Annotated in this window: 55 protein-coding genes (1 of these 55 only partly in view); 19 read left to right on the top strand and 36 right to left on the bottom strand. The window is 51.5% G+C overall.

Features of this window, described 5'->3' with window-relative positions:
- Nucleotides 1-204 precede the first annotated feature (204 nt).
- The 21 genes from nuoN to EL216_RS07330 all read right to left on the bottom strand — a co-directional run bounded on the left by nuoN (nt 205) and on the right by EL216_RS07330 (nt 21764).
- On the bottom strand, nt 205-1647 hold the full coding sequence (gene nuoN, locus EL216_RS07430) for an NADH-quinone oxidoreductase subunit NuoN (protein ID WP_085390635.1): 1443 nt from the start codon (nt 1645-1647) through the stop codon (nt 205-207).
- A gap of 9 nt (nt 1648-1656) precedes the next feature.
- Nucleotides 1657-3153 (bottom strand): NADH-quinone oxidoreductase subunit M, encoded by a 1497-nt coding sequence (locus tag EL216_RS07425; RefSeq protein ID WP_085390633.1) that lies wholly within the window; start codon nt 3151-3153, stop codon nt 1657-1659.
- A gap of 36 nt (nt 3154-3189) precedes the next feature.
- Nucleotides 3190-5220 carry an NADH-quinone oxidoreductase subunit L gene (nuoL, locus tag EL216_RS07420; protein ID WP_085390632.1) on the bottom strand — a complete coding sequence of 677 codons (2031 nt, stop codon included), beginning with the start codon at nt 5218-5220 and terminating at the stop codon, nt 3190-3192.
- Nucleotides 5221-5238: 18 nt separating this feature from the next.
- Entirely contained in the window at nt 5239-5544 is a 306-nt protein-coding gene (nuoK, locus tag EL216_RS07415; RefSeq protein WP_085390630.1) for an NADH-quinone oxidoreductase subunit NuoK, read from the bottom strand.
- A complete protein-coding gene (locus EL216_RS07410) occupies nt 5541-6197 on the bottom strand; it encodes an NADH-quinone oxidoreductase subunit J (protein ID WP_085390628.1) in 657 nt (218 codons plus the stop codon). Before EL216_RS07410 ends, nuoK begins: the two co-directional genes overlap by 4 nt.
- Nucleotides 6198-6209: 12 nt before the next feature.
- On the bottom strand, nt 6210-6689 hold the full coding sequence (nuoI, locus tag EL216_RS07405) for an NADH-quinone oxidoreductase subunit NuoI (protein ID WP_085390626.1): 480 nt from the start codon (nt 6687-6689) through the stop codon (nt 6210-6212).
- Between the two features lie 160 nt (nt 6690-6849).
- Complete coding sequence (locus EL216_RS07400) at nt 6850-7647, bottom strand: cation transporter (protein WP_085356624.1); 798 nt, start codon at nt 7645-7647, stop codon at nt 6850-6852.
- A 166-nt stretch (nt 7648-7813) separates the two neighbouring features.
- Nucleotides 7814-8863, bottom strand: a complete 1050-nt coding sequence (gene nuoH, locus EL216_RS07395) for an NADH-quinone oxidoreductase subunit NuoH (RefSeq protein ID WP_085358673.1) — start codon at nt 8861-8863, stop codon at nt 7814-7816.
- A 2-nt stretch (nt 8864-8865) separates the two neighbouring features.
- Nucleotides 8866-11124 (bottom strand): NADH-quinone oxidoreductase subunit NuoG, encoded by a 2259-nt coding sequence (gene nuoG, locus EL216_RS07390; RefSeq protein ID WP_085390624.1) that lies wholly within the window; start codon nt 11122-11124, stop codon nt 8866-8868.
- A 276-nt stretch (nt 11125-11400) separates the two neighbouring features.
- Nucleotides 11401-11784 (bottom strand): hypothetical protein, encoded by a 384-nt coding sequence (locus tag EL216_RS07385; protein WP_085390622.1) that lies wholly within the window; start codon nt 11782-11784, stop codon nt 11401-11403.
- A gap of 16 nt (nt 11785-11800) precedes the next feature.
- Nucleotides 11801-13096, bottom strand: a complete 1296-nt coding sequence (gene nuoF, locus EL216_RS07380) for an NADH-quinone oxidoreductase subunit NuoF (protein ID WP_009119547.1) — start codon at nt 13094-13096, stop codon at nt 11801-11803.
- 128 nt (nt 13097-13224) lie between these two features.
- Nucleotides 13225-13698: an NADH-quinone oxidoreductase subunit NuoE gene (gene nuoE / locus EL216_RS07375; RefSeq protein WP_054599411.1), complete on the bottom strand. Its 474-nt coding sequence runs from the start codon at nt 13696-13698 to the stop codon at nt 13225-13227.
- Nucleotides 13698-14954 (bottom strand): NADH dehydrogenase (quinone) subunit D, encoded by a 1257-nt coding sequence (gene nuoD, locus EL216_RS07370; RefSeq protein ID WP_085358685.1) that lies wholly within the window; start codon nt 14952-14954, stop codon nt 13698-13700. The genes nuoE and nuoD overlap by 1 nt, the downstream gene beginning before the upstream one ends.
- Nucleotides 14947-15537, bottom strand: a complete 591-nt coding sequence (locus tag EL216_RS07365) for an NADH-quinone oxidoreductase subunit C (RefSeq protein WP_085390620.1) — start codon at nt 15535-15537, stop codon at nt 14947-14949. Before EL216_RS07365 ends, nuoD begins: the two co-directional genes overlap by 8 nt.
- A 9-nt stretch (nt 15538-15546) precedes the next feature.
- Nucleotides 15547-16026, bottom strand: coding sequence for a NuoB/complex I 20 kDa subunit family protein (locus tag EL216_RS07360; RefSeq protein ID WP_085390618.1), 480 nt, complete (start codon nt 16024-16026; stop codon nt 15547-15549).
- Entirely contained in the window at nt 16017-16373 is a 357-nt protein-coding gene (locus tag EL216_RS07355) for an NADH-quinone oxidoreductase subunit A (protein WP_085390616.1), read from the bottom strand. The genes EL216_RS07360 and EL216_RS07355 overlap by 10 nt, the downstream gene beginning before the upstream one ends.
- Nucleotides 16374-16858: 485 nt before the next feature.
- Nucleotides 16859-18703 (bottom strand): ABC transporter ATP-binding protein, encoded by a 1845-nt coding sequence (locus EL216_RS07350; RefSeq protein ID WP_085390614.1) that lies wholly within the window; start codon nt 18701-18703, stop codon nt 16859-16861.
- Between the two features lie 81 nt (nt 18704-18784).
- The gene (gene ruvA / locus EL216_RS07345; RefSeq protein ID WP_085390612.1) at nt 18785-19369 is read right to left on the bottom strand and encodes a Holliday junction branch migration protein RuvA; all 585 of its coding nucleotides are present in this window, start codon (nt 19367-19369) and stop codon (nt 18785-18787) included.
- A gap of 219 nt (nt 19370-19588) precedes the next feature.
- Nucleotides 19589-20308: a septal ring lytic transglycosylase RlpA family protein gene (locus EL216_RS07340; RefSeq protein WP_408633959.1), complete on the bottom strand. Its 720-nt coding sequence runs from the start codon at nt 20306-20308 to the stop codon at nt 19589-19591.
- A gap of 67 nt (nt 20309-20375) precedes the next feature.
- Complete coding sequence (gene trmL / locus EL216_RS07335; RefSeq protein WP_085390610.1) at nt 20376-20840, bottom strand: tRNA (uridine(34)/cytosine(34)/5-carboxymethylaminomethyluridine(34)-2'-O)-methyltransferase TrmL; 465 nt, start codon at nt 20838-20840, stop codon at nt 20376-20378.
- 210 nt (nt 20841-21050) lie between these two features.
- Entirely contained in the window at nt 21051-21764 is a 714-nt protein-coding gene (locus tag EL216_RS07330) for a ComF family protein (RefSeq protein ID WP_085390608.1), read from the bottom strand.
- Between EL216_RS07330 and bioH the strand changes: the two genes are divergently transcribed.
- Nucleotides 21763-22506: a pimeloyl-ACP methyl ester esterase BioH gene (gene bioH, locus EL216_RS07325; protein WP_085390606.1), complete on the top strand. Its 744-nt coding sequence runs from the start codon at nt 21763-21765 to the stop codon at nt 22504-22506. The genes EL216_RS07330 and bioH overlap by 2 nt on opposite strands.
- 182 nt (nt 22507-22688) lie before the next feature.
- On the opposite strand, the gene EL216_RS07320 is transcribed toward bioH, so the two are convergent.
- On the bottom strand, nt 22689-23693 hold the full coding sequence (locus EL216_RS07320) for a thiamine ABC transporter substrate-binding protein (RefSeq protein WP_085390738.1): 1005 nt from the start codon (nt 23691-23693) through the stop codon (nt 22689-22691).
- Between the two features lie 89 nt (nt 23694-23782).
- Between EL216_RS07320 and EL216_RS07315 the strand changes: the two genes are divergently transcribed.
- From EL216_RS07315 to EL216_RS07295, 5 genes are all read left to right on the top strand, one after another.
- Nucleotides 23783-24436 (top strand): pyrimidine 5'-nucleotidase, encoded by a 654-nt coding sequence (locus EL216_RS07315; RefSeq protein WP_085390604.1) that lies wholly within the window; start codon nt 23783-23785, stop codon nt 24434-24436.
- Nucleotides 24437-24512: 76 nt separating this feature from the next.
- Nucleotides 24513-24818 (top strand): spore cortex protein, encoded by a 306-nt coding sequence (locus EL216_RS07310; RefSeq protein WP_085390602.1) that lies wholly within the window; start codon nt 24513-24515, stop codon nt 24816-24818.
- A gap of 101 nt (nt 24819-24919) precedes the next feature.
- On the top strand, nt 24920-26296 hold the full coding sequence (gene glmU, locus EL216_RS07305) for a bifunctional UDP-N-acetylglucosamine diphosphorylase/glucosamine-1-phosphate N-acetyltransferase GlmU (protein ID WP_085390600.1): 1377 nt from the start codon (nt 24920-24922) through the stop codon (nt 26294-26296).
- Between the two features lie 183 nt (nt 26297-26479).
- Nucleotides 26480-28315 (top strand): glutamine--fructose-6-phosphate transaminase (isomerizing), encoded by a 1836-nt coding sequence (gene glmS, locus EL216_RS07300; RefSeq protein WP_085390598.1) that lies wholly within the window; start codon nt 26480-26482, stop codon nt 28313-28315.
- A 402-nt stretch (nt 28316-28717) separates the two neighbouring features.
- Nucleotides 28718-29614, top strand: coding sequence for a patatin-like phospholipase family protein (locus EL216_RS07295; protein WP_085390736.1), 897 nt, complete (start codon nt 28718-28720; stop codon nt 29612-29614).
- A 210-nt stretch (nt 29615-29824) separates the two neighbouring features.
- On the opposite strand, the gene pncC is transcribed toward EL216_RS07295, so the two are convergent.
- The 3 genes from pncC to ftsE form a co-directional block, all read right to left on the bottom strand.
- Nucleotides 29825-30298 carry a nicotinamide-nucleotide amidase gene (pncC, locus tag EL216_RS07290; RefSeq protein ID WP_085390596.1) on the bottom strand — a complete coding sequence of 158 codons (474 nt, stop codon included), beginning with the start codon at nt 30296-30298 and terminating at the stop codon, nt 29825-29827.
- A 300-nt stretch (nt 30299-30598) separates the two neighbouring features.
- Nucleotides 30599-31513 carry a permease-like cell division protein FtsX gene (gene ftsX, locus EL216_RS07285; RefSeq protein WP_085390594.1) on the bottom strand — a complete coding sequence of 305 codons (915 nt, stop codon included), beginning with the start codon at nt 31511-31513 and terminating at the stop codon, nt 30599-30601.
- Nucleotides 31510-32163: a cell division ATP-binding protein FtsE gene (ftsE, locus tag EL216_RS07280; RefSeq protein ID WP_085390592.1), complete on the bottom strand. Its 654-nt coding sequence runs from the start codon at nt 32161-32163 to the stop codon at nt 31510-31512. The genes ftsX and ftsE overlap by 4 nt, the downstream gene beginning before the upstream one ends.
- A gap of 204 nt (nt 32164-32367) precedes the next feature.
- On the opposite strand from ftsE, the gene EL216_RS07275 reads away from it, so the two are divergent.
- Nucleotides 32368-32619, top strand: coding sequence for a BolA family protein (locus EL216_RS07275; protein ID WP_085390590.1), 252 nt, complete (start codon nt 32368-32370; stop codon nt 32617-32619).
- 69 nt (nt 32620-32688) lie between these two features.
- On the opposite strand, the gene ftsY is transcribed toward EL216_RS07275, so the two are convergent.
- Nucleotides 32689-34059: a signal recognition particle-docking protein FtsY gene (gene ftsY / locus EL216_RS07270; RefSeq protein ID WP_085390588.1), complete on the bottom strand. Its 1371-nt coding sequence runs from the start codon at nt 34057-34059 to the stop codon at nt 32689-32691.
- 206 nt (nt 34060-34265) lie between these two features.
- On the opposite strand from ftsY, the gene EL216_RS07265 reads away from it, so the two are divergent.
- From EL216_RS07265 to EL216_RS07245, 5 genes are all read left to right on the top strand, one after another.
- Nucleotides 34266-34712, top strand: a complete 447-nt coding sequence (locus EL216_RS07265) for a PH domain-containing protein (RefSeq protein WP_085390586.1) — start codon at nt 34266-34268, stop codon at nt 34710-34712.
- A gap of 113 nt (nt 34713-34825) precedes the next feature.
- Nucleotides 34826-36151, top strand: a complete 1326-nt coding sequence (locus EL216_RS07260) for a M16 family metallopeptidase (protein ID WP_085390584.1) — start codon at nt 34826-34828, stop codon at nt 36149-36151.
- A gap of 70 nt (nt 36152-36221) precedes the next feature.
- Nucleotides 36222-36416, top strand: a complete 195-nt coding sequence (gene thiS, locus EL216_RS07255) for a sulfur carrier protein ThiS (RefSeq protein WP_085390583.1) — start codon at nt 36222-36224, stop codon at nt 36414-36416.
- A 46-nt stretch (nt 36417-36462) separates the two neighbouring features.
- Nucleotides 36463-36918 carry an acyl-CoA thioester hydrolase YciA gene (gene yciA, locus EL216_RS07250; RefSeq protein ID WP_085390581.1) on the top strand — a complete coding sequence of 152 codons (456 nt, stop codon included), beginning with the start codon at nt 36463-36465 and terminating at the stop codon, nt 36916-36918.
- Between the two features lie 123 nt (nt 36919-37041).
- Nucleotides 37042-37836: a thiazole synthase gene (locus EL216_RS07245; protein ID WP_085390580.1), complete on the top strand. Its 795-nt coding sequence runs from the start codon at nt 37042-37044 to the stop codon at nt 37834-37836.
- A 109-nt stretch (nt 37837-37945) separates the two neighbouring features.
- On the opposite strand, the gene recQ is transcribed toward EL216_RS07245, so the two are convergent.
- On the bottom strand, nt 37946-40282 hold the full coding sequence (recQ, locus tag EL216_RS07240) for a DNA helicase RecQ (protein ID WP_085390578.1): 2337 nt from the start codon (nt 40280-40282) through the stop codon (nt 37946-37948).
- 177 nt (nt 40283-40459) lie between these two features.
- Here recQ and EL216_RS07235 point away from each other — a divergent pair, with 177 nt between their 5' ends.
- The 3 genes from EL216_RS07235 (at nt 40460) to EL216_RS07225 (ending at nt 43248) form a co-directional block, all read left to right on the top strand.
- Entirely contained in the window at nt 40460-40927 is a 468-nt protein-coding gene (locus tag EL216_RS07235; RefSeq protein WP_085390576.1) for a surface-adhesin E family protein, read from the top strand.
- A 98-nt stretch (nt 40928-41025) separates the two neighbouring features.
- Nucleotides 41026-41664: a 5-formyltetrahydrofolate cyclo-ligase gene (locus tag EL216_RS07230; protein ID WP_126300851.1), complete on the top strand. Its 639-nt coding sequence runs from the start codon at nt 41026-41028 to the stop codon at nt 41662-41664.
- A 162-nt stretch (nt 41665-41826) separates the two neighbouring features.
- Nucleotides 41827-43248 carry an alanine/glycine:cation symporter family protein gene (locus EL216_RS07225; protein WP_085390572.1) on the top strand — a complete coding sequence of 474 codons (1422 nt, stop codon included), beginning with the start codon at nt 41827-41829 and terminating at the stop codon, nt 43246-43248.
- Nucleotides 43249-43354: 106 nt separating this feature from the next.
- On the opposite strand, the gene EL216_RS07220 is transcribed toward EL216_RS07225, so the two are convergent.
- Genes EL216_RS07220 through minC form a run of 4 tightly spaced genes read right to left on the bottom strand, consistent with a single transcriptional unit; the run spans nt 43355 to nt 46100 of the window.
- Nucleotides 43355-44284: a hydrogen peroxide-inducible genes activator gene (locus tag EL216_RS07220; protein ID WP_085390570.1), complete on the bottom strand. Its 930-nt coding sequence runs from the start codon at nt 44282-44284 to the stop codon at nt 43355-43357.
- On the bottom strand, nt 44281-44550 hold the full coding sequence (gene minE / locus EL216_RS07215) for a cell division topological specificity factor MinE (RefSeq protein WP_085390569.1): 270 nt from the start codon (nt 44548-44550) through the stop codon (nt 44281-44283). The genes EL216_RS07220 and minE overlap by 4 nt, the downstream gene beginning before the upstream one ends.
- A gap of 3 nt (nt 44551-44553) precedes the next feature.
- Nucleotides 44554-45366: a septum site-determining protein MinD gene (gene minD, locus EL216_RS07210; RefSeq protein ID WP_085390734.1), complete on the bottom strand. Its 813-nt coding sequence runs from the start codon at nt 45364-45366 to the stop codon at nt 44554-44556.
- 32 nt (nt 45367-45398) lie between these two features.
- Nucleotides 45399-46100, bottom strand: a complete 702-nt coding sequence (minC, locus tag EL216_RS07205; protein ID WP_085390567.1) for a septum site-determining protein MinC — start codon at nt 46098-46100, stop codon at nt 45399-45401.
- 82 nt (nt 46101-46182) lie between these two features.
- On the opposite strand from minC, the gene EL216_RS07200 reads away from it, so the two are divergent.
- Both EL216_RS07200 and purB read left to right on the top strand, forming a co-directional pair.
- Nucleotides 46183-47037, top strand: a complete 855-nt coding sequence (locus EL216_RS07200) for a Rossmann-like and DUF2520 domain-containing protein (protein ID WP_085390565.1) — start codon at nt 46183-46185, stop codon at nt 47035-47037.
- A gap of 109 nt (nt 47038-47146) precedes the next feature.
- Nucleotides 47147-48517, top strand: a complete 1371-nt coding sequence (gene purB, locus EL216_RS07195) for an adenylosuccinate lyase (RefSeq protein ID WP_085390732.1) — start codon at nt 47147-47149, stop codon at nt 48515-48517.
- A gap of 401 nt (nt 48518-48918) precedes the next feature.
- Here purB and EL216_RS07190 read toward each other — a convergent pair whose 3' ends face one another.
- Together EL216_RS07190 and EL216_RS07185 are read right to left on the bottom strand one after the other, a co-directional pair.
- Nucleotides 48919-50223: a M16 family metallopeptidase gene (locus EL216_RS07190; protein ID WP_085390563.1), complete on the bottom strand. Its 1305-nt coding sequence runs from the start codon at nt 50221-50223 to the stop codon at nt 48919-48921.
- A 90-nt stretch (nt 50224-50313) separates the two neighbouring features.
- Complete coding sequence (locus EL216_RS07185) at nt 50314-50637, bottom strand: hypothetical protein (protein WP_085390561.1); 324 nt, start codon at nt 50635-50637, stop codon at nt 50314-50316.
- A gap of 517 nt (nt 50638-51154) precedes the next feature.
- On the opposite strand from EL216_RS07185, the gene EL216_RS07180 reads away from it, so the two are divergent.
- Nucleotides 51155-51712 (top strand): porin family protein, encoded by a 558-nt coding sequence (locus EL216_RS07180; protein WP_085390559.1) that lies wholly within the window; start codon nt 51155-51157, stop codon nt 51710-51712.
- 129 nt (nt 51713-51841) lie between these two features.
- On the opposite strand, the gene EL216_RS07175 is transcribed toward EL216_RS07180, so the two are convergent.
- The gene (locus EL216_RS07175; RefSeq protein ID WP_085390558.1) at nt 51842-52597 is read right to left on the bottom strand and encodes an ABC transporter permease; all 756 of its coding nucleotides are present in this window, start codon (nt 52595-52597) and stop codon (nt 51842-51844) included.
- Between the two features lie 84 nt (nt 52598-52681).
- Nucleotides 52682-54766, bottom strand: a complete 2085-nt coding sequence (gene metG, locus EL216_RS07170) for a methionine--tRNA ligase (protein WP_085390556.1) — start codon at nt 54764-54766, stop codon at nt 52682-52684.
- A 197-nt stretch (nt 54767-54963) separates the two neighbouring features.
- On the opposite strand from metG, the gene EL216_RS07165 reads away from it, so the two are divergent.
- The gene (locus tag EL216_RS07165; protein ID WP_085390552.1) at nt 54964-55863 is read left to right on the top strand and encodes an ABC transporter ATP-binding protein; all 900 of its coding nucleotides are present in this window, start codon (nt 54964-54966) and stop codon (nt 55861-55863) included.
- 102 nt (nt 55864-55965) lie between these two features.
- Here EL216_RS07165 and yccS read toward each other — a convergent pair whose 3' ends face one another.
- Nucleotides 55966-57671: the 3' portion of a YccS family putative transporter gene (gene yccS / locus EL216_RS07160; RefSeq protein ID WP_085390551.1), read on the bottom strand. The gene runs 448 nt beyond the window's last position; only the last 1706 of its 2154 coding nucleotides appear in the window; the start codon falls outside the window, past its right edge; its stop codon occupies nt 55966-55968.

Genomic DNA, 57671 nt, shown 5'->3' with positions numbered 1-57671 from the left:
AATCCGCATGGAACAAAAGCATCTCCAAAGATTAACAAAGCAGTTTAGCCACTACTATGGTTATTACAGGTTCACAATAGTTTCAAGAAGTAAATTACAAACGGCATTACAAGGCAGAATAATACTGCATGTATGTTATTACCCGCGGTATATCTGCAAAAAACGGCAGCCTTAAGGCTGCCGCACTATATTAATTTATTTCTTTTATAAAGTATTTTCTAACGCTTTCAAACACCAATCCATCATACTTTGAGGCATAACACCCCACACCAGCAATAAACCTGCGTTCAATGATAAAAACACTTTAGTGGCAAAGTTGCTGCCAATCGGATGATGGTTATTTGCATTATCGAAATAAATCACCTTTACTACTCGTAAATAGTAAAACGCACCTATTAACGACATAACCACTGCGAAAACCGATAACCAAATATAGCCTTGCGATAATAATGCTTTAATAACGGCAAACTTGGCATAGAAACCCATTAACGGCGGGATACCAGCCATAGAGAACATTGCCAACAACATTAGAAAAGCATACCAAGCATTACGCTGGTTGAGCCCTGCCAGATCGTTGATATCCTCGCATTCATGTGCTTCATTAGACAACAACATCAATACGCCGAAACCTACCAAGCCCATAACCACATAAGTAATAGCGTAATACAACCCGGCGGTAAAACCGATTGCTCCGGCCATAAACGCCAACAAAATAAATCCCATGTGGCTGATTGTAGAGTACGCAAGCATGCGCTTGATGTTAGTTTGCATAATGGCAACCAAGTTACCGACTACCAACGATATAACCGCCAAAATAGCCAACATCGGAGCCCAATCCGCAGCAGTCGTTCCCAAACCGGTAACTAAAATACGGAAAGCAAACACCACAGCAGCAACTTTAGGAGCGGTACCTACAAAAGCGGCAACGGAAGTAGGCGCACCTTGGTATACATCAGGTACCCACATATGAAACGGTACGGCACCGAGTTTAAAGGCTACAGCCACCACGATAAATACCAAACCCAGTTTTAACAACCAAGTATTCGCCTCACCGTCGTAGGCATTGGCCAATACGGTGGCAAATTCAAGAGACCCTGTTGCTCCATACACCATTGAAATACCGTATAACAACAAACCGGAAGCCAATGCGCCCAGTACGAAATACTTTAAGGCGGCTTCTGCCGCTTCTGCCGAATCACGACGCAAAGCAATCATTGCATACAGTGCGAGAGATAAAAGCTCCAAACCGATATAGGCGGTCAGAAAATGGCCGGCACTTACCATTATGCTCATACCGGTTAATGCAAATAACGACAACGTATAAAATTCGCCTTTAAAAATATTGCGCACCTGATTATACGGCTTGCTGTACACAAATAAAGCAAACAATACCGCATACATAACCATTTTCGACAACTGCGACATCCCGTCGGCAATATACATCCCACTGAATGCAGACATACTGCCGGAAGCCCATACCGCCCATTGCGTAACGGCAACCGCTACGAGTGAAAGCAAGCTGAGAATGTGAGTAATATAGCGGTTTTTATCACTTACCCACAGATCAATCAGCAGCACGGTAAATAATGCCGAAAGCAAAACGATTTCAGGCATGGCAGGAATTAAATTCAAATCAGTCCAGTTCATTCACACACCTCAAATCTTGCTTTGCGCCACATGGGTAATCAAATCGTTGGCAGCTTGGTGGATTACTTCAATGAAGGCTTGCGGATACAAACCCATGCCCAGAATCGCCAACGCCAAAATAGCCAAAATAGCAAACTCACGGCAATTGATATCTTGCAGTTTTTCTACTTCGGGATTGGTAATGGCACCAAAAATCACCCGCTTGTACATCCACAACGTATAAGCGGCACCATAAATCAAAGTTAAAGCAGCCAAAGCGCCCACCCAGAAATTAACTTCTACCGCACCCATAATAACCATAAATTCACCGACAAAACCCGAGGTTGCAGGTAAACCGGCATTAGCCATCGCAAACAACATCATAAACGCAGCAAATTTCGGCATTACATTTACTACACCACCGTAATCGGCGATATTTCGCGAGTGCAGGCGGTCGTACATTACACCGATACACATAAACATGGCAGCAGAAACAAATCCGTGGGAAATCATCTGAATAACAGCACCTTTTAATGCCCAGTCATTCAAATAACCGCCCGCAAACAAAAACATACCTAAAGTGACAAATCCCATATGGCTGATGGAAGAATAAGCCACCAGTTTTTTCATGTCAGTTTGCACTAACGCCACCATACCGATGTAAATTACCGCAATCAGAGAAAGCACAATGATTGTAGGAGCAAAGAAGCGTGAAGCATCAGGCAGAATAGGCAAAACAAAACGTAAGAAACCATATGCCCCCACTTTCAATGTAATTGCCGCCAACACCATCGAACCTCCGGTAGGTGCTTCAACGTGAGCATCAGGCAACCACGTATGTACCGGCCACATCGGTACTTTCACAGCAAATGATAGGAAGAATGCGATAAACAGAAACTGCTGAACACCCAACGGAATCTGCTTCAAATTTTGGAAATCCACAATCGAGAAACTGCCGCCGATTTGATAAGACAGATAAACCAACCCTACCAACATCAGCAACGATCCGAGCAGAGTATAGAGAAACAGCTTCACTGAAGCATATACACGACGTGGGCCACCCCACATACCGATGATTAAATACAACGGAATCAGCATGCCTTCAAAGAATACATAAAACAGAATGGCATCTTGTGCAGAAAAAGCTCCGTTAATCAAACCCGACATAATCAAAAACGCCGCCATATATTGCGCCGGGCGCTTCTGAATCACTTGCCATCCGGCCAATACCACCATCAACGTGATAAAGCTGTTCAAGATGATAAACAATACCGAAATACCGTCCACACCCAAAGCATAGTTGATATTTAAAGCAGGAATCCAACTATGGAACTCGGTAAACTGATAGCCTCCGCTTAACCGGTCAAACCGGGTAAATAACGGCAGCGTTACCAAGAAACCGGCCAATGCGCCGATAAAAGCCAGCACACGGGCAATACCGGCTCGGCTATCGGAGCCGGTTGCCAATACCAGCACACCCGCTGCTATCGGCACCCATACAGCTAAACTGAGTAAGTTATCTAACATATTCATAACCTGACATTCTTAAGATTGAATTCCCACTTAACCGGCAAATAAATGCCAGAACGTCATACCGATCAACACCAACACGCCAAAAACCATTGCGGCTGCGTAAGTGTAAATAAAGCCGGTCTGCATTTTGCGGATTTGGGCGGCAACGGCACCTACTAATTTTGCCGAACCGTTTACAATACCGTTATCAATAATGGCGGTATCACCTACTTTCCAGAAGAAATTACCCAATGCACGGCTGCCTTTGGCAAATACATTAAAGTAAATCGTATCCAAGTAGTATTTGTTATCAAGCAACTTGTAAACCGGGCTGAAAGCGGCAGCAATCTTTGCAGGCAAATGCGGCGCTTTAACATACAGAATCCAAGCACTAACTACACCGGCAACCGCTAAATACAACACCGGAGTGTGCAAACTATGTGCAACCATCGCCAACGGGCCGTGAAACTCTTCTTTCAAGAGAGCCATTGTCGGGTGGACTTCATGATTCACGAAAATCACATCTTTGAAAAAATCGCCATAGAGCATGGGTTCAATTGCAATATAACCAATGATTACCGACGGAATGGCCAGCAAAATCAACGGCAACGTAACCACCCATGGGCTTTCATGCGGATTGTCGTTTTTCCCTAAACCGTGATGGTGTCCGTCATCGTGGTGTTCATCATGATGCTCAGGAAGTTCACGCCATTTTTCTTTACCGTGGAATACCATAAAGTATTGGCGGAATGCGTAAAACGCCGTTACAAACACACTGGCAAGCACGGCGAAGTAGGCAAACCCGCTCCCCGGCAAAGTGCTGGCATGGGCTGCTTCAATAATAGAATCTTTAGAATAGAAGCCGGCAAAAAACGGGGTACCGATTAATGATAAGTTACCAATTAACATGGTAATCCAAGTAATCGGCATGTACTTTTTCAAATTACCCATATGGCGCATATCTTGATCGTGATGCATGCCGATGATAGTGCTACCTGCGGCCAAAAACAGTAAGGCTTTAAAAAAGGCGTGCGTCATTACATGGAACATAGCAATCGAATAAGCCGATGCGCCCAGAGCGACCGTCATATAGCCCAATTGCGACAAAGTAGAATAAGCAACCACACGTTTGATGTCGTTTTGAATCGTACCTAAGAAGCCCATAAACAACGCAGTAATCGCACCGACCACCATGATTACACTCAGTGCGGTTGAGCTCATCTCATACATCGGAGACATGCGCGACACCATGAACAAACCGGCGGTTACCATGGTTGCCGCATGAATCAATGCGGAAATTGGTGTCGGGCCTTCCATAGAATCAGGCAACCACACATGCAGAGGAAACTGTGCCGATTTACCCATTGCTCCTACAAACAGCAACAAGCAGGTAACCGTCATCAACGACCATTCCATTCCGGGAAACAGTTGGATAGTGGCATTCTGCACATTCGGCAGATAAGCAAACACATCCGCATAACGCAAACTACCGCCGAAATAAGCCAATACCAAACCGATACCCAACAAGAAACCGAAGTCACCCACGCGGTTTACTAAAAAGGCTTTCAGATTGGCAAAAATTGCGCTTTCCCGTTTGAAGTAGAAACCGATCAACAGATAAGACACTAAGCCGACGGCCTCCCATCCGAAGAAAAGCTGAATAAAGTTATTACTCATCACCAACATCAGCATACTGAAAGTGAATAATGAGATATAACTGAAAAAACGTTGGTAGCCTACTTTTTCATCATGCATATAGCCAATGGTATAGATATGCACCATCAAAGATACGCTGGTTACCACCACCATCATCATGGCAGTAAGGGTGTCTACCAAAAAACCGACTGAAAAATCCAAGCCGCCCATGGTTAACCATGTGTACACATTCTCATCAAAGCGGGTACGTGTACCATTGAGGAAACCATACAATACCCAACCCGATAAGACGGTGGAGATTCCCACACCTAAAATGGTTACGGTGTGTGCTCCGGCCCGGCCGATTTGCTTTCCAAACAGCCCGGCCAACAGCGATCCTGCCAACGGAATCAAGGCAATCGCCAGATATAAGTTCATCTCACTCATTATTGCTTATTCTCCCGATTAACCTTTAAGGCTGTTCAAATCGGCCACATTGATTGTGTTACGGTTACGGAACACCAACACCATAATAGCCAAACCGATGGCGGATTCAGCAGCAGCTACCGTCAATACGAAAAATACGAAAATCTGGCCGGCGGTATCACCCAAATGCTGTGAAAATGCGATGAAATTAAAATTAACCGCCAATAACATCAGCTCAATCGACATCAGCAGAATCAGCACGTTTTTACGGTTCATAAAAATGCCCATAGCACTGATACCGAAGAGAAGCGCAGCCAAAACCAAGTAATGCGTCAAGGTAATCATACTTTGCCCTCCTCTTCTTCTTGGCCGTCTGAAACTTCTTTTTCTTCAGACGGCACTACAGCTTCCATTTTTACCATGCGGAAACGGCCTTCTTTGGCGCTTACTTTGACTTGATCGGCAGGATTAATATAGCGCGGGTTATAAGTTTTACGGTGTACCAAAGCAATGGCGGCAATCATACCCAGCACCAACAAAACACCGGCCAACTCAAACGGCAACAGATATGTCGTATAAATCTGGCTGCCTAAATCACGAATATTATTGTAATCGGCAGGGATATCCTTCATTGCACCGAAAGCGGCCAAATTGGTTTTCGGGTTCACCAAAATCAAAATCAGCGCAACGGCCATCAATACGCCGACCAAACCGGCAACGGGAGCATGCCGCCAGAAGCCGGCACGCATTTCCTCAATATCGATGTTCAACATCATAACCACGAACAAGAACAACACCATTACCGCACCGACATACACCAGCACCAAAGTAATGCCCAAAAACTCCGCTTGCATCAACATCCAAATCATGGCACTCGTACTGAAAGTCAGCACCAGATAGAGTGCGGCATGCACGGGGTTTTTTACCGTTACGGTTTTTAACGCACCGAAAAGCACGATAGCTGCCAACACATAGAACAGAATGGTCGTAAAAGTCATCTTTCTGCTCCTCTAACGATACGGTGCATCAGCCGCTTTACGTTTGGCGATTTCATTTTCGTATTTATCGCCAATCGCCAGCAGCATAGGTTTGGTGTAATACAGATCGCCACGTTTCTCACCGTGGTATTCGAGAATATGGGTTTCCACAATGGCATCGGTCGGGCAGGCTTCTTCGCAAAAGCCGCAAAAAATGCACTTGGTCAAATCGATATCGTAACGGGTGGTACGGCGGCTGCCGTCTTCGCGTTGCTCCGATTCGATATTAATCGCCATTGCCGGGCAAACCGCTTCGCACAGTTTGCAGGCAATGCAGCGCTCTTCCCCGTTCGGATAGCGACGCTGGGCATGCAGGCCGCGGAAACGCACGGATTGCGGCGTTTTTTCTTCGGGGAACATAATGGTTTCTTTGCGGGCGAAAAAGTTTTTGAGCGTAACACCCATGCCTTTTACCAATTCGCCTAGCAGGAAGGTTTTGACTAAATTTGCCATAATTACACCCTACCCTATTGTTGCGGATAGCTTTCTTTTAATTAAAAATTTATCTTGGTTAATAAAAAACTGTTTATTAAACAAATCACTTCCATAATATTTCTTCAAAAATTTTTCTGCATAAAAATTCAACCGACTGCCGTCAAATGCTTCGTTCTATTCATCGTGCCAATTTCAATATTCTAATTGCACCTAAAATTACCCATGCAAATACAATGACACCAACAATCAAATCTGGATAGGGTGATTGCCACCATAATACCAAAGCACCTGCCACAATCACTCCCAAATTTACCAATACATCATTAGAAGTAAAAATCATACTAGCCTGCATATGTTCTTCTTGACTACCATTTTGGCGCAATAAATACAAACACACTACGTTAGCCATTAAAGCCAAACATGACACCCACATCATCATTTTAAAATCAGGTAACATCTCAAAATCCCAAAATCGTTTTAACACTTCTATAAGACCCATTACAGCTAAAGTTATCTGAAACCACCCAGCCCAATACGCAATATTTTTCTTATAAATCGTACTTTTACCCACAGCCAATAAAGCCATAAAATAAACTAAGCTGTCTGCCAACATGTCCAAACTATCTGCTATCAAACCTACTGAGTGTGACCACCACCCTGCAATACTTTCAATCAGAAAGAACACAAAATTAATGACTAACACCACATACAACAACTTTTTCTGTTGTTGCTCAACAGGAATCTCTACTGAATCAACCCGCGTGTGCTCAATACATTGAATGTCCCAACCCAATGTTTGTAGATGTTCTAAAACAGATTTACCACCATCTTCATGGTACACCGTTAAAGTTTTATTTGATAAATTAAACTGAAGTTTTTTAACTTCAACCACATCATCTAATTTCATGCGAATTAACTGCTCTTCACAAGAACAATCCATTTGTGCGATACGAAAAACAGTTTTTTGTAAAACCATATTTCCTCTCCACATGATAAATAACTAATCTATCAATACACAAAAGCACCTTCAGCTTTGTTATTTTGCAATCTTTTTCAATAGAAAAAAACACACTCTCTTGTCTCAAGATACTTATTACATACGATTAACGGTAAGCTTTCAAATTTCAATGTAATCTCATCAACTACGACCATAGGCTTAGGGGCGAAATCATCCACAAACCGAGCAATACGATGCACACAAAAGTTACCGGAATCAGCACTTTCCAGCCCAAGCGCATAATTTGGTCGTAACGGTAACGCGGGAAAGTGGCACGAATCCACAAATAGCCGTAAAGGATAAAGGCCATTTTCAAGAACATCCAAAATGCGCTCGGCGTACCGATAATACCCCAGCTTTGCGGGAACGGAGACAGCCAACCGCCTAAGAACATGATGGCGGTAAGCGCACCGATCAGAATCATGAAAATATATTCGGCAAGGAAGAACAGGGCAAATGCAAAGCCCGAATACTCCACATGGAAACCGGCCACGATTTCCGACTCGCCTTCGGCAACGTCGAACGGTGCACGGTTGGTTTCGGCTACGGCGGAAATCAGATACACGATGAATACGGGGAACAAAGCAAACCAGTTCCAAGAGAAAATCGAACCGCCGGCAATGCCTTGGGCTTGGCTGGCAACAATTTCTTTGAAATTCATGCTACCCGAAACCATTACCACACATACCAATGCCGCACCCATGGCAATTTCGTAAGAAATGGTTTGGGCTGAAGAACGCATGGCACCTAAGAATGAATATTTGGAGTTGGAAGCCCAACCCGCAATGATCACACCATACACCGATAAAGAGGTAATCATCAGAATATACAGCAAACCCGCATCCACATTGGTCAGCAGCCATTCATCAGAAAACGGAATCACCGCCCAAGCTGCAAACGCAGGCATCAGCGACATCATCGGGCCGATATAAAACAACGCTTTATTCGACAGTTTGGGGCGGGTAACTTCTTTAAACAGCAACTTCAACACGTCGGCAAACGGCTGAATCAAACCAAACGGGCCGGTTACGTTAGGGCCGACGCGCAGCTGCATATAGCCGATTACCTTACGCTCGAAGTAGGTAAGATAAGCCACCGTCAAAATCAACGGGATCAAGATAATCACGATTTTCAGCACAATCGAAACGATTAAGCCGATCTCATTACCCAACAAGGCTTGGAACCATTCCTGCATGATTAACCCCGCGTCAGTTCGATAGTGTTCATCAACGCACCCGACGCAGCATTTTCAGAATGCAGCGGCAGATACACAACATTTTCAGGCAGGCCCGCATCGGCGCTTACACGCACACCAACCGCCGCGCTGCCCTGCCCTGCCTGCACGGCCTCGCCGTCTTGCAAACCCAAAGCAGCCAAGGTGTTAGGATGAATACGGGCGGCAGGCACTTGTGCATGTGAAGTCGCTTGCAACGGAGCGGAGCGGCGCACAATCGCATCGGTATGGTAGATGCCCACACCGCCTACGCGCACCAAACCGGAGGCCGTCTGAACGGCTTCGCCTTGCCAAGTGCTGCGGTTGTTGAGTTTTTCAGGCAGGCTTTCTTTGTTTACCGCTTCTCTCAACACTTGCTCGCTGCTGTCGTATTCGAAGCCTTCCAGCTCGAACACATTGCCCAGCACACGCAAAACTTTCCACAACGGACGCGAATCGGCAAAGCCTTTTACCACACCGTGGAACGATTGCAGACGGCCTTCCATGCTGATGAAGCTGCCCGATGTTTCAGTAAACGGCGCGATCGGCAACATCACATCGCACACTTCGCGCAAGGTTTCGCTTTCAAACGGCGTAAATGCCATCACGCTTTGGGCTTGCTTCAATGCATCGACCGCTTTACCGCCGTTCGCAACGTCGATTTCAGGTTCTACATTCAGCAGCAATACCGCTTTTTTCGGTTGCGCCAACATTTCTTGAATGCTGTTGCCGCGGTTCACGCCCAACACATCCGCACTCACGCTGTTGGCGGCTTGCGGCAGAACACCCAAAACCGCACCGGTGGCATCGGCCAATTCCTGAGCGGCAGCATAAACCGCCGCATAATCGGGGTGGTTTTGCACTTCGGCACCCAACACGATTGCCGCTTTTTCGGCATTTTTCAGGCTACCTGAAACAGCGTTTTCAAGGTCTTGCGCCATGTTTTTCAGACGGCCTGCCCATTCGTTCGGGTGCACGGCTTCTTGTGCCAGCAGGGGCATATGCAGCTCTTCTTTGCTGCTGGCAATGATGCTCAACGCCATGTAAGACTTAGCGGCGCGGCGCAAACGGGCAGTCAGCAGCGGTTGTTCTTTGCGCAGATTCGCGCCCACAACCAGCACGGCATCGGCATTGCCCAAACTTTCAATGCTTTGACCCAGCCATTGTGCACCTTTCAAGCTGCCCGCAAGGCGGCTGTCTTGCTGCATCAAGCGTGTGTCGAAATGCTTGATATTGAGGCCGTCTGAAAGTTTTTTGGCCAGATACAGCTCTTCAACGGTATTCATCGGGTTGGCCCAAATACCTACCGCATCTTGGCCGTCTTCTTTTTGAATGCAATCTAAGGTTTTACGCACATATTCGAGCGCGGTTTGCCAATCCACTTCATGCCATTGGCCGCCGTGTTTGATTTTCGGGGTTTTCAGACGGCTTTCGTGATACAGGCCTTCGTAGGCGAAGCGGTCGCGGTCGGAAATCCAGCATTCGTTCACGGCTTCATTTTCCAACGGCAACACGCGGCGTACGGTGTGGTCTTTGGTTTGCACGATTAAATTGCTGCCCAAAGCATCATGTGCGGAAATGGTTTTGCGGCGGCTCAATTCCCAAGAGCGGGCATCGTAGCGGAACGGTTTGCTGGTTAAGGCACCCACCGGACACAAATCAATCACGTTGCCGGACAACTCGGTTTCCACCGCTTTGCCGATAAACGGCATGATTTCGGAAAACTCGCCGCGATTGGCCATAGCGATTTCCTGCAAACCGGCAATCTCTTCGGTAAAGCGCGCACAGCGGGTACAGTGGATACAGCGGCTCATTTCTTCCGCCGACACCAACGGCCCCATATCTTTAGGCACAACCGAGCGTTTTTCTTCTTGGTAACGGCTTGACGATTTACCGTAACCCACGGCCAAATCCTGCAACTGACACTCACCGCCTTGGTCGCAAATCGGGCAATCCAGCGGGTGGTTGATGAGCAGAAATTCCATCACGCCTTCCTGCGCCTGCTTGGCCTTGGCGGAATGGGTATGCACCACCATGCCGTCTGTTACCGGCGTGGCACAGGCAGGCAAGGGTTTGGGGGCTTTTTCCACCTCCACCAAGCACATGCGGCAGTTGGCGGCAATGGATAATTTTTTGTGGTAGCAGAAATGCGGGATATAAGTGCCCAGCTCGTGCGCCGCTTCCATTACGGTCGCACCCTGCTTGACTGCAATCTGTTTACCGTCGATTTCAATTTGTAACATGGTGTGTTTCCTAGTTACGGTTTTATTAAAAACTTAAATGAGGCCGTCTGAAATGCTGTTTTTATACGTTTACCAAGTTTTCAGACAGGTATTTTGTTTTTCGGCTATGTTTCAGGTAGCCTGTTTTTCAATTCCTACTTCATTAATCAATTTAAAGCTTCAAAGCCAACTTTCGCCTGAGTGAAAGAAAATCAGTTTAAGTAGGTTGGGTTGTTAAACCCAACGTTTCAGACGGCCTGATGTTTGTGTTGGGTTTTACAACCCAACCTACTCTACTTATGGTTCAATTGGTGCATTATTAAACTCAATGTATAAGTCTTCCTGAGCATCAACTACATCGGGTACAACATCTCTCCAATTATCAGTTTGGAATCTATTCAATTGATTATCAACTTGCTGAGACTTATATTTGAGCTCTTCAATATGCTGATTCATATCCTCTTGGTATTGCTCATAATCTGAAACCTGCTGTCGTAATTTTTCAATTTCAGCTTCTTGAGCCTCAGCTTCGTGAGCATTCAACTCATTTTCATATTGTATATTCTGATGATAATCATCGTTGTATATTTGATCATCAGAAGAATAACGCCCACCACCACCTCCACAAGCACACAAAAAGACCACGGCAATATATATTAATAAATGTTTGAATAATTTCATTTCACTTCGAAAATTTCTAACACCACTTATGCTCTTTAGCCGGTTTGCCATGCTCGATATAGTGTTCAAACTCGTGGCGGAAATGCTTGGTAAAGCTGCGCACGGGGAATACGGCGGCATCGGCCAAGGCGCAGATGGTGCGGCCGGCCATGTTGTTGCCGACCGAATCGAGCAAGTCCAAATCTTCGGGGCGGCCTTTGCCTTCGGCAATGCGGTGCACCACGCGGTATAACCAGCCGGTACCTTCGCGGCAGGGAGTACATTGGCCGCAGGATTCTTCGTGGTAGAAGTAGCTCAAGCGTTCAAGCGCTTTGACCATGCACACGTCTTCGTCCATCACGATAATCGCGCCCGAACCGAGCATGGAACCTGCTTTGGCGATGGAATCGTAATCCATGTTCAAGGTCATCATCACTTCGCCGGGCAATACAGGCGCTGACGAACCGCCGGGAATCACGGCTTTGAGTTTTTTGCCGTCTTTCATGCCACCGGCCATTTCCAACAATTTGGCAAACGGCGTACCTAACGGCACTTCGTAGTTGCCGGGGCGTTCAACGTGGCCGGAAATGGAAAACAGCTTGGTGCCGCCTGCGTTTTCGATGCCTTTGTCGGCAAAAGTCTGTCCGCCGTCACGGATAATGAACGGCACCGAAGCAAAGGTTTCGGTATTGTTGATGGTGGTGGGTTTTCCGTACAGGCCGTATGAAGCGGGGAACGGCGGTTTGAAACGCGGTTGGCCTTTCTTGCCTTCGAGCGATTCCAGCAATGCGGTTTCTTCGCCGCAGATATATGCGCCGTAACCGTGGGCGGCAAACAGCTCGAAGCTGAAATCCGTTCCCATGATGTTTTTACCCAAGAAACCGGCTTGGCGGGCTTCGGCTAAAGCTTCTTCAAAACGCTGGTAACCTTCGAAGATTTCGCCGTGGATATAGTTATAGCCTGCTTCCGCACCCATTGCGTATCCGGCAATGATCATGCCTTCAATCAACGCATGGGGGTTGAAGTTGATGATGTCGCGGTCTTTGAATGTGCCGGGTTCGCCTTCATCGGTGTTGCAGACGACGTATTTCGCACCGGGGAAGGAACGGGGCATAAAGCTCCATTTCAAACCGGTGGGGAAGCCCGCACCGCCACGGCCGCGCAAGCCCGAAGTTTTGACTTCGGCAATCACGTCGTCTTGCGACATGTTTTCAGTCAGGATTTTACGCAGCGCTTGGTAGCCGCCGCGCGCTTGGTATGCTTCCAAGTGCCAACAGTCGGGATTACGGGTATCGACGTTTTCAAAAATCACGCCTGATTGGAAAATAGCCATTTGCTTAGCCCTAATCGGTTAATCTTCTTCAATCTTTTGTTTAGCCGCCCAACCGCCTGATGCGGTTATGCGCTGATATTTTTTACATGCCTGTCTGAAGGGTTTTCAGACGGCCTTTCAGGTAGCCCTTACTGCAATTCCGCCAATTTTTGCTCAATCGCTTCTTCAGTCATAAAACTGCACATTTTGTGGTTGTTTACCAGCATCACGGGGGCATCGCCGCATGCGCCCATGCACTCGCCTTCCATTAAGGTATAGAGGCCGTCTGAAGTGGTTTCGCCAAAGCCGATGCCGAGTTTCTGTTTCAGGTATTCGGCTGCATTCACACCGCCGCGCAGGGCGCAAGGCAGGTTGGTGCAGACGGTGAGTTTGTATTTGCCTACGGGGGCGAGGTCGTACATATTGTAGAAAGTGGCGACTTCGTAAGCGGCTGCCGGTGCGATGCCGACATAATCGGCCACAAACTCTATGGTTTCGGGCGTGAGCCAGCGTTTTTCTTCTTGGGCAATGCGTAATGCGCCCATGATGGCGGAACGGCGTTGGTCGGCAGGGTATTTCGCCAATTCAACATCTATCAGTTTTAAAGATTCTGCGGATAACATTATCGGTCTACCTCTCCGAATACGATGTCTTGCGTACCGATGATGGCTACCACGTCGGCCAACATGTGGCCGCGTGCCATTTCGTCCATGCCTTGCAGGTGGGCAAAGCCGGGCGCACGGATTTTCAGGCGGTAAGGTTTGTTGGCGCCGTCTGAAATCATATAAATGCCGAACTCGCCTTTGGGGTGCTCGACTGCGGCATAGGTTTCGCCTTCGGGCACGTGCATGCCTTCGGTAAACAGTTTGAAGTGGTGAATCAAGTCTTCCATACCCATTTTCATTTCGGTACGTTTGGGCGGCGCGACTTTGTGGTTATCGACAATCACGGGACCGGGGTTGGCTTTGAGCCATTGCACGCACTGTTTGATAATGCGGTTAGATTCGCGCATTTCGTTGATACGGCACAGATAGCGGTCGTAGCAGTCGCCGTTTACGCCGACGGGAATATCGAAATCAACGTTGGCATAGGCATCATAAGGGGCTTTTTTGCGGATATCCCATTCGATGCCCGAACCGCGCAGCATCACGCCGGTAAAGCCTTTTTGCAGGGCGCGTTCGGGCGAAACCACGCCGATGCCGACGGTACGCTGTTTCCAAATACGGTTGTCGGTGAGCAGGCTTTCGTATTCGTCTACACAACCGGGGAAGCGTTCGGTAAAGGCCTCGATAAAATCGAGCATGGTGCCTTCGCGGGCTTCGTTGAGCTTTTTCAGCACTTTGGCATTGCGGAATTTGCTCGATTCGTATTTAGGCATGAAGTCGGGCAAATCGCGATATACACCACCGGGGCGGAAGTAGGCCGCGTGCATACGGGCGCCGGATACGGCTTCGTATAAGTCCATCAACTCTTCGCGCTCGCGGAAAGCATAGAGAAACACAGTCATCGCGCCGATATCGAGCGCATGGGAACCGATACCCATCAGGTGGTTCAGAATGCGGGTTACTTCGGCAAACATCACACGGATGTATTGGGCGCGGATAGGGACTTCGACTCCGGTCAGTTTTTCTACTGCCAAACAATACGCCTGCTCGTTGACCATCATGGAAACGTAGTCCAAGCGGTCCATATAAGGCAGGGCTTGCAGGTAGGTGCGGGTTTCGGCCAGTTTTTCGGTACCGCGGTGCAAAAGGCCGATATGCGGGTCGGCACGGACGATGGTTTCGCCTTCCAGCTCCAAAATCATACGCAATACGCCGTGCGCGGCAGGGTGCTGCGGGCCGAAGTTGATGGTGTAGTTTCTTAATTTATTAGCCACCGTAGTTCTCCTCGCGGACGATGCGCGGGGTAATTTCGCGCGGCTCGATGGTTACGGGTTGGTAAATCACGCGTTTCTCGGCTTCGTCGTAACGCATTTCTACATAGCCTGAAATCGGGAAATCTTTGCGGAAAGGATGGCCGACAAAACCGTAGTCGGTGAGAATGCGGCGCAAATCGGGGTGGTTGTTGAACAGAATACCGAACAGGTCGAAGGCTTCGCGTTCGTACCAATCGGCGCTGTTGTAAATATCGGTAACGGAATCGACAACAGGAAAATCGTCATCTGCCGCCCACACGCGCACACGGATGCGTTGGTTGTTTTTGATAGACAGAAGCTGGCTGACTACGGCAAAGCGTTTGCCTTCCCAAACTTCGTTTTTATACGTGCTGTAATCCACTCCGCACAAATCAACCAACTGCTCGAAATGCAGTTCTTCATGGTCGCGCAGAATGTTCATTACTTCCGAATAATCTTTTGCCGCACATTCGACCGTTACTTCATTCAAAGCCAGAATAACTTTGGAGGCTTTATCGCCCAGAATACGGGTAGCGGTTTCGTGCAAGGTTTTTACATTTGCCATAATGCCCTCCTAATCCCGTGCAATCGTTGATGTGCGTTTGATTTTTTGTTGGAGCTGAATCAAACCGTAAATCAATGCTTCGGCTGTCGGCGGGCAACCGGGCACATAAACGTCTACCGGTACGATGCGGTCGCAACCACGCACCACTGAGTAAGAATAGTGGTAGTAACCGCCGCCGTTGGCACAAGACCCCATCGACAACACCCAGCGGGGCTCGGCCATCTGGTCGTATACGCGGCGCAAGGCGGGTGCCATTTTGTTGCACAGGGTACCGGCCACAATCATCAAATCGGACTGCCGCGGAGAGGGTCGGAAAATAATCCCGAATCGGTCGAGGTCGTAACGCGACGCACCAGCCTGCATCATTTCAACCGCGCAGCAAGCCAAACCGAACGTTACCGGCCACAACGAGCCAGTACGCATATAGTTGAGCACAGTATCTGCACTGGTGGTAATGAAACCTTTTTTCAAAACGCCTTCTATTCCCATTCTAAAGCGCCTTTTTTCCATTCATAAACAAAACCTATCGTGAGAATCACGATAAACACGAACATCGACCAGAAACCGAATGCGCCCAAATCTTTGAACACAACTGCCCACGGAAACATGAAAGCGATTTCCAAATCAAAAAGAATAAATAAGATTGCAACCAGATAGTAACGCACGTCGAATTTCATACGCGCATTTTCAAAAGCTTCAAAGCCGCATTCAAAGGGGGCATCTTTTTCCGCATAGTGCCGTTTCGGACCGAGCAGATTACCCAAAACGAGAAACACTACACCGGCAATCAGGCCGACGAGAATAAAAACGAATACGGGAAAATAATTAGCCAACATGGTTTGTACCTAAAGTGTTAACATGAAAATGCTGGTAAAACGCTTTTTCATTGTAGCGAATTTCAGGAATGTTTAAAAGTTGAAGTATTAAAAAAATCCTTGAAAAACCTAATAATTTCAAACTCTTCATGATAACGATTATCATTAATTCAATTTAATCATTAACAAAACGGCATCATTTTAAAGTTTACAAATCGTTATTTCGGCCTCGATAGCCTTTACTGTGATTAAAATATAATTAACTTTTCTTAATACTTGAATTCATGCCTCAAATCTTTGTTTTAACGAAATTTAATTGCAATGTAGCGATATGTAGTCTAAGTAGCTTTCCATCGCGTCTGACAGCCATTTTGTAAAAATAGAAATTACATAAAAATCAAAACTTTAAATTATTCACATATTAATTACTACAATACCAAACACTGAGGCCGTCTGAAACTTTTATTCAGACGGCCTCTTTTCACACTACTTCTTATTACTATTGATTACCCTATGTGGTCTGCCAAAAATCCGCCGCTTTGGTGCGCCCACAGTTTGGCATACAAACCGTTTTTCTCCAGCAATTCGGCATGGCTGCCCTCTTCGACGATACGTCCTTTATCAAGCACAATCAGTCTGTCCATAGCGGCAATGGTGGATAAACGGTGGGCGATGGCGATCACGGTTTTGTTTTCCATCATCTTATCCAAACTTTCCTGAATCGCCGCTTCCACTTCGGAATCCAGTGCGCTGGTGGCTTCGTCGAGCAGCAGAATCGGTGCATCTTTCAGCATCACGCGGGCGATGGCGATGCGCTGCCGCTGGCCGCCTGAAAGTTTCACGCCTCTTTCGCCCACATGTGCATCGTATCCCCTGCGGCCTTTGGCATCGGAAAGATTAGGGATGAAATCGGCGGCTTCGGCTTTTTCGGCAGCCTGATACATTTCTTCTTCGGTGGCATCGGGTCGGCCGTAAACAATGTTGTCGCGCACGGAGCGATGCAGCAGGCTGGTATCTTGTGTTACCAAGCCGATTTGGGCGCGCAGGCTTTCTTGGGTAATGTCGTTGATACTTTGGCCGTCGATGGTGATGGCACCGCTTTGCGGTTCGTAAAAGCGCAACAACAGATTAACGATGGTCGATTTACCGGCACCGGAACGCCCGATCAAACCGACTTTTTCGCCCGGTTTGATGTGCAGGTTAAAGCCGTTGAGCAATGGTTTGCCTACTTCGTAAGAAAAATCGACATGCTCGAAACGGATGTCGCCATGCTCCACTTTCAACGGCAGTGCGGCCGGTTTGTCTAAAATGGTTTGCGGTTTAGACAAAGTAACCATGCCGTCATTCACGGTGCCGATGTTTTCAAACAAACGGGCCGATTCCCACATGATGTATTGCGACAACCCGTTCACGCGCAAAGCCATGGCGGTGGCGGTGGCAATCGCGCCTACCCCGACCTGCCCGTTCTGCCACAGCCAAATGCCTAAAGCGGTGGTGGACAAGGTGAGCGACGTACTCACAATAAAATTACAAGTCGACAGCAAAGTCGCCAAACGCATTTGTGCATGCACCGTTACCATGAATTCCTGCATCGACTGCTTGGCATAACCTGCCTCTCGCGCACCATGCGAAAACAGTTTAACTGTGGTGATATTGGAATAGGCATCGGTAATGCGGCCGGTCATCAACGAGCGGGCATCTGCCTGACGCTGTGCCGTTTTCGCCAACTTGGGAATCAGCACGCGCATCACGGTGCCAAACGCGATAATCCAACACACGAACGGCAGCAGCAGCCAGCCGTCGAACGCCGCCAGAATCACGCCCGAGCTGATGAAATACACCAGCACATAAACCACCATATCGGCCAGCGTCATCACCGTATCGCGCACCGCCAGCGCGGTTTGCATCACTTTGGCCGAAACCCGTCCGGCAAATTCGTCCTGATAAAACCCAAGGCTCTGCCCCAGCATCAGGCGGTGGAAATTCCAGCGCAGGCGCATCGGAAACACGCCTTGCAAAGTTTGCAGGCGCACGTTCGACGCAACGAAATGCCAAAACACGGCAAACACCATCAGCGCGGCCATGCCCGTTAATGCCCGGCCTTTTTCCGCCCACAGAGTTTGCGGCGTGTATGCGCCCAGCCAATCGACCACTTTGCCCATAAATTGAAACAGTAGGGCTTCCATGATGCCAATGCCTACAGTCATCAGAGCCAGCACCAAAATCCAACCGCGCATGCCTTCCATGCTGCCCCAAAGGAAAGGCCATAAGCCTTTCGGCGGCGTAGCCGGTGCATTGTCGGGATAAGGGTCGATACGGGATTCGAACCAGTCAAATATTTTCTTCATCATACTTTCACTGCTTAATCATAACGGCTTGCGGTTTTTTCAGACGGCCTCAGCGGTTTAAACACCCGATAGGCCGTCTGAAAACTATTTCAACAAATTCTTCAAAGCCAAACGCACGCCTTCGCTCACATCCGTGCCTGCCGCAATGCCTTTTACCGCGGCTTTGGCTTCACGCTCGTTGTAGCCCAAGGCCAAAAGCGTGCTGACGATATCGTCGGTTTCGTCCGGCGCGGCAGCGGGGGCGAACAGGCCGGTGGCGGTTTGTTCCGACACCAGTTTGCCGCGCAGTTCGAGCACCATGCGTTCGGCGGTTTTTTTGCCGATGCCGGGCGCGGAAGAAAGCCGTTTCACATCTTCCTGAGCCACAGCCTGCGCCAGTTCGTCCGAAGTCATGGCCGACAAAATACCCAATGCGGTTTTGGCCCCTATGCCGCTTACCTTAACCAACTGGCGGAACGTGGCGCGTTCGGCGGCCGAGGCAAATCCGAACAGCAGATGCGCATCTTCGCGCACCACAAGCTGGGTATAGAGCTGCACGGTTTCGCCAAGCGGCGGCAGCAGATAAAAAGTCTGCATCGATACATCGACTTCGTAACCCACCCCGTTGACATCAATCACGATTTGCGGAGGTGTTTTTTCGATGAGTTTACCGGTGAGTCTGCTGATCATGGTTGCTTCCGTTCGGTATTGTGGGATATGGCTGTGGAACTGAACTTTCCACAGTTACCGCAAATAAACTTAACTACAGCATTACTGCCTTGTATCAAAAATAAGTTTATTTGCCATATAAAAATCATGGGGGCCGTCTGAAAGCTTTTTCAGACGGCCCCGCATTATACACCGCACAAACAAAACGGCCTGCATAATGCAGGCCGTCTGAAAACAAAATTAAATAGCTGCGGACACCCGGCTTCTTGCATCGTCGGCATGTTCCTGACGGTTGAACGGACCCATTTTGACAACATAACTGTCGGCCTGTTTTTCCATAACCACCTTTTGCTCCATATCTGCCGATTTCAAACGGCTGCCGGCGCGTTTCACATAATCGCGGGCTTCGGCTTTGGTATCGAAACTTTTCAGATTCACATAGATACTGCGGGCATCGGCCTGTGCAAAGTTTTCGGCTTTTTGGCCGCCCGGCAGGATTTGCTCCACACGCACCTTTGCCGTGCCTTTGTGGATGAAGCCCAATTTTTGGGCAGCAGCCTTGGACACATCCACCACACGACTACCGTGGAACGGGCCGCGGTCGTTGATGCGTACTACCACGCTTTTACCGTTAGCAAGATTGGTAACACGGGCATAACTGGGAATCGGCAGGGTTTTATGCGCGGCAGTCATCGCGTGCATATTGTAACGCTCGCCGCTGGAAGTTTTACGGCCGTGGAATTGGCCACCATACCATGATGCCTTACCGGTTTGGCTGAAGGAAGATACTTTTTTTAACGGGGTGTAGCGTTTGCCGGCCACTTTGTAGCTCATATTGGCGGCACGATTCAGTTTTTCGGCTTTTACAACGGCATCCGCGTTGGCGTTACCACTGAAAACCAGTCCTAATGAAAGAGCGGCAAATACGCCGGTAAAGAAAGTATTTTTGGCTTGAGTCAAAACAAATTCCAATTCTCGAGTTGATAACGCTGCGCTTCGGGAATCCGAAGCATTTTCAGGCGGCCTGTTACAAACCGCCCTGATAGTCGTGCTGCCGCCACGCTTCAAACAACATCACGGCAACGGTATTCGATAAATTCATGCTTCTGCTGCCGGGCATCATCGGCAAGCGCAATTTTTGTTCCGCAGGCAGGCTGTTGAGAATTTCAGCCGGCAGGCCGCGGGTTTCGGGGCCGAACAAAAACACATCCCCCGCTTCAAACTCCGCTCGGTCGGGGCGGGCGCTGCCTTTGGTGGTTAGCGCGAAAATGCGCCGCCCTGCCAGAGTTTGCAAACAATCGTCGAAATTTTCATGAACGGTCAACTTGGCAAACTCATGGTAATCCAGCCCTGCCCGTTTCATCTTGCTTGAGTCCAGCGGAAAACCGAGCGGCTTGACCAAATGCAGATCCGCGCCGGTATTGGCGCACAAACGGATAATGTTGCCCGTATTGGGCGGTATTTCAGGCTGGTATAAAACAACCGTAAACATTGGGAACCTTTTATTGTTTATTTTGTCTTCTTTTGTAAATGTCTGTTGCGCCTGCTCTTAAAGATTCGGAAATACTGTTCCCTTTGAAAGCCGTTCCGTATGCCGCACAAAAAGCGCAACCGACGACAAAATGACAGATAGGTTCTATAAATCAAATATTTAAGAGTACGCACTATGCCTCAAACGGTAGGCCTAGTCAAAAATCTTTGGTTATTTTTTCATTTGCGGATGTGCCAGTGCCCAACAAAAAACTGCGGCAGCGCCCGCATTTTTTAGCGTTCGCGCCAATTCTTCAATCGTTGCACCTGTTGTAGTAACGTCATCAATCAATAGTATCTTACGATTCTTAACACCGTGATTTTTCACTGTGAACACGTTCCGTACATTTTTACGGCGTTCGTTCCGTTTCAGTGTGCTTTGCGGCAGATGATGCCGTCTGAATATCGTATGATGCGGCAAAATTTCCCAACCGTAAACCCTGCCTACAATTTCAGCCAATTCGTCGCTCTGGTTGAAACCGCGAAACAAACGCCTGTCTTTGCTTAACGGCACGGCCAGCACGGAATCGATTTCCGCACCGGCCAGCCAGGGCGGCGCATGATCGAGCATCAGTGCCGACAACGGGTTCAGCATACTCAAATCTGCCTGATGCTTAAACGCATGAATCATGGTGCTGACGGGCGGCTCGTAATAAACCGATGTCCACAATTTTTCAAACGGCGGCGGCTTCCGCTGACATTGCCCGCATATCGTGCCGCCCGTGCTGACATTGGTGCAGCAAGGGCAGATATTGGCCGCATCGGTGCGCAATCCGGCCAAATCCGCCGCACAACCTGCACACAGGCCGTCTGAAACGGCGGAAGCATGGCATAATACACAGCGTTTCACGCCTGATAATTTACGCCACCACGAGAGTATGTTCATGCAGCATCCTGCCAAAAAAGTTTATCTGATCCACGGCTGGGCGGCGAACCGCCATATTTTCGACGACTTAACCCCGCGCCTGCCTGCCGGATGGGAAATCCGCACCGTCAATTTACCCGGCCACGGCGATGCGCCGTTTAACGGCGAATTCGATGTCGCCGCGACCGCCGATATGATCGCCCGCCAAATCGATGAGCCGGCCTATCTGCTCGGCTGGTCGCTCGGCGGGCTGATTTCGCTTTATCTTGCGGCCAATTACCCTGAAAAAGTCCGTTCCCTCTGCCTGACCGCCAGCTTCGCCCGCTTCCAAGCCGCACCCGACTATCCTGAAGGCTTAACCAATCCGGCACTGGCGAAAATGATAGCGCTGTTTCAGCAAGATTATCACAAATATATGAAACAGTTTCTCCAGTTGCAATTTTTATATGCCAAAGAACAGCAACCCGTCTTGGAAAAAGTGCTGCCCGACATCGTCAAACACGGCGCACCGGCGGCAATGCAGGCCGCGTTGGATGCCGTGGCCAATGCCGATGCCCGCGTGTTTTTGCCGGATATCGCCACCCCCACGCTGCTGATATTCGGCGGCAAAGATTCCATCACGCCCCCGCGCATGGGCGAATACCTGCACCGCCACTTGCCCGAAAGCGAGCTGTACATCATTCCCAAAGCCGCCCATGCGCCGTTTTTAACGCAGGCAGATGAATTTGCGGCATTGTTGGCTGAATTTTTTGAACGGCACTAGCCGCTTTTTCAGACGGCCTGAAACTTTATTTCTCCGATTAAAACCTTTCCGAAATGCTCGAATGCTGCTCGGAAATTTACCAAGCCCTCAAATTGTTCGATGCGCGGCAACATAACCAACAAAGCAGGCCGTCTGAAATCTTTCAGACGGCCTGCTTAACCATTTGAATATAGAAATGCCGTTTACTTCAACACCACCCGTACCCAACGGCTGACCCATGTTTTCTGCTTTTGGGTGATCTGAGCCGTATCCGGCGTGTAGTGGTGATCGGGCAGTTGAGCAAAATCGAACACTTTGGGCAACGGCGTACCTTTTACCGCCGGATAAACCCACATTTCAGACGGCAGCGCTTTCTGCACTTCGCCGCTTTGCAGATAACTCACCAGCTTGGCCGCCAACGCAGGCTGTTTGGCACCGCGCAATACCGCCGCGCCTTCTACCTGGCGGAAAACCGCGCCTTTCAAAAACAGGTTGCCCGTGGGAGGTGTTTGATATTTACCTTTACCGAAATGCACTTCGGCGGCCGGACTGGTGGCATAGCTGACAATCAGCGGGCGCGAACCACCGTTTTGAGTAAAGTCGGTATAATAAGCGTCGCTCCAGCTTTTTGATACTTTCACGCCGTTTTTACGCATATCAGCCCACCATTTAAACGCCTGCTCTTCACCCATGCCGGCAATATTGGCCATCAAGAAAGCCAAACCAGGGCCCGAAGTACCGGGGTTTTGAGTAACCAACAGGTTTTTGTAGGCGGGTTTGGTTAAATCTTCCAACGACTTGGGCAGAGGCAGGTTTTTCTCGGCAAACCATTTTTTATCGTAGTTCAACACTACATAAGCATAATCTACCGCTGCCGCACCGGGCAGCGTAACGTCCGTAGCGGCCGAGCGCGGCTGCTGTACCGCCAAAATGCCGCTTTGGGCGGCCTTGCCGATGTTTACATTATCCAAACCATATACCGCATCGGCAATCGGCTTGGCACGGCTGAGAATCAGTTTGTTGAGCATTTCATTGCCGCTGCCCGCCTTGATAACGGTTACTTTGGCCTTGTTTTCACGCTCGAATTTGACAAACGCATTTTTGGGCAGACTGAACGAATTGTGTACCACCAAGCGTACTTCGGTTTGTGCCCACGCACTCAAGCTGAACAGCAATGCTCCCCAACCAAAAACAATTTTCCGATTCATTTTCATTTCTATCTTAATAATATAAACGGGTGTGTTAATATTTTTTGTTACAACAGCTAACTTCTTCAATATAAAATATTTTAAATGTTATGGATTGTCAAACGATTTGGTTGTTCGACCTCGACAACACCCTCCATCATGCCGACAACGGCATCTTCCATTTAATCAACCGCCACATGACGGATTATCTTGCCCGCAAACTGAGTTTGAGCACCGAAGCGGCATCGGCGCTGCGGCAGGATTACTGGCACCGTTACGGCGCAACCCTGGCAGGGCTGCAAAAGCACCACCCCGAAATCTGCGTGGAAGAATTTTTACAACAAAGCCACCCTTTGCCCGAAATTCTGGCCGCACTGGTGCCGATGGAAAACACGATAGAAACTTTAGGCCGTCTGAAAGGTCGAAAAGCAATATTCTCCAACGGCCCCTCGTTTTACGTACAGGCGCTGGCCGATGCACTGAATATCACGCCGTATTTCGATGCCCTCTTCGGCACCGACGATTTCGGCCTTTGCTATAAACCCGACGAACAGTCATACCTTTCCGTTTGCCGCCTGTTTGCGGCCCGCCCTGAAAACTGCATTATGGTGGACGACAGCGCCGACAACCTTCATGCTGCAAAAGCATTGAACATGCGCACGGTATGGTTTGGCAAACATGCACATCCGCTGCCGTTTATCGACTTCGCTGCCAATGATATGGCCGGACTCGCCCGCTGGGTCGGAGAATCAGAACAAACTTAGACGCATGCTATCAATCGGTACGCAAATTGATTAAAATGGCAGGCGGTTTTCGAATAATCTTTGATAAGGAAAAATCATGCGTTCAATCGTCTTACTATTGGCATTTTCAGCTTTGGGCGGCTGCTCTTGGGAAACTTACCGAACCGCCGACGGCCACACGGCATTGCGTCAAAAATATGAAACCGGCACTCCCGTGTATTATCAAGACGGATCATATTCGCGCAATATGAGATACAACCAATTCCGCCCCGAGCAGCGTGCCGTTACCAAAAACGGTGAAGCCGCCGAAGTACGCGGCACCAACTGGCAAAAACCCGGTGTAACGCCGATGCCGCAAAATACCGCCGCCTCGGAAGCCATGCCCGACGGCAGCCAGCATTAACTCCTTCTTACATAAAAATAAAAAATAAGTAATCTAATAAGGCCGTCTGAAACTTTTTCAGACGGCATCTATTAAATCTACCTTGTAAATAAGGCATAATCATGAGTTCATCTCCCCTGCACATCGTCATCCTCGCAGCCGGCAAAGGCACGCGCATGTATTCCAAACTTCCCAAAGTGTTGCACGAAATCGGCGGCGAACCGATGGTGCAACGGGTGATCGACACTGCGCAAAGCCTTAATCCTCAAAGCATCTGCGTGGTGATCGGCCACGGCAAAGAGCAAGTGTTGGCGCGGGTTGAACGCGATGTGAACTGGGTGGAACAAACCGAACAGCTCGGCACAGGCCACGCCGTCAAAATGGCCTTGCCGCACCTGCCTAAAGAAGGCCGCACGCTGGTGCTTTACGGCGACGTGCCGCTCACCGATGCCGACACGCTGCAAAAACTGCTGGATGCCGCCGGTAACGAAGTCGGCCTGCTGACCGACGTGCTCGACGACCCCACAGGTTACGGCCGCATCATCCGCGAAGGCGGCAAAGTGGTGGCAATCGTCGAAGAAAAAGATGCCGATGCCGCCCAAAAAGCCGTAAAAGAAACCAACACCGGCATTCTCGTGTTGCCCAACGCCAAACTCGAAGGCTGGCTGAACAGCCTTTCCAGCAACAACGCCCAAGGCGAATACTACTTAACCGACCTGATTGCACTGGCCAATTCAGACGGCATCGCCGTGCATCCCGTTCAAGTTTCCGCCTCCTATCTGGCCGCCGGCGTAAACAACAAAGTGCAGCTTGCCGAGTTGGAACGCATTTTCCAAAACAATCAGGCGCAAGCCCTGCTCAAAGCCGGCGTTACCCTGCGCGACCCCGCCCGCTTCGATTTGAGAGGCCGTCTGAAACACGGCCAAGATGTCGTGATTGATGTAAACGTGGTCATCGAAGGCGATGTCGAATTGGGTGATGATGTGGAAATCGGCGCACATTGCGTAATCAAAAACGCCAAAATCGCCTCCGGCACCCAAATCGCCCCCTTCTCGCACCTCGAAGGTTGCGAAGTCGGCGAAGATGCCCGCATCGGCCCGTTCGCCCGTTTACGCCCCAACGCCAAGCTCGCCGGCGAAGTGCATATAGGCAACTTCGTCGAAGTGAAAAACACCGTGATGGGCAAAGGCAGCAAAGCCAACCACCTTACCTACTTAGGCGATGCCGAAATCGGCAGCAAAACCAATATCGGTGCGGGCACCATCACCGCCAACTACGACGGCGTGAACAAACACAAAACCGAAATCGGCGACGATGTACGCATCGGTTCCAACGTCGTGCTCGTGGCCCCGGTTAAGCTGGGCAACAAAGTTACCGTCGGCGCAGGCAGCTCGATTACCAAAAACTGCGAAGACAACACTCTGGCGGTTGCCCGCGCCCGCCAAACCGTAATTGAAGGCTGGGAGCGGCCTGAAAAAAGCGGCAAGAAAGCATCTTAAGTTCTGCTGTCTTTTCAGACGGCCCCAAGCCTTCTATGACAGGCCGTCTGAAAAACATGAACCGGAATGAATTTTTTAAAGAAAACAAACCGATGATTTGTTTTTCCTTACCTTTCCCATATCAGGCCGCCTGAACGTCAGCCGGGCTGATTCTTTCCAACCACTTGATACTAAGGAACAATTATGTGCGGTATCGTCGGCGCCATCCGCGCCAACCACAATGTAGTGGACTTTCTCACCGACGGCTTGAAACGCCTCGAATACCGGGGTTACGACTCTTCGGGCATCGCCGTCAATTCAGACAACAAAATCAAACGTGTGCGCCGTGTCGGCCGTGTCGCCCTGATGGAAGAAGCCGCCAGAGAGCGCGGCATGTTCGGCCATATCGGTATCGGCCATACCCGCTGGGCTACCCACGGCGGCGTTACCGAACCGAATGCCCACCCCCATATTTCGAGCGGCACGATTGCGGTGGTGCACAACGGCATCATCGAAAACTTTGAAGAAGAACGCACCCGCCTGCAAAAACTCGGTTATGTGTTTGAATCGCAAACCGACACCGAAGTGATTGCACACAGCGTGAGCCACGAATATCTGCAAAGCGGCGATTTGTTCGCTTCGGTAGAAGCCGCCTGCAAACGCTTCCACGGTGCCTTTGCCATTGCCGTGATGGCGCAGGACAACACCGACCACATGGTGGTGGCACGTATGGGCTGCCCGCTGCTGGTGGCATTCGGCGAAGACGAAACCTTTATCGCCTCGGACGTTTCCGCCGTCATCGCTTTCACCCGCAACATCGCCTACCTTGAAGACGGCGATATTGCCCTCTTAAGCACCAAAGGCATCGAAAAACTGATTGATAAAAACGGCGAGTCCTCCGAGCGTAAAATGAAAGTATCCGAGCTGTCGCTGGCTTCGCTCGAACTCGGCCCGTACAGCCACTTTATGCAGAAAGAAATCCACGAGCAGCCGCGCGCGATTGCCGATACTGCCGAAGTGTTTTTGGGAGGAGGCTTCAAACCGGAGAACTTCGGCGAGAAAGCACGCGAAGTGTTCGGCGAAATCGACAGCATCAAAATCCTCGCCTGCGGCACTTCTTTCTATTCGGCCCTTACCGCTAAGTATTGGCTGGAAAGCATTGCCAAAGTGCCGACCGATGTCGAAATCGCCAGCGAATACCGCTACCGCGACGTGATCGCCAACCCCAAACAACTGGTGATTACCATTTCCCAATCGGGCGAAACCCTCGACACCATGGAAGCCTTGAAATACGCCCAGTCGCTCGGCCACAAGCACAGCCTTTCCATCTGCAACGTGATGGAATCCGCTCTGCCGCGCGAAAGCGAATTGGTGCTGTACACCCGCGCCGGTGCCGAAATCGGCGTAGCGTCCACCAAAGCCTTTACCACCCAATTAGTAGTATTGTTCGGCTTGGCCGTTACCTTGGGCAAAATGCGCGGCCATGTTTCCGAAGCACAGGCACAGGAATACACCGAAGAACTGCGCCAACTGCCCGGCAGCATCCAGCACGTGCTCAACCTCGAGCCGCAAATTACCGCATGGTCGCAAAAATTCGCTTCTAAAAACAGCGCATTGTTCCTCGGCCGCGGCATCCACTATCCAATTGCGCTCGAAGGTGCGTTGAAGCTGAAAGAAATCACCTATATCCATGCCGAAGCCTACCCTGCCGGCGAACTGAAGCACGGCCCGTTAGCATTGGTAGACGAAAACATGCCGGTGGTGGTGATTGCCCCCAACGATATGCTTTTGGACAAAGTGAAAGCCAACATGCAGGAAGTCGGCGCGCGCGGCGGCGAACTGTTTGTGTTTACCGACCTCGACAGCAATTTCAACGAAGACAAAGGCGTGCACGTTATCCGCACCCCGCGCCATGTCGGCGTGCTGTCTCCGATTGTACATACGATTCCGGTTCAGCTTTTGGCCTACCATGCCGCACTTGCACGCGGCACCGATGTCGACAAACCGCGTAATCTGGCCAAATCGGTTACGGTGGAATAAGCGGACTGCGAGAGGCCGCCTGAATGGCAGAATGATTCGGTCGTTCTAAAAATAAACAAGGTTCCGAGCCGACAGGGTTATCCTGTTGCTTGGAACCTTAATTATTTAAAAGAAAACGATGTGCGCCCCATCGTCAATAATCGGTCTTACATCATTTCGCCGCATGAATCGGCAAAACAATTGCAGCGAATATATTGTGATAAAGCATAAACGGCGGCGGGCTTAGGAATGCTTTTCACAGCCACAGATTCGATCTGTTACCCCGCACGAACGGTTTTCAGATGTCCTTTTTGCATTTCAAAAAAAAATTCTGCAAGCCGTATACCACTCCGCAACCATGTTTTTCTCAATCCCATAAGCCGTTATAATTCCGCATCTTTAACCATGCCGTCTGAAAACATCATGAGCAAACGATATTCCCGCCGCACCTTATTGGCAGCCACGGCAGTGCTGGTTCTCGCCGCCTGCGGAACCGCCACCCAACCCAAGCCGCAGCCTATCCCTTCGGTACAGGCCAAGCCTAAAGCGGTTGTCGGGCTGGCACTCGGCGGCGGCGCGTCAAAAGGCTTTGCCCACATCGGCGTGCTTAAAGTTTTGCAAGCAAATAATATTCCCGTCAATATCGTTACCGGCACCAGCGCAGGTTCGATTGTCGGCAGCCTCTACGCCAGCGGCATGCCGCCCGACCGTTTGGAACTGGAAGCGGAAATTTTGGGCAAAACCGATTTGGTGGATTTAACCCTTTCCACCACCGGTTTCATCAAGGGCGAAAAACTGCAAAACTACATCAACCAAAAAGTGGGCAACCGCCCGCTGCAAGCCTTGCCGGTTAAATTCGCCGCCGTCGCCACCAATCTGGACACCGGCAAAATGGTTGCCTTCAACCGCGGCAACGTCGGCCAAGCAGTGCGTGCTTCGGTGAGCATCCCCAACGTGTTCCGGCCTACGGTTATCGGCAATCAGCGTTATGTCGACGGCGGTCTGGCCGCGCCGGTGCCGGTTAATGCCGCCAAAAATCTGGGGGCAAATTTTGTGATTGCGGTGGATATTTCCGCCAAACCCGCCAAACTTTCCGATGCCGGCTTTTTTTCGTATCTCGACCAAAGCCTGAATATCATGAGCACCGCCGCACTGCAAAACGAGCTGGCCAAAGCCGACATCGTGATTAAGCCGCAAGTGCAGCATTTGGGCGCGGTGGGCGGTTTCGACCAAAAAACCCAAGCCATCAAGCTCGGCGAACAGGCGGCTCTGGCGGTTTTGCCTGAAATCAAGCGCAAGCTGGCGGCGTATAAACGTTAAAAGCCTGCCGTACAACTTCCCGAGAAGCCAAGAGGCCGTCTGAAATTTTCAGACGGCCTCTTGGTAACCGAACCTGCTTGAAAACCCGACCAATCTTTCATGGCCGGAAAACCGAATCTTTGCTACCCAAAGCGGCAAAATAAGAAAAAGCAAACCAATGCTATGGGATATTACATTATCCCGCTATAAAAGCACCCGACCTCCCGACCGTCACGCATCGGCCATTTTTTCATCTAAAAACGCCAACGCAAACTGAACGGACTGCGCGCGGATGCTGTCGCGATCGCCGGAGAACAAAGCGGTTTTCGCCCAAATCCGCTGCTTGGTTGCCAAGCCGAACCATACCGTACCGACGGGTTTCTCATCGCTGCCGCCGGTCGGCCCGGCAATGCCCGAGATGCTCAAGGCAAAATCGGCTTTGGCGGTAAGCAGTGCCCCCAAAGCCATTTCGCGCACGGTTTCTTCGCTCACCGCGCCGTAAAAATCCAGCGTATTGGCCTTCACCCCCAAAAGCTGCTGCTTGGCGGCGTTGCTGTAAGTAACAAAACCGGTTTCAAACCATGCCGAACTGCCGGGAAGTTTGGTCAACTCGGCAGCCAGCAGGCCGCCAGTACAGGATTCGGCACAGGTAACGGTATGCCTACGTTCGGCGAGGCGGGCGGTTATGGATTCTAAAATGTTCATTTCATGGCTTTCTTTTCATGTTGTCAGGCGGCCGAAACGGAGGGGTTCAGACGGCCTGAGATTTTGCAAGCTGCTTTCTATACCAGACCGTTAAAAGCAATCTTTGGTTTCCAACAGCATAACAAATACGGATATTTTTACGAAGCGGGTTTTACAGTGAAACTTCCGACTGCTACGGCGTGCGCCTTGCATCGAAGATTAAGTTTGTTTGCCATATATGCCCGCTTCACCGCAAAAAGGCCGTCTGAAAACTTTTAGCTCCACAGGCTTGTTTTCAGACGGCCTCCAACCGCGAACGGCTTATCTTTTCGCTTTAAACCCCAGCAAATGCTGCTGCGTTGCCAACCATGCGCCGGCCATGCCGAGGGCGGCTACCACAGCCAATACCAGCAACACTTCCCATAAATGGAAATACCGCCAAACGATATTGAGGCCGTAGGGTTTGAAAATCTGGTTGACCAGCGGCTGCGACACATTCACCAGCCACGCACACAAACCGAGGCTCACCGCCACCGACAGCACGCTCTGCCATGCGGCCTGATAGAGGAAGGGACGGCGGATAAACGAAGCGGGTGCACCCAAAAGCTTGGTGATTTCGATTTCTTCTTTGCGGCTGAGAATTTGCAGACGGATGGTGTTGTGCGCCACCAAAACAAACGCCACACTCAGGGTAACGGCTAAAAACCAGAAGATTTTATGCACGAAGTCGTTGATTTGATAAAGCGTCTGCATCCATTCGGTATCGAGCTTGGCCGATTCCACCATCGGCAGCTCGCCCAAATCTTTTTGCAGGGCCGTCATTTCTTCCGGCGGAGTGGCGGCATCGGGAGTAACGATAAACACGTCGGGCAACGGGTTTTCATCAAGCATGGACACCAAATCCTGCCCGCCCATGCTGATTTGCAATTCTTCCAAGCCTTTCTGCTTGCCGATAAATTCGCTTTTGGTGATGCGGGGGTCTTTCTCCAGCAGGGATTTTACCGCTTCAGTATCGGCTTCATCGGCACTAAGCTCCATATAAAGCGTAATTTGCGGCGACTCGTTGAGCTTACCCAACACGGCCTGCGAACTTTGCACGCCAAGGTAAAGCGTGAGCGGCAGCGTCATCGCCACAGCCAGCATCAGCAAAATCAGCAGCGTGCCCACGGGCTGTTTCAGCAACTGCCGTGCGGCGTTGGCAGCAGCATCGAGGTGGAGCGACAAATAATGATTCATGATGCGAACCTGCCTTCCTGCAAACGCAAAATACGATGGCCGTAATCCGCCATCAAGGTTTCGTCGTGTGCGGCCACAATCACGGTGGTGCCGACTTCGTGGAAGGTTTTGAAGAGTTCCATAATATCGAGGGCATAGGCGCGGTCGAGGTTGGCCGATGGCTCGTCGGCAATCAAGAGGCTGGGCTGGTGGACGACGGCGCGGGCAATGCACAAACGCTGCTGCTCGCCGCCGGAAAGGGTAACCGGGTCGGAAAGCTCGCGCCCGCCCAAACCCACTTTTTCAATCGCAATCCGCGCGCGGGTTTCGGCTTGTTTGGCATCGTAGCCGATAATACGCAGCGGCAGCAGCACGTTTTGCAGCACATTGCGGTCGAACAGGATTTTGTGGTCTTGAAACACAATGCCGATATGCTGGCGCATGAAGCCGATTTGGTTGTCGTTGAGGCTGCCGATGTCTTGGTTGTTCATCCACACTTTGCCTTCGGTGGGCTTGGTGATGCCCGCAATCAGTTTGAGCACGGTGGATTTGCCCGCACCGGAATGGCCGGCCACGAAAATCATCTCGCCTTTGTCGATTTTGAAGTTGACGTTTTTCAACGCTTGAAAACCGCCGGGATAGGTTTTGGAAACTTGTTCGAAACGAATCATGAATTTTCTCGTAGGAAGGTTGGTTTCAGACGGCCTTTGTTGCCGACAGGCCGTCTGAAAATCATTGAGACCGATTATACCGAATAATGTTGCCGCTGTTCAGCCGCCGCAGTCAGGCATTATCTTATATAATGCAACGTATTTTTCAGACGGCCCCGGCTTTCCGCAAGCCGCCTGAAAACCGTTTTTTCAAAAGGAACCCCCATGCTCACACCCGAACAAGTCAAAGCCATGATCGAAGCCGTGGCCAAATGCGAATATGTGGAAGTGGAAGGCGACGGCCACCACTTTTTCGCCCACATCGTTTCTTCCGAATTCGAAGGCAAAGCCCGCCTTGCCCGCCACCGTCTGATTAAAGACGGGCTGGCCGACAAACTCGCCAGCAACGAACTGCACGCGCTCTCCATCACCACTGCCGCCACGCCTGCGGAATGGGAAGCCAAGCAGCGGGATTGATTGCACCGCCGATATGGAAAGGCCGTCTGAAAACTTATTTTTCAGACGGCCTGTTTCTTTTACCGCAACTTAATCAAACAAAGCATCCACAAACGCACGCGCGTCAAACGGGCGCAAGTCGTCGATGCTCTCGCCCACGCCGATATAGCGCACCGGAATCGGGCGGTTGGAAGCCAGCGCAGCCAAAATACCGCCTTTGGCCGTACCGTCGAGTTTGGTAACAATCAGGCCGGTAACATCGAGCGCGTCATCAAATGCCACCACCTGATTAATGGCGTTTTGACCGATATTGGCATCCAACACCACAATAATTTCATGCGGCGCGTCGGGCATGGATTTTTGCAGCACGCGCTTCACTTTTTTGATTTCTTCCATCAAATGAAGCTGGGTCGGCAGACGGCCTGCGGTGTCGGCCAACACGATGTCGATACCGCGCGCTTTGGCAGCTTCGACGGCATCGAAGCAGACGGCTGCGGAATCGCCCGTGCTTTGCGAAATCACGGTCACGCCGTTGCGCGCACCCCATTCCTGCAACTGCTCTCGGGCGGCGGCGCGGAAAGTATCGCCCGCCGCCAGCAATACCGATTTGCCTTGCGATTGGAAGTATTTGGCCAGTTTGCCGATAGAAGTGGTTTTACCCGCACCGTTGATGCCGGCCAGCATAATCACAAACGGCTGCCCGTTGTCGGGAATCACCAGCGGTTTCTGCAACGGCTTGATTAAATCGTAAATCGCATCTTTCAAGGCACCGCGCAGCTCGTTGCCGTCTTTCAAACCGCGCAACGATACACGTTTGCGCACGTCTTTCATCAGATATTCGGTGGCTTCCATGCCCATATCGCTGGTAATCAGCACGGTTTCCAATTCTTCATACAGGTCTTCGTCGATCTGGCCGCCGCCGAATACGCCGGCCAGCGATTTGGCCATTTGGTCGCGCGATTTGGTAAGGCCTTTTTTCAAACGCGCCGCCCAACCGAGCTTGGCAGGTTCGTCTTCCTCCGTCACAGGCTTGGTAGGCGCGTCGGCAGCGGCAACCACCGGCGCAGTCATCGTGGCGATGCTGTCGGGCAGTCTCAAAGCATCGGCCAATTCGCTGCTGTTGAGTTCGGCCGCCTCTTCCACCGGTGCGGCATCGCCTTCGGGTATCGGCGAAACGTGGATTTTGGCTACCGGCGCATTCGGATCATATTGTTCGGGCAATTCGCTGCTGCCGGAAACCACGCCCGACACCAACTGGTCGAGCACGCTGCTTTCTTCATGTTCTTCTACCGCTTCAAGCTGGGTTTCGGTCAGCGGTTCGAGGGTTTCAGGCGTGGAGATTTCAAGGGCGGACGGCTCGTCCGCGATTTCGGCACCCGTTTCCGATACCGGCTTTTGCACAGGTTCGGCAACGGTTTCGGCAGTTTCCTGTTTTTTCTTGCGTTTAAAGAAGCTGAACATGGCTTTCCTTGTTTGAAAAAGTGGTTTCAGACCTGAATTGTAACGTATTTTCAGAGAATGCCAATCCGCCGGAGCAGAGAAACACGTCAGAGGAAAATAAGTCATATCGGTAACTGTAAATTTATTATCAATATTTTAGTCATGATAAAATGCCGTTCCGCGAGAAACGGTATTTTAATGTTGAAAAATAATCGAGGATATTCACTATGGCTTTTGGTTTGGGCAAACTGGTGCAAGGCGTTTTGGGCAATATGAGCGAAATGCCCGTGGAGGAATTGGCACAACAGTTCGGCCGCTATCTTTTCGAAGGGGAAAAAATCTCTATCGGCTACAAACTGATTCGGGATTTAATTATTTTCACCAACCAGCGTATTTTATTTATCGACAAACAGGGCGCAACAGGTAAAAAGCAGAGTTTCAAATCCATTTATCTGATGAACATTGTCGATGTGGAAATGGAAACCGCGGGCACGGGGCTGGATGACTGTGAAATCACGATTACCTGTCTGCAAAGCATTTACAGAAAAGCACACAACGAACAGTTGCTTACTTATAAATTCGAGTTTCCCAAATCAACCGATATCGTGCCGCTTTACACCATGTTGGGGTCGTTGGCGATGCAAAACCGGCAGGAAATCAACCAACCGCATTGAGAGCGATCCCACAGCTTCCGAAGGCCGTCTGAAATCCTATTTTCAGACGGCCTCCTTGTTTAATACGCAGGCAAAAGCTATTATTTTGGCAATTTTCATTTCGAGGACGATTCATGTTACGCCGTATTATTTTGCTGGCCGCACTGGCCGCTACCACCCCCGCATGGGCGCAAACGCTTGCCCGCACGCTGCCCAACGGCCTGAAAGTGATTGTAAAGGAAGACCGCCGCGCGCCGGTGGCGGTGTCGCAGCTTTGGTATAAAGTGGGCAGTATCGACGAAAAGGAAGGCAAAACCGGCCTGAGCCATGCGTTGGAACACATGATGTTTAAAGGCACGCCCGCCGTGCCTTCGGGCGAATTCAGCCGCCGCGTTTCGGCTTTGGGCGGGCAGAACAATGCCTACACCAACCGCTACGAAACCGTGTATTACGAAAACGTGGCCGCCGCCAATCTGCCCGAAGTGCTGAAAATGGAAGCCGACCGTATGGCAAACCTGAATTTCAGCGATAAAGAATTTATCAACGAAATGAACGTGATACGCGAAGAACGCCGCCAGCGCACCGACGACAGCCCGTTCGGAAAACTATGGGAACATGTGTTTCTCAACAGCTATCAAATCCCCGCCCTGCGCGCGCCGGTAATCGGCTACATGAACGACCTGCACACGCTCAAAGCCGACGATTTGCGCCAATGGTACAAACAATGGTATGCGCCAAACAATGCCACGCTGGTGATTGTGGGCGATGTGAACGCCAAGCAGACTTTGAAAACGGCGGAAAACCTGTTCGGCAACATTCCCGCCAAAACCCTGCCGCCGCGCAACCGCATCAATGAAACCGCCGAACGCGCGCCTGTTTCGGCCGAAACCACTTCCGCCGTTACCCGCCAGCCCGTTATCGCGCTTTCCTACCGCGTGCCCAAACTGGAAAAAACCACCGACAAGCTGCCTTATGCCTTAGACGTGTTGTCGGATATTCTCGGCGGCAACTCGTCGAGCCGTTTGGATAAAAACCTCGTGCGCGGCAAACAGCTCGCCTTGGATATCGGTGTAAACTACGACATGTTCAGCCGCGACATGCCGCTGTTCAGCATCGTCGCCATGCCTGCCGAAGGCACCGGCGACAAAGCCCTGCTCGAATCCATCCACAGCGAAATCAAAAACATTGCCGACAACGGCATCAGCCAAAGCGAACTGGAGAGAGTGCGCCGCCTGAGCGCCGCTTCAGAAATCTACGCCAAAGATTCCATGACTTCCCAAGCATCGCTGTTGGGCCAGTTGGAAACACGCGGTTTCAAATATAGCGACGAAGCCGAAATCCGCCGCCGTTTGCAAAAAGTAAGCGCCGCCGATGTGCAGGCCGCCGCCAAACTGCTCACGCCACAACGCTCCAGCGTGGTGGTGGTGCGCCCCGAAGCGGCTTATGTGAAGAAACCATAAATCCCGAGGCCGTCTGAAAACATCTATCCGCCCCGTTTTCAGACGGCCTCCACCCTCGAAGGAACAAACGATGAACATCAGATTGAATGGCGAAACCGTGCAGTTAAGCGGTTCTACCGTCGCCGATTTAATCGAACAGGTTAAGCCGCCAAAACCTTTCGCCGTAGCAGTAAACACCGCATTTGTATCCAAAACCCGTTATGCCGAAACCATTCTGGACGAAGGCGACAAAATAGACATCGTACGCCCCGTGGTCGGCGGATAAGGCCGTCTTAAAACCCGTCAAAACAAACCATAAAAAGGCAAACCATATGAACCACCCGACAACAAACACACACCTACCGCACGACGCACCCAGAGGCAGCCTGCTGCTGCGCAACCTCGCCATGCCTGCCGACACCAACCCGAACGGCGACATTTTCGGCGGCTGGATTATGTCGCAAATGGACATCGGCGGCGGCATCATGGCAGCCGAAATCGCGCAAGGCCGCATCGTTACCGTGGCCGTCGAACAAATGGCCTTCATCCGCCCCGTAAGCGTGGGCGATGTCGTATGCTGTTACGGCCGTTGCGTGCACGTCGGCAACACCTCGCTGCAAGTGAAGATCGAAGTGTGGGTGAAAAAGGCCATGCACGACAAGCAAGACAACGACCGCCAACTCGTTACCGAAGCCGTGTTCACTTACGTAGCCATCGACACCCAAGGCCGCCCTCGTCCCGTACCGAAAGAAAACAACCCCGAGCTGGAGCAGGCACTGGCTTATTAAACACCCATACAAGGTGTAGAATAACCGCCATACTGCCTCAGGCCGTCTGAAAGCGAGAAGCAGCCGTCCTCCCGTATCCGGCATTTCAGACGGCCTGAACATTTCCATCGAGGAAACCTCCCTATGAGCAACTTGAGCCTCTACAACCAAGCCTTCCCTTCCCGCCTGCTGCTCGGCACCGCGGCCTACCCCACCGCCGAAATCCTGCGCCGATCGATTGAAACCGCCCGCCCCGCCATGATTACCGTGTCACTGCGCCGCCAAAGCACAGCCGGCGAAACACACGGGCAAGGCTTTTGGAATTTACTGCAAGATTTAAATATCCCCATCCTGCCCAATACCGCAGGCTGCCAAAGCGTGCAGGAGGCCGTAACCACCGCGCAGATGGCACGCGAAGTGTTTGAAACCGACTGGATCAAACTCGAACTCATCGGCGACGACGACACCCTGCAACCCGACGTATTCCAGCTCGTCGAAGCCGCCCGCATCCTGATCGGCGACGGCTTCAAAGTGTTGCCCTACTGCACCGAAGACCTCATCGCCTGCCGCCGCCTGCTCGATGCAGGCTGCCAAGCCTTGATGCCGTGGGCCGCCCCCATCGGCACAGGCTTGGGCGTGGTGCACGAATACGCCTTAAAAGTATTACGCGAACGCCTGCCAGATACCCCGCTGATTATCGACGCAGGCTTGGGTCTGCCCTCGCAAGCCGCCCAAGTAATGGAATGGGGGTTTGATGCCGTGTTGCTGAACACCGCCGTTTCCCGCTCCGGCCACCCCGTCGACATGGCCCGCGCCTTTGCTGCCGCCACCGAAGCCGGAAGGCTGGCCTTCGAAGCCGAACCCGTACAACCGCGCACGCAAGCACAAGCCAGCACGCCGACCGTAGGCCAACCCTTTTGGCATTCGGCTGAATATTGAAAGCATAAAACAAAAGGCCGTCTGAAAAAGTATTCCCAACTTTTCAGACGGCCTCTTATTTTTTATTGTGTTACGTTTGATTTGCGCGGAAAGATTGATATAACGCGGTTTACATTATTCCCTGCTGCTGTCTGCACACTTCCAACACCGCCTTGCCGTATTTTTCGATTTTGTCTGCACCCACGCCGTGTATACCGCCCAACTCCGCCAACGTTTGCGGCTGTTTGGCGGCGATGGCGCGCAGGGTGATTTTGCTGAAAACGGTGTGCTCGGGTTCGCCTTCGGTTTCGGCGGTGGCGGCGCACCACTGCATCAGGGCGCGCATCAGGCGGCGTTTGTGTTTGGCTTCGTTGCTGAGGCCGTCTGAAAAGGGTTTGCAGACAGCCAGTATGCTGCTGCCGAATTTGCCGATGCGTACTGCGCCCAAGCCGTAGATGCCGTTTAAGTCAGCGGCTTCTTCGGGGGTGTTGCGGACTAAATCGAGCAGGCTGTCGTCGGGGCAGACGGTATGCGGGGTAACGCCTTCTGTCTGTGCGGTACGGCTGCGCCATGTGTTCAAGGCTTGCCAAAGCCGGCGGTCGCGTTCGGTTTCGAGGCCGTCTGAAACGGTATCGGGCAAGGCGGATGGGTGTTCAGACGGCCTGCCGTGTTCTGTAAAGGCTTGGCACACTTCGATGATTTCGTTGCCGAAGCTGTTGATTTTGGCTTCGCCCAAGCCGTAGATGTCGTACAGTTCGGCGGGGGTGGCGGGCAGTTTTTCGACGATGTCGCGCAGGGTTTTGTCGCCGAAAATCACATAAGCGGGCACTTCTTCGGCCTGTGCGCGTTTGAGCCGCCAAGCGCGCAATGCTTGCCAGATGCGTTCTTCACGTTCGGTACGCAGCCATTCTTCTTTCGGTTTTTGGGTGGCGGCTTTGTCGCGTTTGAGCGGGCGCAGCCATACGGGTGTGCCGCCTTTGAGCACGGTTTTGGCGGCGGGGGTGAGTTGCAGGGCTTGGTGCATCAGGGGGTTGACGGTGAGGTAGCCGGCGCTGATGCATTGGCGGATAACGGCGCGCCATTCTTTGTCGGAAAGGTTGTCGCCGATGCCGAAGGTGGATAATTCGTGGTGGCGGTTGCGGGCAATCCAATCGTCGCTTTTGCCGCGCAATACGTTAATCACATAACCTGCGGCGAACTGTTGGCCGACCCGGTACACGCAGCTGAGCAGTTTCTGCACCGGCACGGTGCCGTCGAAGCGCACGGGCGGATGCAGGCAGTTGTCGCAATGGCCGCAGGGTTGGGAATCTTCGCCGAAGTGTTTGAGCAGCAAAACGCGGCGGCAGTCGGCGGTTTCGCATACCGACAACATGGCATCGAGTTTTTGCAGTTCGATTTGTTTTTGCATGTCGTCGCTGTTGCCGGTTTGGATGCGTTCGCGCAGCAACACCCAGTCGTTAAGGCCGTAGCACAGCCAGCTTGCGGCGGGCAGGCCGTCGCGCCCCGCTCGGCCTGATTCTTGGTAGAAATGTTCGACGCTTTGCGGCATGTCGAGATGGGCGACGAAACGCACATCGGGTTTGTCGATGCCCATGCCGAAAGCGACGGTGGCGACGACGATAACGTTGTCTTCACGGGTAAAACGCCGCTGGTTGGCCTCGCGCACGTCCATGCTCAAACCGGCGTGGTAGGGAATGGCATCCAAGCCGTGCTCACATAAAAAGGCGGCGGTGTCTTCCACTTTTTTTCGGCTCAGGCAATAAACGATGCCGCTTTGCCCCGCCATCTGTTTCACGATGAAATCAAGCAGTTGTTTTTTACCGTTGTTTTTTTCAATTACTTGGTAGTAGATATTCGGGCGGTCGAAGCTGGCCACGAACTCGGCCGCGTCTTCCAAGCGCAGGTAATGTTTGATGTCGGCGCGGGTGGCGGCATCGGCGGTGGCGGTGAGGGCGATGCGGGGAACGTGCGGATAGCGGTCGGCCAGCAAACCGAGCTGTTGGTATTCGGGGCGGAAGTCGTGCCCCCATTGGCTCACGCAATGGGCTTCGTCGATGGCAAACAGGCTGATGGTGTGTTGGTCGAGAAAGCGCAGGAAACGCTCGCCAACCAAGCGTTCGGGGGCAACGTAAAGCAGTTTCAGACGGCCTGACTGGATATCGTCGGCAATCTGCCGCGCTTCGTCGGGAGTAGTGCCGCTGTGCACGCAGGCCGCCGCCACACCCGCCGTGTGCAGCGCGGCCACTTGGTCGTTCATCAGGGCAATCAGCGGCGACACCACCACGGCCACGCCTTCGCGCATCAGGGCGGGAATTTGGTAACACAACGATTTGCCGCCGCCGGTGGGCATCAACACCAGCAGGCTGTTGCCGACCGCCAATGTGTCCACAATCTCGGCCTGACTGCCGCGGAATTCGGGGTAGCCGAAAACGTCGTGCAGAATTTGGGCGGCAGGCGGCTTGGTCATGAAACGGTTTCCGTATATTATAGAAAGCTGTTATTTTAGCTTTTTTAAACGGCTTCCGAATAATTTTCTGCGGCGGGCTTATCCGCATGCAATCCGAGAAAAGTATGAACGGAAACCTTTCGAGGCCGTCTGAAAAACAAACCGAACATGGCCTGAAGGCCGTCTGAAAGGAATTTAATGAACATCTCTCTTATTCTGCGCCGTACCGCTGCTGCCGCTCTGGTTTCAAGCATTGCCGCTTGTACGGCCATGGATGACATGGGCGACATGGGCGGCAAAGGCCCCAACGTGAGCGGCCACTGGGATAAAATCGGTACCACGTCCAACGGCAATATCAAAGCCTTTATCGACCGCAACAGCATCCAGAAAAACGGCAACCTCGTTACTTTCCGAGATAAAAAAACCGTGCAGAAACCCAACGAAGAGCGTTATGTAAACACGCCCAGATACAAAACCGCCATCGGTACTTGGGAAATGCATTGTGTCAACAAAACTTACCGTTTGACAGAGTTGCAGCTGATTGATGAAAAAGGCATGCTATTGGTGAATGAAACTTACACCGCCGCCGGTTTGCGCCCGTTGAGCGTAATGTCTGGCTCGATAACCGAAAAACAGTTTGAAGCCGTTTGCGACAAAAAACTGTAGGCGGGCTGTCTACTTATGGTGCCCGGATTCCGGCGAATCCGGGTCTCTTTTCCGTTTTATCCCGAATGCATCCGCCACGACATCAAAACCGGATGTCTATGTGGTTTCCTGCCTTAAACGAAAGGCCGTCTGAAATGCCCCGTACAGCCGATAAAGCCTCACTGCGCCGGCAATTCCGCCTTGCACGCGCAAAGCTGGGTAAAAGCGAGCGCCGGCAGGCCACCCGTAAAATCAATAATCTTCTCAAACGCTACATACGCCGCAACAGCCGCATCGGGGTGTATTGGCCGATAGGCGGCGAATTGCGCTTGGACGGCTTGATCGAGGCCGTCTTAAAACGCGGAGCCAAACCCTATCTGCCCTATATCGAACCGCACTCGCTCAGATTATGGTTCACACCCTATTCCGGCAACCGCAAAGCCGCCGAACGTCAACGCGGCAACGGCAAACTTTATATTCCCCAGTTTGCCGGCGAAAAAATCCGCGCCCACCGCCTGAACCTGCTGCTGGTGCCGGTTGTCGGTATTGACCGCCAAGGCTGCCGTCTGGGTCAGGGCGGCGGGTATTACGACGTGTCGCTGGCCGCCTGCCGCCACCGTCTGCAACCGCGCACGTTGGGTGTCGGTTTCGCCTGCCAGCTCTGCGACGAATTGCCCCGCGAAATACATGATACGACGCTAAACGGCTTCGTCTGCGAGCTCGGGGAAATGCGTTTTAAAATGCCAAAGTGTTTTTAATCAAGTATAAATAATTGAATTTATTAAAAACACCAAAATTACTCTGCGTAAAATCTTCGCTATTTTTGTCGACAATCGTTAAAATGTGTTTTTTTCAGACGGCCTGCATGCTCTGATTTACAAGAGGCCGTCTGAAAACCATCAGTAACAAGAGAGGGATTTATGGTTGAAACCATTCATACGTTCGTTAACAAACTCAACGGCCCGCTATGGCAATTGCTGGTTTTCCTTTTGCTGGGAGTCGGCCTGTTTTTTACATTCCGTACAGGTTTCGTACAAATCCGCCTGTTCGCACGTAGTGTGAAAGAAATGTTGGGCGGGCGGCAAGAAGGCGGCGACCCGCACGGCATTACGCCCTTTCAAGCATTCGTTACCGGCTTGGCCAGCCGCGTGGGGGTGGGCAACATTGCCGGTGTAGCCATTGCGGTATCGATGGGCGGCCCCGGCGCGGTGTTCTGGATGTGGCTGACCGCTCTTTTAGGCATGAGTTCGGCCTTTGCCGAATCTTCGCTTGCCCAACTCTTCAAAGTGCGTGACTACGACAGCCACCATTTTCGCGGCGGCCCCGCCTATTACATTACCCAAGGCTTGAAACAACGTTGGCTCGGTATTTTGTTCGCCCTGAGCCTGATTCTCGCATTCGGTTTCGTCTTCAACGCCGTTCAAGCCAATTCCATCGTTGCCGCCACCCAAACCGCTTGGGGCTGGAAACCGGAATTGGTGGGCCTGGCTTTGGTGATTATGACCGCCCCGATTATTTTCGGCGGTATCCGCCGCGTATCGAAAATTTCGGAAGGCGTGGTGCCGGTAATGGCCATTCTTTATCTGTTGATGGCAGTTTACGTGATTCTGACCAACCTCTCTGCCGTGCCTGCCGTATTCGCGCTGATTTTTGAAAAAGCCTTCGATTTTCAAGCTGCCGCAGGCGGTTTCTTCGGCGGCATGGCCGCCCAAGCCATGATGCTGGGCATCAAACGCGGCTTGTTCTCCAATGAAGCCGGTATGGGTTCGGCTCCCAACGCTGCCGCCGCTGCCGAAGTCAAACATCCTGTTTCGCAAGGCATGATTCAGATGTTGGGCGTGTTTGTCGATACCGTTGTCGTGTGCTCCTGCACCGCCTTCATCCTGCTGCTGTCGCACGTTACCCAAAACCCGGGCGAGATGACCGGGGTGCAGCTCACTCAAACAGCCATCGAAAGCCATGTCGGTGCTTGGGGCAAAGACTTTTTGGCCGTATTGCTGTTTATGTTTGCTTATTCTTCGATCATCGGCAATTATGCTTATGCGGAATCCAATGTGCAGTTCATCAAGAGCAGCCGCCTTTCACTGGCCATTTTCCGCTCTATCGTGCTGGGGTTTGTATACTTCGGCGCGGTAAACAGCGTGCCGGTGGTATGGGATATGGCCGACTTATCGATGGGGATTATGGCGCTAATCAACCTGATTGCCATCATCGCCTTATCGCCGCTGGTGTTCCTGCTGCTGAGGGACTACACCGCTAAACTGAAAATGGGCAAAGACCCTGAGTTCAAACTTTCCGAACACCCCGGCCTGAAACGCCGTATCAAATCGGATATCTGGTAGTTTTCAGACGGTCTGCGGCCTTTAAAACAACCGGTTAAAAAAAACAGCTGTCTTCAATCGACAGCTGTTTTTTTTAACCGGCTTTGGAGATTCGCCAAACCTCTTTTCAGACGGCCTGATTCCCGACAAAGGTAACGCCGCTCAGTTGCGAAGACAGCACTGCATTACGCAAGGCCGCCAACGCTTTGGGTCTGACAAAATTACGGCGGTAAGCCAAAACCACCCGACGGTGCGGAATCACGCCTTCAAACGGAATAATGCTGAACAACATATGGTCGTTTTCGGTTAATGCCGTGGCAGGCATCACACTGATGCTCAAACCGCTGGCAACCATATGGCGGATAGTGTTGATCGAGCTGCCTTGCAACGTGTTGGTCAGCCCTTGTATTTTCTGTTTGGAAGCCAATTCCGAACAGCTTGTCAATACTTGATCACGCATACAATTGCCCTCTGAAAGCAACAACACTTGCTCCTCCGCCAACAATTCGGGCGTAACCGCATCCAAATCCTCAAAATGATGGCCTTTGGGCACAATCACAAAAAACGGTTCGTCATACAACGGCTCGGTTATGATGCCCGGCTCATGATACGGCTCGGCCACTACAATCGCATCCAAATCGCCGCGTTTAAGGGCTTCAGTCAGAATATGGGTATAGTTTTCATCGAGCATCAACGGCATGTTCGGCGCGATTTTACGCAAAGCCACTATCAGCTTCGGCAACAAATAAGGCGCAACGGTAAAAATCAAACCGAGTTTCAGCGCACCTTCCAATTCGTTTTGCTCCGCATTTGCCAAATGGCGGATCAGTTCCGCCTCCTCGAGCACACGGCGGGCTTGGGCAATGATGCGCTCTCCAGCTTCGGTGGTAATGATATCGTTACTGCTCCGGTCAAACAGCGATACAGACAGCTCTTCTTCCAGCTTTTTAATGGCAATCGAAAGTGTGGGCTGGCTGACAAAACAGCGGCGGGCAGCACGCCCGAAATGACGTTCCTGCGCCACTGCAACGATGTAACGCAATTCGGTCAATGTCATTCTTCAGCCTTTTTTTGCTGCTCCGGCAGCGTAATGTTCAATTCAAGCACATCCATGCCGTTTTGCTTCTCCTGAGTAATACGGATGTCGTCCAGCGAAACATGCACATATTTAGACAGCACTTCCAGCAGCTCTTTTTGCAACGTAGGCAGGTAATCGGGAGCCTGATCTTTGGCACGTTCTTGGGCGATGATGATCTGCAAACGGTCGCGTGCTACTTCAGCAGTTTTATTTCTTCTACCGAAGATCAAATCAATCAAAGACATGGTTTAACCTCCGAACAGACGTTTAAAGAAACCTTTCTTCTCGGCTTCTAAAAAACGCATTTCACGGTTTTCACCCAACAAGCGGGCGACAACGTCTTTATAAGCTTCGGCAGCCACTGCATCATTTTGGTGGATAACAGGCGAACCGGAGTTGGATGCCTGCAATACGCTTTGCGATTCGGGAATCACGCCGATCAGCGGAATACGCAGGATATCGCAAATATCTTGCACCGACAGCATTTCGCCTTTGTTTACACGCTCGGGCGAGTAACGGGTAATCAGCAAATGTTCTTTAACGGTTTCGCCTTTTTCGGCTTTGCGGCTCTTACTTTGCAGAATGCCCAGAATACGGTCGGAGTCGCGCACGCTCGACACTTCCGGATTGGTGGTAACAATAGCTTCATCGGCAAAATACAACGCCATCAGCGCACCTTGTTCGATACCGGCGGGAGAGTCGCAAATCACAAACTCGAAACCCATTTCACCTGCTAAATCTTGCAGCACTTTTTCTACGCCGTCGCGGCTTAAAGCATCTTTGTCGCGGGTTTGAGAAGCGGGTAAGATATACAGATTGTCGCAGTGTTTGTCTTTAATCAAAGCTTGATTTAGGGTTGCTTCGCCCTGAATCACGTTTATCAAATCATATACGACACGACGTTCGCAACCCATAATCAAATCGAGGTTGCGCAAACCTACGTCAAAGTCGATTACAGCTGTTTTGTGGCCGCGCAAAGCCAGGCCTGATGCGATGCTGGCACTGGTAGTGGTTTTACCGACGCCGCCTTTACCTGAAGTTACTACAATGATTTTTGCCACGATTTTTCCTTTTTCTTTCAAATATAAAACAGTTATTCCTCACCGATCGGGCTGATAACCAGCCGGTTATCCTGCAGCGATATCTGCACCGGTTTTTTGTGTAGGTGTGCAGGCAGGCTTTGCTCGAAATTACGGTAAATACCTGCTACCGAAACCAATTCCGCCTGCATGGAATAGATAAAAATCCGTGCTTCCCTGTTGCCGGTTGCTCCGGCAAGAGCCCGGCCCCTCATGGTTCCGTATACATGGATGTTGCCGTCGGCAATGATTTCCGCACCCTCGTTTACGATATCGGTAACAATCAGATCGGCATTTTCGGCATAAACCTGCTGACCGGTACGGATAGGTGTGCTGACCAACACGGTGGGTTTGCTGATAACGGTAGCTTTGACCGGCTTTGCCGCAGCCGGCTGGGTTTGCGTCTCGGGCGCTTTTTCATTTTGGCTGAACGACAAATGGTAGGCCGCAGCATGTGCCGCCCAAGCTTCGTTTTCATGGCGCAGACCTACGATTTGCAGTCCGTAACGGGCAAACAATGAAACAATCCCGCCGATATTGAGTTCCCCGGGATTGTTAAATTCCTGCACGTCCAATAAAAACAGCATGCTGTCGAGCTCTTTGTGCTGGCTCACCCGCTGCTGTAAAAATTCTTCCAATTCCCCTAAATCCGCAGTATGCAACTGCACTGAAAGCACATCAAGCCGTGCTGATTTCACGTCAAAAGCAGGTTTCATTTTCTGTTCAGTCATAAAAAAATTTAATGAGCTAAGTTTACCGTGATAACCTAAGCTATTCAATCTGTTTAAGCTGTCTGAAATGAAAAAAACCTTCCATATTATCGGTGCCGGACGCGTCGGACAGACTTTTGCAACCGTTTTGCCGAAAAACGGCCGCTGGCAGCTTGCAAATGTCGTCAGCCGAAGCAGTACGGTTGCCATGGCAGACTGTATCAGCAAGGCAATAGTTCCCCGTATTTCCTACCTGCCTGAAGCCGATACCGTTTTTATTTGTACACCCGACAATATTATTGAAGAAACGGCAGCAGCAGTCGCCTGCCTGCCGTGGCTGAATACAGGCACGCTGGTGCTGCATATGAGCGGTGCGAAAACCGTGGCGGTGCTGGATGCCGCTGCCCGAAGCGGTGCGATGACCGGCAGTCTGCATCCCGTTTTCGCCTTCGCCGATATTGAAAAATCGGTTGCGGAACTTGCCGGAAACTTATGCGCACTCGAAGCCGGCAGTGAAGCAGCTATGACGGTTCTGCACGAATTGGCCGATGCCGCCGGATTGCGGGCGTTTGAAATACCTTCCGAACATAAAGCCCGTTATCATGCGGCATTGTCAGCCGCATCCAATTTTTCAGTAACTCTGGCCGCGTTTGCCCAAGACCTGCTGCACCCGTTGCACCTGCCCGAACAATTATCTCGGGAGCTGGTATGCAACCTGATGCAGCAAAGTGTTAACAATCTTGCCCGCCTTACACCGTTACAGGCACTTACCGGCCCGATTGTACGCGGCGACGATTCCACCGTTGCCGCACATCTGGCGTGTATGAATGTCCAGGAGCAGAAAAACTACCGTTTATGGGCGCAGGCAACGCTGGAATTGGCAAGAGCACGGTTAAGCGAAGAATCGGCACGGCAAATGGAAAACCTGTTGGAGCGGCTTTGATAACGAGGCCGTCTGAAAAGCCTCTTTGATGTATAATTGCCGCCAATTTCAAACTGTTGCCGACCGCTTTCGGGCTGCCGCATATCCCGCAATCAAACAGGAATCCGCTATGATCAACCCCATTTCCGCCCTTTCCCCGCTCGACGGCCGCTACGCCCAATCCGTAGAAGCCCTGCGCCCCATCTTCTCCGAATACGGCCTGATGAAAGCCCGTGTCAAAGTAGAACTCAACTGGCTCAAAGCTCTGGCCGCCGAACCCAAAATCACCGAAGTACCCGCATTCAGCGACTTCACCGTTGCCGAAATCGACCGCGTGATTGCCGAATTTTCGCTGGAAGATGCCGCCGCCGTAAAAGCCATCGAAGCCACCACCAACCACGACGTGAAAGCCATCGAATACTGGTTGAAAGAGCGTTTTTCAGGCGTGCCCGAAGTTGCCGCCGCCGGCGAATTTATCCACTTCGCCTGCACCAGCGAAGACATCAACAACCTTTCCCACGCCCTGATGCTGGCTGACGCCCGCGAAACCGTGCTGCTGCCGAAGCTGGCCGAAATCACCGCCAAGCTCACCGAAATGGCGCACGACCTAGCCGCCGTGCCGATGATGAGCCGCACCCACGGCCAACCCGCCACACCTTCCACCTTGGGCAAAGAAATCGCCAACGTCGTTTACCGCCTGCAACGCCAAATCAAACAGCTTGCCGCACAAGAATTTTTAGGCAAAATCAACGGCGCGGTCGGCAACTACAACGCCCACATGGTCGCCTACCCCGATGTGGATTGGGAAGCGCACTGCCAAACCTTCGTCGAGCAAGCATTGGGGCTGACCTTCAACCCCTACACCATCCAAATCGAGCCGCACGACTACATGGCCGAGTTTTTCCAAACCCTGAGCCGCATCAACACCATCTTAATCGACTTCAACCGCGACGTATGGGGCTACATCTCCCTCGGCTACTTCAAACAAAAAGTCAAAGCGGGCGAAGTAGGCAGCTCCACCATGCCGCACAAAGTCAACCCTATCGACTTTGAAAACTCCGAAGGCAACTTGGGCATGGCCAACGCCGTGTTGGGCTTCCTTTCGGAAAAACTGCCTGTTTCCCGCTGGCAGCGCGACCTCACCGACAGCACCGTGCTGCGCAACATGGGCGTAGGCGCAGGCTACACCGTGCTGGGCTTGATCGCCCACCTGCGCGGCCTGAACAAACTGGAAGCCAACCCCGCCGCCCTAGCCGCCGACTTGGACGCCACTTGGGAACTCTTGGCCGAACCGATTCAAACCGTGATGCGCCGCTACGGCGTGGCCAATCCGTATGAAAAACTGAAAGACCTCACCCGCGGCAAAGACGGCATCACGCCCGACGTGCTGAAAGTGTTTGTCGAATCGCTGGACATCCCCGCCGCTGCCAAACAGCAGCTGCTGGCTCTAACACCTGCGCTGTATGTAGGCAAAGCCGAAGCATTGGCGAAACGTATTTAATCAAGGCGTTTGAAATGATAACAGGCCGTCTGAAAATGTTCAGACGGCCTGTTGTGTTTTGAGAAGGTTTAATACACAGCCGCGCGAAGGTGGCTGCCGCATCGGGGCCGTCGTCATGGTCGGCCATCGGGTTTCAACACACAGCCACCCGAAGGTGGCTGAAGCCCTTCTCAAACCGTTGGCAGGCAAAGACTCAAAAGCCTGTTTTCGCCAACCTGTTCAAAAAGATGTACGAACAGACTATATCACAGCCGCTTGATTTTTAACTGCCTGAATGGTCGAAAAAAATATTTCGCCAACCTTACGGCTTTCGGATGGCAACCGCCGGTCAGCACCGATATGTAAGGATATGTGCCTTTCCATCAAGGCCGTCTGAAAACATCATTTCAGACGGCCTTCCGTTATTTATCCGCGCCCACAACCACGATATTCATCTGTTCCGCTTTCACGCGGCGTTGCCATGCGGATTTGATTTGTTCGGCGGTAACGGCCGAAACGGCTTTCGGATAGGCTTCGAGATAATCGTCGGGCAGATTGTGGAAACCGATCAAACTCAGGTAGCCGAGCAATTTGGCGTTGGTGTCGAAACGCAGCGGGAAGCTGCCGGTAAGATTGGCTTTGGCTTGGGCCAGCTCTGCTTCGGTGGGGCCTTCGGCGATAAAGTCGGCCAGCACTTTGCGGGCGGCGGCTAAGGCTTGGGTGGTGTTGGCTTTCTGGGTGGAAAAGGCGATGCTCAAGGGGCCGGCTTCGGTGGAGGGGGAAAGGCTGCTGTATGCGCCGTAGGTATAGCCGTATTGGTCGCGCAATACTTTCATCAGGCGGCTGTCGAATCCGCCTGCGCCCAGCACGTAGTTTCCGACAACCAATGCATAGTAATCGGGGTCGTGGCGTTTGATGAGAGGCATGCCCATGATGATTTGCGCCTGTTCGCCGGCAAAGGGAATATTCTGACGCATGGCTCTGCGGACGGGCACGGCGGGAATGCTACCGCTTTCTTTGCTGCGTTCGGGCAGGCCGTCAAGAGCTTTTTTGACCAGTGCTTCGGTTTGATGGCGGTTGAGATCGCCCACTACGGCAACAATGGCGTTGTTTTTGCCGTAACGGGTGCGGTGGAAGGCGCGGATGTCGTCAAGGGTAACACGGCGGATGCTTTCGACACTGGTTTGGGCGGAACGGCCGTAGGGGTGGTTGCCGTAGCTCAAACGGGTGAAGGCGCGGTCGGCGATAAAACCGGGGTCGGTTTCGTTTTGCTTCAGAGCGGTAATGCTTTGTTTCTGCTGGCGGTCGAACACGGCGGCATCGAAACGCGGCTGTGTGAGCGAGTGGTTGAGCAGGGTAACGGCGGCATTGAGGTTTTTCGGTTTGCTAAGGCTGCGCAAGGTAATACTGGCACCTTCGCTGCTGCTGCCACTGCTTAGGCTGACGGCCAAATCGTTGGTACGTTCTTTAAAAGCTTCTTCATCAAGCTGCCGGGTACCGTCGGTAAGCAGACCGGCAGTAAATTCGGATACTTCGCCTTTATCTTGAGGGTTGAACGCGCTGCCTGCGCCTTTGAAGCTGATTTGGATATCGACGATGGGGTTTTCATGGCGTTCGACCAATAAAATCTGCGTACCTTCGGGCGTGTGCCAGCGTTGGATGCCGACGGCGGCTTGGGCGGCCAAGGGCAGAAAAAGCAAGGCAGCTAAGGTTTTGTGTGGAAACATAGGTGCTTTCTGAATATGCGGAGGCTTTCGGGAAAGGCCGTCTGAAAAACGGTTTTGTTCAAACGGCCTGCGGCATAAGGGGGGGGGGGGTTAATTCGATGTGGTGCGGGCGGCTTTCCAAGCGGCATCCAAACGTTTGCTGGCGGCTTGGAACACATTGTCGGCCTGCGCTTGGGCTGCGGTTTCTTTATGCAGTTTTTCCTGCAAGCCGACCACATCGGCTTGTGCCTGCTTCAAGCGCGACTGTGCCGCCGATAATTCGGATTGCAGCGTGGCAATGCGGTTGCCGCCCGTGCTTTGCGCTTTTAAGGCATCGCGGTAGGCCGCCTGTGCACTGAGTAATTCGTCTGCCGCGTTATCGGCAAAAGCCAAGGGAGAAACAGCGAGTAAGGTTAGTACAATCAGTTTTTTCATATTATTCCTTCAGTCTTCTATATGGATGTATATGCGGATGATCGATCCAGGCCGTCTGAAAAGTCTTCCGCATTCGTTTATTATATAGCCGAACGGTACAGTGTTTAATGTTGATTTTCTGTTCCGTTTACAGCGACTGTTGTTAACAGGCAGCAGAAAATTGCCGAAAAAACCACATTTGATAATGTAAATAAATATTCTATGTTTTCAGGGCAGGATGTTTCGGAGACTCTGCAAACCGGAGGTGGCTGTTTCGTGTCTATGCTCCGATACAGATACTTTTTATCAGCGGTTTCAGTGTTTTGGCAAAGAGTTTTTACTCCATTTAGGCCGTCTGAAACAGTTTCCTGCTATACATAATTACAAAAAGTTCTTAAATTACAAATGTTAAGCGAACGCGAAATCATGTAATGCCTGCAACATAGCAGTTGCGGCAAGGTCTGTCCGGCACGATACTTGATTACACGGAAGGCGCATTCTGACGTGTTCCGATTTTATCCTGATAGGAGTACAAACAATGAAAAAAGCCTTACTGACTGTTTTAATTTTAGGTTCTACCGCCATCGCATCCGCCGAATCATTCTCAGACACTTTCACCGGCCCCGCCGTTGAAGTGGGTGTAGGTGTCAGCAAAACCGATGTGAAACACAGAAGCTTGAATGAAAAACACAAAGCCGATGTGTCGGTGCGCGGTAATTACAATGTTGAATACGGCAACAACTGGATCGGCGGTGCGGAAGTGGCGTTGAAACCGTTGAACCGTAAAATTTCCAACCACGGCAATGGCAAAGTGAAACAAAAATATGATGCTTCCGTGTCATATCTGCAAGGTTACCGTTTTGCGCAAGATGCCATGGTTTACGGCAAAGTGGGTTACCACTACGGTAAATTCGACAACGTTATCGCCGGTACCAACCGCCACATGAACGGCTTGGGTTACGGCGCAGGTTTGAAATACGCCGTTACGCCTAATGTGGAAGTAGGTGGAGAATGGGAACAAACCCGCTACAAACGCAGTGATAACAAAGCAACCAACAACAGCTACATGGCTACTATCGGTTACCGCTTTAAATAATCCCTCTGAAACAGCCTCTGGCTAATGTGAATAAAGGCCGTCTGAAAACAAATGCCGCGCAATTTCTGCGAAGCTAAAGTTTTTCAGACGGCCTTTCGCTATGCGCTGGCAATAACGAAACAAAATTTCCTAGTTCCGCAGCTTCCACCCCGATTTCAATATAGCCAGCACGCCCGCGCCCAGCACCAGCGAAAAGCCGCCGACCACGGCAAACGACAGCCACGGAGACACATCACCCACGCCGAAAAAGCCGTAACGGAAGCCGTCTATCATATAAAACACGGGGTTCAAACCGCTCATACCGCGCCAAAATGCCGGCAGGCTGTTAATCGAATAAAACACGCCCGATAAAAAAGTGAGCGGCATAATCAAAAAATTCTGAAACATAGCAAGCTGGTCGAATTTCTCGGCCACAATGCCCGCCAGCAGCCCCAACATTCCCATAATCGTGCAGCCCAACAGCGAAAATGCCAATATCCAGCCGATATTATGCGGCATGGGCAGACCGAACGGCGCAGTAACCGCAATCACCCCCGCCCCCACTAACAACCCGCGCACCACCGCCGCACCGACGTAAGCGGAGAAAAAAGCGGTGGTTGAGAGCGGCGGCAGCAAAATGAACACCAGATTGCCCGCCAATCGCGACTGAATCAGGCTGCTGGAAGAGTTGGCAAACGCATTCTGAGTCATGCTCATCATCGCCAAACCGGGAATTAGAAACGCATTGTAGGCCACATCGGGCAAGGCTTCGACATGCCTGCCGATGGCATGCGAAAAAATAAGCTGGTAAAGCAGTGCCGTCAGCATCGGTGCGGCAATGGTTTGCAGGCCGACTTTCCAGAAGCGCAGGATTTCTTTTTTAAAAAGGGTGTAAAAGCCGATCATTTTTGGCAAGGTTTCTTTATGTTTTTAATGTGCAGGCCGTCTGAAAGTTATCAGACAGCCTTCTGCGGTTTGCCGGTTTTCAGATTAACCCACCTTATCCCCCGGCTGCGCGCCTGCATCCACGTCCAGCAGCTTCAATTTACCGTCTGCCGCGGCGGCGGAAAGGATCATGCCTTCGGATACGCCGAATTTGGCCATTTTGCGCGGGGCGAAGTTGGCGACGGCGATGACCATGCGGCCGTTGAGTTCGGCGGGGTTGGGGTAGCTGGCGGCGATGCCTGAGAAGATGATGCGTTTTGCAAAACCGAAGTCGAGGTCGAATTTGAGCAGTTTGGTGCTGCCTTCGACGGCTTCGCAGTTCAGCACTTTGGCGACGCGCATGTCGATTTTCATAAAGTCGTCGAAACTCGCTTGTTCGGCGACGGGCGCGTATTGGTCGGTTTCGGCGGGGGCGGCTTCGGTTGAGGCTGCCTGAATGCTTTGTTTGTTGGCTTCGATTAAATCGTCCACTTGTTTTTGCTCCACTCGTTGCATTAAATGTTCGTATTTGTTGATGGCGTGGCCTTCGGGCAGCACGGTTGCGGCATCGGCCCAGCGCAGGCTGTCGAGATTGAGGAAAGCGGCGGTACGTTCGGCGACTTTGGGCAGCACGGGCGCGAGGTAGATGGTGAGGATTTTGAAGGCGTTGATCAGCTCGCTGCATACTTCGTGCAGGCGCGCGTCTTGGCCTTCTTGTTTGGCCAATTCCCACGGTTTGTTGGCATCGACGTATTCGTTCACTGCGTCGGCCAGCGCCATGATTTCCCGCAGGGCTTTGGCGTATTCGCGGTGCTCGAAATCGGCGGCGATGTTGTCGCGCTCGGCGGCGAGTTTTTGTACCAATTCACTGCCTGAAACGTCTTTCAGACGGCCTTCAAAGCGTTTAGCGATAAAGCCTGAGGCGCGGGCGGCGATGTTGACGTATTTGCCGACCAAATCGCTGTTGACGCGGGCGATGAAGTCGTTCAGGTTCAAGTCGATGTCTTCGATTTTGCTGTTGAGCTTGGCGGCGATGTAGTAGCGCATCCATTCGGGGTTGAGGCCGCCGTCGAGGTAGGATTTGGCGGTGATGAAGGTGCCGCGCGATTTGGACATTTTTTGGCCGTCGACGGTTAAAAAGCCGTGGGCGAACACGCCGGTGGGAGCGCGGTGGCCGCTGAATTTGAGCATGGCGGGCCAAAACAGGGCGTGGAAGTAGAGAATGTCTTTGCCGATGAAGTGGTACATTTCGGCATCGCTGTCAGCGCGGAAATAGTCGTCAAAATTCAGGCCGATGCGGTCGCACAGGTTTTTGAACGAGGCCATGTAACCGACGGGCGCGTCGAGCCAAACGTAGAAGTATTTGCCGGGTGCGCCGGGGATTTCGAAGCCGAAGTAAGGTGCGTCGCGGCTGATGTCCCAATCGGAAAGGGTGGTTTCGCCGTTTTCTCCGCCGCCCAGCCATTCGTTCATTTTGTTGAGGGCTTCGGGTTGCAGGTGCGGCTGGATGCGGCCGTCTGAAAGCGTGGTGCTGCCTGAAGTCCATTCTTTCAGGTAGTCGGCGCACTCGCCCAGTTTGAAGAAGAAGTGTTCGGATTCTTTCAGCACGGGGGTGGCGCCGGATACGGCGGAATAGGGGTTGATCAGCTCGGTGGGCGAGTAGGTGGTGCCGCACGATTCGCAGTTGTCGCCGTATTGGTCTTTGGCGTGGCATTTGGGGCATTCGCCTTTCACGAAGCGGTCGGGCAGGAACATGTTTTTTTCGGGGTCGAACAACTGCTCGATCACACGGCTTTCGATTTTGCCGTTGGCTTTGAGGGCAAGGTAGATTTGTTCGGAAAGCTGTTTGTTTTCAGGCGAATGGGTGCTGTAATAGTTGTCGTAACCGATGTGGAAGCCGGTAAAGTCGGCCAAATGCTCTTCGCGCACTTTGGCAATCATGTCTTCGGGCTTCATGCCTTGTTTTTGGGCGGCCAGCATCACGGGCGTGCCGTGAGTGTCGTCGGCGCAGCAGTAATAGCATTCGTGGCCGCGCAGTTTTTGAAAGCGCACCCAGATGTCGGTTTGGATGTGCTCGACCATGTGGCCTAAGTGGATGCTGCCGTTGGCATACGGCAGGGCGGAGGTAACGAGGATTTTGCGTTGGGTCATGGTTAGGTTCGGCTTATTTGAGTATAGAAATAGGCTGTATTATACCTGAGGCCGTCTGAAAAACATCTTTCAAACGGCCTCAGGCAAAGATAGATGCCGTATTTTTCAAACTCTGCGTTTATAATTCTGTTTTTCCAACCCTGCCTTTTTAAGACGGCCTTCTTCCCTAATGGGGCCGTCTGAAAACGAAAGAACCTATGTCTGCCGCCATCCATATCCAAAATGCCGTTAAAACTTATAAAAACGGCTTCACTGCCTTGAAAGATGTGAGCTTCAATGTAGAACAAGGCGAATTTTTCGGTTTGCTCGGCCCCAACGGAGCGGGCAAAACCACCTTGATTTCAGCGATGGCGGGCTTGAGCCGGCTGACCTCGGGCAACATCAGCGTGATGGGGCATGATGTGGTGGCCGATGCCTACGCCGCGCGCATGAGTTTGGGCGTGGTGCCGCAGGAATTGGTGTTCGACCCGTTTTTTACCGTGCGCGAAGCGCTGCAATTCCAATCGGGCTATTTCGGCATTAAAAACAACGATGTCTGGATAGATGAAATTATCGAAAATCTGGGCTTGACCGACAAAGCCGGCACCAATACCCGCAACCTTTCCGGCGGTATGAAACGGCGTTTGATGGTGGCACAGGCGTTGGTGCACCGCCCGCCGGTGATTGTGCTCGATGAGCCGACTGCCGGTGTAGACGTGGAGCTGCGTCAAAATCTATGGACGTTTATTTCCGGTTTAAACCGTCAGGGCCACACGATTATCCTGACCACCCACTATCTTGAAGAAGCGCAAAGTATGTGTACCCGTATTGCCATGCTGAAGCACGGCGAGTTGGTAGCTTTGGATAAAACCGAACATTTGCTGCACAATGAAAAAGGCCTGCGCGTGGAACTGCTGCTCGGCGGTGCGCTGCCGGAAAATCTGCAACAATGGCAGGTACCGCAAGAAAACGATGCGGTGTTGCTCAAGCTGGAAGACTACGACCAGCTTGCGTTTGTGCTGCAAACGCTGAAATATGCGGGCGTGGAAGTCAAGCACTTGTCGCTGCCGGAAACGGATTTGGAAGACGTATTCGTGCAGATGATGCGGGCGAAGTAGCTGCTTCGGATAACGATCGAAGAGGCCGTCTGAAAATTTTCAGACGGCCTCTTCGCCGTATTCCGCAATAAAACATGCGGCGGATGATGGGATTGCGCTTTTTCAGACGGCCTGCACCTGATCGGCCTCTTCCTGCGCCCCGTGCAATGCGGTATAGCAAGGTTGAAGCTGGCGGGCAATCAGGCAGAGTTGGTGCCACAATATACTGCTTTGGCGGTCGTCGGCCACCCGTTCATGCAGGTTTTCCAAACTGTCCTTCACTTCGTTTAAGGCCGTCTGAAAAGCCTCCGGCGGTTCTACGGCGATGTTTTCCAATATATCGGCAATCTGATAGGCCGTTTGGAAAAAGCCTTCGGTAAAGTCGAGCGCACAATCTTTTACCATCCGGTTGCGGAAGGCTCCGAGCGCGGAAATGTAGCCGATTAAAGCATAGCTGGTTTTAAGCAGGTTGAAACCGTCTTGCAGTTTACCGCCGTATTTCTTCGGCTCGCCGCTCATATCGGAAAGCGTGCTGCTGAGTGCCGCCGCCCGCTCATGCGCTTGGCGGCGCACGCTGCGGTAAGCCATGTCGTCGACGCTGCCGTTTTGCAGTTGGCCGAGGATATGGCGCAAATAACGTCCGTTTTGGCTGACCGACTGCCCGGCCGTGCGGCTGAGGGTGAGATAGCGCCAATCGGGCCACAGATAAGACACCGCCGCCCACGCAATACCCGTACCGATAACGGTATCAGTAAAACGCGGCCACAAGGCGGCGGATACGTCGATACCGGCCAGCGACAGGCTGGTCAGCGCCTGTACGGTAATGAAAAAAGTAGAAAAGCTGTATTTATTGGTGCGGAAAAAGAAAAACAGCGTGGTAGAGGCAATCACAATCCACAGTTTGGTTTCAACCGAAGGGGTGAAATACGGCACCAACGAACCGACCACCACGCCCAGTATCGTACCGGCAATACGTTGGACAACCCTGGATTTGGTAGCGGAATAGTTAGGCTGGCACACAAACAGGGCTGTCATCAGAATCCAGTAACCAAGATCAAGGTGGAACACTTCGACAATCGCACAGGCGGCAAACACCACTATCGATAAGCGCACGGCATGGCGGAACACGGCAGATTCGAAATTCATCTGGCTGCGTACCGTGTTCCATACATGGCGCAGACCGCCGCGCTCCATCGCAGCAATGCCGGATTTATCGGAATGCATTCCCGCCGCATTATGTTCATCTTTCTCCAAATGGGAAAGCTGGTAATCGACGCTGAACAGATTTTCCAGCAGCCTTTGCAGGGTGTGGACTTCCGCACCGTTATGGTTTTCGGCATAAATTTTCAACGATTGGCGGCAACCTTGGATGGCTCGCTCCAACCGTTTACCGTATTGGTAAGACTTGCCGCTGCGCAGACTTTCGGCCACATCGCGGCAAGCCTGCCCCTGCAACTCAAGCAAGCGGTTGATGCGGAAAATCAGGTCGGTGTTTTTGAGGCGGTCAGCCAACTCCCGATAATCGACATGCGCCGAACTGATGCGCTCGTGAATATCCTGCGCGGCGAAATAATACCGGAGCATGCGGTTGGTGCGCGGGTGGCGGTGCTGCCCGCGCATACGGTAAAACAGCGCAATACGGCATTGGTTGAACGCATCAATCACACCGGTGTTTTTCATGGCCAAATCAATCTGGCGGCTTTCCAACCAATCGGCTTCATCAGGATCGAAAAACGCAGCTTTGGCATCGAAATAACCGCCTAAAGCGGCATACGCATCGGCCACGCTTTCCTGCACGGGTCGGTGCGGAAACACCACATGCAGCAACA

Origin of the sequence: Neisseria animaloris, assembly GCF_900637855.1 — a bacterium.
Taxonomy (GTDB): Bacteria; Pseudomonadota; Gammaproteobacteria; order Burkholderiales; family Neisseriaceae; genus Neisseria; species Neisseria animaloris.
This window is presented reverse-complemented; position numbering and strand designations above follow the sequence as displayed.

Bases quoted from the DNA above. Each gene is read 5' to 3' on its own strand.
- nuoN (WP_085390635.1), bottom strand. From the start codon at position 1,647: ATGAACTGGACTGATTTGAATTTAATTCCTGCCATGCCTGAAATCGTT.
- EL216_RS07425 (WP_085390633.1), bottom strand. From the start codon at position 3,153: ATGTTAGATAACTTACTCAGTTTAGCTGTATGGGTGCCGATAGCAGCG.
- nuoL (WP_085390632.1), bottom strand. From the start codon at position 5,220: ATGAGTGAGATGAACTTATATCTGGCGATTGCCTTGATTCCGTTGGCA.
- nuoK (WP_085390630.1), bottom strand. From the start codon at position 5,544: ATGATTACCTTGACGCATTACTTGGTTTTGGCTGCGCTTCTCTTCGGT.
- EL216_RS07410 (WP_085390628.1), bottom strand. From the start codon at position 6,197: ATGACTTTTACGACCATTCTGTTCTATGTGTTGGCAGCTATCGTGCTT.
- nuoI (WP_085390626.1), bottom strand. From the start codon at position 6,689: ATGGCAAATTTAGTCAAAACCTTCCTGCTAGGCGAATTGGTAAAAGGC.
- EL216_RS07400 (WP_085356624.1), bottom strand. From the start codon at position 7,647: ATGGTTTTACAAAAAACTGTTTTTCGTATCGCACAAATGGATTGTTCT.
- nuoH (WP_085358673.1), bottom strand. From the start codon at position 8,863: ATGCAGGAATGGTTCCAAGCCTTGTTGGGTAATGAGATCGGCTTAATC.
- nuoG (WP_085390624.1), bottom strand. From the start codon at position 11,124: ATGTTACAAATTGAAATCGACGGTAAACAGATTGCAGTCAAGCAGGGT.
- EL216_RS07385 (WP_085390622.1), bottom strand. From the start codon at position 11,784: ATGAAATTATTCAAACATTTATTAATATATATTGCCGTGGTCTTTTTG.
- nuoF (WP_009119547.1), bottom strand. From the start codon at position 13,096: ATGGCTATTTTCCAATCAGGCGTGATTTTTGAAAACGTCGATACCCGT.
- nuoE (WP_054599411.1), bottom strand. From the start codon at position 13,698: ATGTTATCCGCAGAATCTTTAAAACTGATAGATGTTGAATTGGCGAAA.
- EL216_RS07365 (WP_085390620.1), bottom strand. From the start codon at position 15,537: ATGGCAAATGTAAAAACCTTGCACGAAACCGCTACCCGTATTCTGGGC.
- EL216_RS07360 (WP_085390618.1), bottom strand. From the start codon at position 16,026: ATGGGAATAGAAGGCGTTTTGAAAAAAGGTTTCATTACCACCAGTGCA.
- EL216_RS07355 (WP_085390616.1), bottom strand. From the start codon at position 16,373: ATGTTGGCTAATTATTTTCCCGTATTCGTTTTTATTCTCGTCGGCCTG.
- EL216_RS07350 (WP_085390614.1), bottom strand. From the start codon at position 18,703: ATGATGAAGAAAATATTTGACTGGTTCGAATCCCGTATCGACCCTTAT.
- ruvA (WP_085390612.1), bottom strand. From the start codon at position 19,369: ATGATCAGCAGACTCACCGGTAAACTCATCGAAAAAACACCTCCGCAA.
- trmL (WP_085390610.1), bottom strand. From the start codon at position 20,840: ATGTTTACGGTTGTTTTATACCAGCCTGAAATACCGCCCAATACGGGC.
- bioH (WP_085390606.1), top strand. From the start codon at position 21,763: ATGCAGCATCCTGCCAAAAAAGTTTATCTGATCCACGGCTGGGCGGCG.
- EL216_RS07330 (WP_085390608.1), bottom strand. From the start codon at position 21,764: ATGAACATACTCTCGTGGTGGCGTAAATTATCAGGCGTGAAACGCTGT.
- EL216_RS07320 (WP_085390738.1), bottom strand. From the start codon at position 23,693: ATGAATCGGAAAATTGTTTTTGGTTGGGGAGCATTGCTGTTCAGCTTG.
- EL216_RS07315 (WP_085390604.1), top strand. From the start codon at position 23,783: ATGGATTGTCAAACGATTTGGTTGTTCGACCTCGACAACACCCTCCAT.
- EL216_RS07310 (WP_085390602.1), top strand. From the start codon at position 24,513: ATGCGTTCAATCGTCTTACTATTGGCATTTTCAGCTTTGGGCGGCTGC.
- glmU (WP_085390600.1), top strand. From the start codon at position 24,920: ATGAGTTCATCTCCCCTGCACATCGTCATCCTCGCAGCCGGCAAAGGC.
- glmS (WP_085390598.1), top strand. From the start codon at position 26,480: ATGTGCGGTATCGTCGGCGCCATCCGCGCCAACCACAATGTAGTGGAC.
- EL216_RS07295 (WP_085390736.1), top strand. From the start codon at position 28,718: ATGAGCAAACGATATTCCCGCCGCACCTTATTGGCAGCCACGGCAGTG.
- pncC (WP_085390596.1), bottom strand. From the start codon at position 30,298: ATGAACATTTTAGAATCCATAACCGCCCGCCTCGCCGAACGTAGGCAT.
- ftsX (WP_085390594.1), bottom strand. From the start codon at position 31,513: ATGAATCATTATTTGTCGCTCCACCTCGATGCTGCTGCCAACGCCGCA.
- ftsE (WP_085390592.1), bottom strand. From the start codon at position 32,163: ATGATTCGTTTCGAACAAGTTTCCAAAACCTATCCCGGCGGTTTTCAA.
- EL216_RS07275 (WP_085390590.1), top strand. From the start codon at position 32,368: ATGCTCACACCCGAACAAGTCAAAGCCATGATCGAAGCCGTGGCCAAA.
- ftsY (WP_085390588.1), bottom strand. From the start codon at position 34,059: ATGTTCAGCTTCTTTAAACGCAAGAAAAAACAGGAAACTGCCGAAACC.
- EL216_RS07265 (WP_085390586.1), top strand. From the start codon at position 34,266: ATGGCTTTTGGTTTGGGCAAACTGGTGCAAGGCGTTTTGGGCAATATG.
- EL216_RS07260 (WP_085390584.1), top strand. From the start codon at position 34,826: ATGTTACGCCGTATTATTTTGCTGGCCGCACTGGCCGCTACCACCCCC.
- thiS (WP_085390583.1), top strand. From the start codon at position 36,222: ATGAACATCAGATTGAATGGCGAAACCGTGCAGTTAAGCGGTTCTACC.
- yciA (WP_085390581.1), top strand. From the start codon at position 36,463: ATGAACCACCCGACAACAAACACACACCTACCGCACGACGCACCCAGA.
- EL216_RS07245 (WP_085390580.1), top strand. From the start codon at position 37,042: ATGAGCAACTTGAGCCTCTACAACCAAGCCTTCCCTTCCCGCCTGCTG.
- recQ (WP_085390578.1), bottom strand. From the start codon at position 40,282: ATGACCAAGCCGCCTGCCGCCCAAATTCTGCACGACGTTTTCGGCTAC.
- EL216_RS07235 (WP_085390576.1), top strand. From the start codon at position 40,460: ATGAACATCTCTCTTATTCTGCGCCGTACCGCTGCTGCCGCTCTGGTT.
- EL216_RS07230 (WP_126300851.1), top strand. From the start codon at position 41,026: ATGTGGTTTCCTGCCTTAAACGAAAGGCCGTCTGAAATGCCCCGTACA.
- EL216_RS07225 (WP_085390572.1), top strand. From the start codon at position 41,827: ATGGTTGAAACCATTCATACGTTCGTTAACAAACTCAACGGCCCGCTA.
- EL216_RS07220 (WP_085390570.1), bottom strand. From the start codon at position 44,284: ATGACATTGACCGAATTGCGTTACATCGTTGCAGTGGCGCAGGAACGT.
- minE (WP_085390569.1), bottom strand. From the start codon at position 44,550: ATGTCTTTGATTGATTTGATCTTCGGTAGAAGAAATAAAACTGCTGAA.
- minC (WP_085390567.1), bottom strand. From the start codon at position 46,100: ATGAAACCTGCTTTTGACGTGAAATCAGCACGGCTTGATGTGCTTTCA.
- EL216_RS07200 (WP_085390565.1), top strand. From the start codon at position 46,183: ATGAAAAAAACCTTCCATATTATCGGTGCCGGACGCGTCGGACAGACT.
- purB (WP_085390732.1), top strand. From the start codon at position 47,147: ATGATCAACCCCATTTCCGCCCTTTCCCCGCTCGACGGCCGCTACGCC.
- EL216_RS07190 (WP_085390563.1), bottom strand. From the start codon at position 50,223: ATGTTTCCACACAAAACCTTAGCTGCCTTGCTTTTTCTGCCCTTGGCC.
- EL216_RS07185 (WP_085390561.1), bottom strand. From the start codon at position 50,637: ATGAAAAAACTGATTGTACTAACCTTACTCGCTGTTTCTCCCTTGGCT.
- EL216_RS07180 (WP_085390559.1), top strand. From the start codon at position 51,155: ATGAAAAAAGCCTTACTGACTGTTTTAATTTTAGGTTCTACCGCCATC.
- EL216_RS07175 (WP_085390558.1), bottom strand. From the start codon at position 52,597: ATGATCGGCTTTTACACCCTTTTTAAAAAAGAAATCCTGCGCTTCTGG.
- metG (WP_085390556.1), bottom strand. From the start codon at position 54,766: ATGACCCAACGCAAAATCCTCGTTACCTCCGCCCTGCCGTATGCCAAC.
- EL216_RS07165 (WP_085390552.1), top strand. From the start codon at position 54,964: ATGTCTGCCGCCATCCATATCCAAAATGCCGTTAAAACTTATAAAAAC.